The following is a 47,892-nucleotide window of genomic DNA, read 5'->3' as shown; positions in this document are numbered from 1 at the left end:
ACTTTGTCGCTCAGAAGCGACTTTATCAATATAACATTTCGTTATATTTTCGTCAACAACTTTTTTTAATAAGTTGTTTTTCGTTTGTTTTGTTTGTTACCTTTCGTGGCAACGAATATAAATATACCAGTTTGATTATTAAAATGCAATAGTTTTTCTAATAAAATTTTTAACTTAGTAAAAAAGTATAAAAACAGCACATTTCTTCTATATAAATATAATTTCTCGCACTATCAAGATTTACTATACCCACGCAACTCATGCTCAAATAAAAAAAGCTTTGGAGAAATCTCCAAAGCTTAGTCTTGTTTATGGCGCATAGCAGGGAATAATAATACATCACGAATAGATGGTGCATTTGTTAATAACATAACTAGACGATCAATACCGATTCCTAATCCACCCGTAGGAGGCATACCGTACTCAAGAGCTTCAATATAATCGTCATCCATCATGTGAGCTTCGTCATTACCTTGTTCGCGCTCTTTTAATTGCGCTTCAAAACGTTCTTTTTGATCGATTGGATCATTTAACTCAGTGAATGCATTTGCATGTTCACGCGCAACGATAAATAATTCGAAACGATCTGTAAATCTTGGATCTTCATCATTCTTTTTCGCAAGCGGCGAGATTTCTACCGGATGACCGTAAATAAATGTTGGTTGGATTAATTTATCTTCTACTTTTTGTTCGAAGAATTCATTTATAATATGACCAACTTCCATTGTATCTTTAATTTCTACATTATGTTCTTTTGCAAGTTCACGCGCTTCTTCTATACTCATCGGATTCCAGAAATCAGCTCCAGAGTATTGCTTAATCGCATCTACCATATGAAGACGTGTCCATTCTGGTTCTAGATTAATTTCATAATCACCATACTGGATTGTTGTTGTACCCAGTACTTTTTTCGCGATATGAGCAACCATATCTTCTGTTAACTTCATAATATCTTTATAATCAGCGTATGCTTCATATAATTCAATCATCGTAAACTCAGGGTTATGACGAGTTGATACACCCTCATTACGGAATACACGGCCGATCTCATATACTTTTTCTAAACCACCCACAATAAGACGCTTTAAATGTAGCTCAATTGCGATACGCATATATAATTCCATATCTAACGCATTATGGTGTGTAGTGAAAGGACGCGCAGAAGCTCCACCTGCAATTGCATGCATCATAGGTGTTTCCACTTCAAGATAACCGTTGTCATCTAGGTATCTTCTCATCTCACGAATGATTTTACTACGAGTAACGAACGTTTCACGACTTTCCATACTTGTAATTAAGTCTAAGTAACGTTGACGGTAGCGTTGTTCAACATCTTTTAATCCATGGTATTTATCTGGTAATGGACGAAGAGATTTCGTTAATAGCGTAAAGCCTGTTGCTTTTACTGAAAGTTCTCCAACGTTTGTTTTGAACACTTTACCTTCAATACCTACTAAATCACCTAAATCTGCTGTTTTAAATAATTCGTACTCGTCATCTCCAACAGCATCTTTACGAACATAAATTTGAACTTGTCCATGTAAATCTTGAACATGTGCAAATCCAGCTTTCCCTTTTCCGCGTTTTGTCATAATACGACCAGCGATAGAAACAGCGATTTCCTTCTCCTCTAATTCCTCTTTAGAGAACTCTCCATATAGACTCACTAAGTCAGTTGTTGAATTTGTGCGTTCAAATCTTTTACCGAACGGGTCAATTCCTTGTTCACGTAAATTATGTAGCTTTTCACGACGAACAATCAATTGGTCGTTTAATTCTTCGTGGTTCATGTTATCCATGATATTGATATCACTCCAGCTCTATTTAATTTTACAATATATACAGTATAGCATTTTCTACTCAACTAGAAAAACTGCCAGCAACTAACTGGCAGCTCTTCTTTCTTTCACGTAATTATAGGAAGTGTATAGAAGAATGTCAATCTCCTATGTCCATTATTAACCAACGTAAATTGTTTGTTGTTTCGCTTCCACTTCTTCTACAAATGTACCTAACACATTCGCAAGGTCTTCCCGTGTGTTACAAGCATTAATACCATTACGTACACTCGCATTACCACGAACACCTTTTAAATACCAAGCTGCATGTTTTCTCATCTCTCTTACAGCGACACTTTCATTCTTTAAGTCGATAAGACGATCTAGATGCAACATACATACATCAATTTTCTCGCGCACTGTTGGTTCCGGCATTAATTCACCTGTCTCCAAATACTTTACCGTACGATAAATCATCCACGGATCTCCAAGAGCAGCACGCCCAATCATAACACCATCTACACCAATTTCATCAAGCATACGCTTTGCATCTTGCGGCGTTGCGACATCACCATTTCCGATAACCGGGATATTTACAGATTGTTTTACTTGTTTAATAATATCCCAATCCGCTTTTCCTTCATACATTTGCACTCGTGTACGTCCGTGAACCGCCACAGCTTGGCCACCAGCACGCTCAACAGCCCTAGCATTTTCTATTGCGAAAATATGTTCTTCATCCCAACCGATACGCATTTTAACTGTAACCGGCTTTTCAACAGCATCTACAACCGCTGCTACCATTTCATATATTTTATTCGGGTCTAAAAGCCACCTTGCTCCAGCATCACATTTAACGATTTTCGGCACTGGACAACCCATATTAATATCAATTATGTCTGCTGTCGTATATTTATCTACATATTTCGCAGCATCTACAAGAGTTTCTTTCTCTCCACCAAAAATTTGTAAACTTAATGGCTTTTCTCTCTCGTCGATATATAACATATCTAATGTTCTTTTATTATTAAGTAATATTGCCTTATCACTTACCATTTCAGCACAAACTAATCCGGCACCAAATTCTTTTACTGTTAAACGGAATGCAGAGTTACACACTCCCGCCATCGGTGCTAGTACAACCGGATTTTTCATCTCGATATTTGCAATCTTTAACAATCAATCTACTCCTTCCTGTACAATCACTTTGGCATTAATTCCTCTATCGAAACATTTAATGCCTTAGCAACTTCTACTACAAAATCTTGAGAAGGCGATCTATTCCCTCTCTCAACCTCACCTAAAACAGATACAGATACCCCTAGTGCTTTAGCAAAACCTTCTTGTGTGTAACCTTTTAGCTTTCGAAAAGCACGAATGCGTCTTCCCCATTTTTCTGCTTCCATACCGTTACTCCCTCTCGCCTTTTCATTTCTTCTACTTGTGAACATGAAATGTTTTGTTTTATGTCTTGATTAATTTCTAACAACGGAACGATAACAAAAGCTCTTTCAAACATCCGCGGATGCGGAACAATAAGATTCTCTGCTTCAATATTCTCTTGATTATAAAGTAAAATGTCAAGGTCGATAGTCCTCGGCCCCCACCTAATTTCCCTTTTTCTTCCTAGGTCATTTTCTACTTTTTGTGTTACTTTCAATAATTCTTGTGGTGATAAATTGGTAGAAATTTTTATAACTAAATTTAAAAAGCAACTTTGGTCAGTATAGCCAACTGGCTCAGTTTCATATACAGATGAAATATCATCAACCTGAATATAAGGATTTTTATTTAAAAACTGAATCGCTTCGGTTAGATACGTATAACGCTCTCCAATATTTGACCCTAATGCAATGTAAGCTATATTGTTCATGGACGTTCTCTCGTAATTTCTACTGCTACAGCACGATAATGACCCGGTATCGGTGGATCCGGCTTAATTACCTTAATTGTACAGCGCGAAATACTTTCATATTGTTTTAATATATCTGCAGCAATATTTTCAGCGATACTCTCCACAAGCTTATACTTTCTATCCTCAACAACTTTTCTACATAATTCGAAAAGCTCTCCATAATTGACCGAATGCTCTAAGTCATCACTTTCCCCTGCACGCTTTAAATCCAACTCCACCGTTAAGTCAACTTTAAATCTCTGACCTAATTTATTCTCCTCTGGGAACACGCCATGATAACCATAAAACTCCATATCATGGATATAAATTTTATCCAATTACCTTACCCCCTTACCAATCATCGCATCCATCATTTTAGCCATACGCGCCATTTCTTTCACATCATGGACACGAACAAACTCACAGCCCTTTTCAATACCAAGACAAACAGTAGCTCCCGTTCCCTCAAGGCGTTCCTCTACTGGCAAATCTAATACGTGCCCAATAAAGGACTTTCTCGAAGTACCTAAGAGAACCGGATAACCTAGCACATTTAACTGTTCTAAATTACGCATCGCCTCTAAGTTCTGCTCAGGTGTTTTAGCAAAACCGATACCTGGATCTAAAATAATATTCTCATCTCGCACACCAGCATTTTTAGCAATTTTAATACTGTCATACAAATCAGCAATCATATCCGCCATTAAATTACGATAATTCATGTTATCGCGGTTATGCATTAAAATGATGGGTACATCGTAATGAGCTGCGACTTCAGCAATTTTCGGCTCCGCCTTCGCTCCCCAAATATCATTAATAATATGAGCACCAGCCTCAATTGCTTGCTTTGCAACTTCAGCTTTATATGTATCGATAGATATAGGCAATTTTACTTCTTTTGAAACTGCTTGAATCATCGGGACAACTCGCTTTATTTCTTCTTCTACTGATACTTTAGCAAAACCCGGGCGAGTAGATTCGCCACCAATATCAATAATATGAGCACCTTCACCTTGCATTTCTTTTGCGTGACGTACCGCAGCATCTACCTCGTTGTAACTCCCACCATCAGAAAACGAATCTGGTGTTACATTTAAAATCCCCATAATTAATGTCTTTTCATTTAAATTCAATGTATATTCGCCGCAGCGTAAATCATAATCCCACTTCAAACTACACATCTCCTCTTCGTAATTCATTTCTGCTCCATAATTTCTCTCTTTGCATTCCATAAAGGTACATTAAACTTTTTGTAACCACTCCTACTTTACCCGGGAAATCCTGCGCTTCTATACGATAAAGCGGAACAATTTCTTGAATGGAGTTTGTTACGAAGACTTCATCCGCTGAAAGTAGCTCATCTTTTGTAAAGAAACCTTCCTTTACTTCTATATTTAATTCTTCAGCACTCTTTATAATAAACGCACGAGTGATACCATTTAAAATCCCTGTCTCTAACGAAGGTGTATATAAAACATCACCTTTCACAAAAAATAGATTGGAAACAATACCCTCTGCAACATAACCTGCTTCAGTAAGAAAAATACCTTCCTTACTCACAACATTTCCAATTTCACGCTTCCCTAAAATATTATTTAAATAATGATGAGACTTCAGACGAAATGTTCCTTCCGGTGTATTTCGCACTTGTTTTAGAATAACACCTTCTTTTTCCACTACATCTCCTGGAGCTGTTAAAGGTTTTATAAAAACAATAACCGAAGGCTCTTCATACATTTCCGTTTGTAATCCTATTTCATCTATACCCGCTGATACATTAAAACGTACATATGCATGCTTCAATTCATTCTTAGCGAGTAAATCTTTCAAAATAAGCATCACGTCATTTTTTTTCATTGTCCATTTAATTTGCAATGTATCCAGCGCTTCTATTAAACGGTCATAATGATCATCCAATAAGAAAGGATGACCATTATAAATACGAAACGTTTCAAAAACTCCAAGACCATATAAATAACCATGATCATAAGGAGAAATTTTCGCTTCACTTGCTTCTACATACTGACCATTTACGTAAATTAACATAACGTTGCACTTGGACTGTATTTACAAATGAAATTCTGTAACAACTCTTTCCCATGAGAAGTCATAATAGATTCCGGATGGAATTGCACACCCTCTATCGGCAATGTCTTATGACGAAGTGCCATAATTTCTCCTTCCTCTGTCCAAGATGTTACCTCTAAGCAATCGGGTAACGTCTCTTTCTTAACAATAAGGGAATGATAGCGCGTCGCAGTAAACGGATTAGGAATATCCGAAAAAATCGTCTTTCCATCATGATGCATAAGCGACGTTTTCCCATGCATTAATCGTTCTGCACGGACAACCTCTCCACCAAACACTTGTGCAATGGATTGATGCCCTAGACAAACTCCAAAAATCGGAATCTTTCCAGCAAAGTATTTAATAACTTCCATACTAATCCCCGCTTCATTAGGACTACATGGACCTGGAGAAATCATTAGAAAATCTGGTTTCATATTCTCAATATCTGAAATGGTCACTTCATCGTTACGTTTAACAACGAGCTCTTGTCCAAGTTCTCCAAGAAACTGCACTAAATTAAATGTAAAAGAATCATAATTATCAATCATTAATATCATTTCTCTCACCTAACCGTTTCTTCGCTACGTTCTTTTGCACGCCACAAAGCAATCGCCTTTTTTAACGACTCTTTATATTCATTTTCTGGATTTGAATCAATTACAATTCCCGCCCCTGCTTGTACATGAGCTTTTCCATCTTTAGCAAGAAGCGTTCTAATTACAATATTCAATTCTGTATCTCCAGAATAACCAATCCAACCGATTGAACCTGTATAAATCCCTCTTCGAACAGGTTCTAATTCCTCAATAATTTCCATCGTACGTATTTTCGGGGCACCAGTAATTGTTCCCCCAGGGAATACAGCCTTCACTAAATCAAAAGCATCTTTATCTTCTTCCACCTCACCACGCACATTAGAAACAATATGCATAACATGTGAGTATTTCTCAATTACCATAAATTCATCTACTTCTACAGTGCCATATTTACAAACACGTCCTAAATCATTTCTTTCTAAATCCACAAGCATTACATGCTCTGCTCTTTCTTTTTCGTTCTCAATTAATTCTCTTGCTAATTCTTCATCCTCTTGCTCATCCGCGCCTCTAGATCTCGTTCCAGCAATTGGTCTTGTACTTACTTCAGTTCCTTGTTTCTTAATTAACAACTCTGGCGATCCACTAACAATTTGAAAATCCCCAAGCTCCAGGTAACTCATATATGGAGATGGATTAATTTCACGAAGACTTGTATAAATTTCTAGTGGGTGTGTCTGTAACGTTCTTTCTTGTCTCGTCGACAAGTTTACTTGGAACACATCACCCGCCCCAATATATTCTTGAATACATTCAACTGCCTTCATAAAGCTGGCTTCAGTAAAAGCAACTGCTTCACTTTTCTTTTCAGGACTTTCAAAGGGCACAGTCACTTCAGGCGCTTCTGTCATCCAAAGACTCTTCCACTCATTTAGCCGTTCTTTTGCCTCTTCATATTTATCTACATAATGCGTAATAACCCATAACACTTGTTCTTTTTGATCATAGACAAATACGTCATCAAATAATAAAAAGAAGATGTCAGGTATATTAATATCATCTTCCGCAAGAGAAGGCAGCTTTTCAATATAACGGATACAGTCATAACTGAAATAGCCAATTGCACCACCTTGAAAAGGCGGATACTCTGGGTTATAGTCCGTCTTCCATTGTTCCATATATTCTTGCATTAAATCTAACGGATTCCCTCGTTTTATTGTTTCCTTACCACTTTCACTTATATGTAACGTTTCATCCTTCCCTCGGATTACCGCTACTGGGTTCAGCCCTACAATGTTATAACGACCGCCACGGCCGCTTTCTAACAAAATATGTTGCGATTTACCCTGAGAAAGAAATTTATATTGCTTAAAGAAATCTAACTGATATGGAATAGAAAGCGCTAAAGATTTTCTTCGTTGCATATCAACACCCCGTCTTCTTTTATCCCACCCTCTTAGATTAACCAGCTCAAACTACATAAGTTATTTATATAGAGATTGATTATACTCGAAGGCTAGTGAAAATAATTTAATTATACTACCTCTTATTTTACATGAAGTTTTCTAGTCATTCACTCTTTTCCTATTTCCAATCCCAAAAGAAAAAGCACCCTTTTTCAAGGATGCTTTTTCAATCGCGTTTAATTATGATTCAAATTGATAAAGTGGTGTACTTAAATAACGTTCACCGTTACTCGGGATAATAACAAGTACCTTTTTCCCTTTACCTAACTTTTTCGCAACTTCTGTTGCTGCATAAATAACTGCGCCTGAAGAGATACCAACTAAAATACCTTCCTCTTTAGCCACTCTTCTCGCATATTCAAATGCTTGCTCTGTTTTCACTTGAATAATTTCATCATATACTTCTACATCCAACGTCTCCGGAACAAATCCCGCCCCAATTCCTTGGATTTTATGTGGACCTGGTTTCCCACCAGATAATACTGGTGAATCTGCAGGTTCTACTGCATAAATTTTAATATCTTTATACGCTTCCTTCAGTACTTCACCAGCACCAGTAATCGTTCCACCTGTACCAATACCTGCAATAAACGCATCTAATTGGTCACCCATTTGTTCAATAATTTCTGGACCTGTTGTTAAACGGTGAATTTCTGGATTCGATTGGTTTTTGAACTGTTGTGGTATAAAGTAGCCATGCTCTTTTGCTAATTCAGTCGCTTTACGAATTGCTCCACCCATTCCTTCAGGCCCTGGAGTCAATACTAATTCCGCACCGTAAGCACGTAATAAATTACGACGCTCAATACTCATTGTTTCTGGCATTACTAAGATTGCATTATATCCTTTAGCAGCCGCTACCATCGCTAAACCAATTCCTGTGTTACCACTTGTCGGCTCAATGATTGTATCGCCCTCTTTTAATAATCCATTTTTTTCAGCATCTTCAATCATAGCTAATGCGATACGATCTTTAACGCTACTCCCCGGATTCATAAATTCTAATTTTAAGTATATATCTGCGCTGTCTGATTCTACGATGCGGTTCAACTTAACGATCGGCGTTTTCCCGATTAATTCTGAAACTGATTGTGCCACTCGCATTCCTGTCACTCCTAACACCGAGTATTTTTATTGGTTTTATCTATATTTAGATTTTGTCAGAAAATTCCCTGTTTGTCAATTCATTTGGAGGATTGCTCCTCTTAATTCCCTTATTACAAATTCTCGATTAAATTTGTAATATCTTCTTTAGAGAACTTGTATCGTTCATTACAGAAATGACAGTGAACTTCTGTCTCTTCCTCTTCTTCACGAACTTGCTCTAACTCTGTTTTACCTAAACTAATTAATACACTCTCAATACGCTCGCGTGAGCATGTGCAATTAAATTGAACATCCATTGTTTCTAATACTTTTACTTTATCTTCTCCAAGAACTGCATATAGTAGCTCTTCCGGAGAAAGTCCTTGTTCAATCAACGTTGATACAGGTGGAATCTTTTGTAAACGGTCTTCAATAAATGAAATCGTTTCATCTTGCGCACCCGGCATAATTTGAAGGATGAATCCACCTGCCGCTAATATGCTATCATCTCCATTTACAAGAACACCAACACCTACAGAAGAAGGCGTTTGTTCAGAAACTGCAAAATAATACGTAAAGTCTTCTCCTAATTCTCCTGAAACGATTGGAGATTGACCAATAAACGGCTCACGCATTCCAATATCTTTAATTACAGTTACAAACCCCTCTGTACCTACCGCTTGATATACACGTAACTTCCCTTGTTCTGTTCCTTCAAAATCAACATGCGGATTCGTTACATAACCACGTACATCTCCATTTGCATGAGCATCTACTAAGATAGGACCAATCGGACCGTTACCTTCTACCTTAATCGTTAACTTTTGCTCACCTTTTAACATTGCGCCCATCATTGTACCCGCAGTTAAAGAACGCCCTAGTGCCGCTGAAGCTGTTCTCCATGTATCATGACGTCTTTGCGCCTCACTTACTGTATTTGTTGTACGTACACTATACGCACGCACTTCTCCATCAAACGCTAACGCTTTTACTAAATAATCTTTCATACGTATTTATTCACCTTTCTCATGCTGTAAATTTGCATTACGTTCATATAACATGTATAAACCTTTTAACGTTAAAAATGGATCTACAATATCAATTACATTCGATTCTTCGGAAATTAATTTTGCTAATCCACCTGTTGCAATAACTTTAGGTTCTTGTCTAGCTTCTTCTTTCATACGCTTAACAATACCTTCCACTTGTCCAACATAACCATAAAGAATACCTGATTGCATCGCACTTACTGTATTTTTCCCAACTACACTGCTTGGTTTTGTAATTTCGATACGAGGAAGTTTTGCTGCTCTGCTATATAAAGCCTCTGCTGAAATCATAATTCCTGGCGTAATAACTCCACCCATATAATGCTTTTCTTCGTTAATATAACAATATGTAGTAGCCGTACCAAAATCAACAATAATAAGCGGACTTCCATATAAGTGGATTCCTGCTACTGCATTTACAATTCGGTCTGCGCCTACTTCACGCGGATTTTCATATTTAATATTTAGCCCTGTTTTTATCCCAGGCCCTACTACAAGCGGTTTAATTTTAAAATATTTTTCACACATGCGCTCTAAAGCAAACATAATTGGTGGTACGACTGAAGACACAATAATACCTTTCACATCTTCAAACGAAAGACCTTCATGCTCAAGCAATTGCTTTACAAGCATTCCATATTCATCTTCTGTCTTATGACGATCTGTTTCCATGCGCCAATGCTGACGAAGTTCCCCCTCTTCAAACACACCTAGTACAGCATTTGTGTTCCCTACATCCAATACAAAAATCATATTCTCACCACTTATCTTATTTAATCTATATTTGTGCAGTATGTATAAAACTTATAAAAACATCATATCACACATACTTATATAATCAGCTTTCCTATCCTCATCATTTTACAAAAAGATTGCTCTCTATTTCAATTTTTAATACTAGTTTTACTTAAATTACTTTATCCACTAAGTTCTCAATAGTAATTAACAAAGGTTTTAACAAACAAAAAAGGAGTGACGATAGTCACTCCTTCGTTTCTTACTTATCTTCTTTATCTTCATCGTCTTTCTTCATGTTGATGTTTACTTTCACATCATCTGAAGATGTTGGACGTTCTGGCAATCTGCCGTAATCACATAAATGATTGATTTGCTCAGCATCTAACGTTTCTACTTCAAGTAACGTTTTTGCAATAAGATCTAGCTTATCACGATTTTCAGTAAGAATGTCTTTTGCACGAGCATAACATTCTTTCATAATCGTTTGCATTTCTACATCGATATCGTGTGCAATTGCATCACTGTAGTTTTGCTCTGAATGGAAGTCTCTTCCTAAGAACACTTGACCACCTTGCGAACTACCAAATTGCATTGGTCCAAGCTTATCACTCATACCGAATTCTGTAACCATACGTCTTGCAATGCCCGTCGCACGTTGGAAGTCGTTGTGAGCACCTGTACTCACTTCACCAAATACAATCTCCTCAGCTACTCGACCACCAAGTAAACCAGTGATTTTATCAAGTAACTCTGGCTTTGTCATGAAGTAACGATCTTCTTTCGGAAGCATTACTGCATATCCACCAGCTTGACCACGAGGGACAATTGTTACTTTATGAACGACATCAGCTTCATCAAGAACAACACCAATTACAGTATGACCCGCTTCATGGAAAGCAACGATATTACGTTCTTTTTCAGAGATAACACGACTTTTCTTAGCCGGACCTGCAATAACGCGATCCGTTGCTTCATCAATGTCACTCATATCAATTTTCTTCTTATCTTGACGCGCAGCTACTAAAGCAGCTTCGTTTAATAAGTTTTCAAGATCAGCACCAGAGAATCCTGGCGTACGAGTTGCAATTGCTCTTAAGTTGATATTCTCATCAAGCGGTTTATTACGAGCATGCACCTTCAGTACAGCTTCACGGCCATTGACATCTGGACGATCTACTGTAATTTGACGGTCAAAACGACCTGGACGTAATAATGCTGGATCAAGAATATCAGGACGGTTTGTCGCAGCGATGATAATAATACCTTCGTTTGCACCGAATCCATCCATTTCAACAAGTAATTGGTTCAACGTTTGCTCACGCTCATCATGGCCACCACCAAGACCTGCGCCACGTTGACGCCCTACTGCATCAATTTCATCAATGAAAATGATACAAGGAGCATTTTTCTTTGCATTTTCAAATAAATCACGTACACGTGATGCACCGACACCCACAAACATCTCTACGAAGTCAGAACCACTGATAGAGAAGAATGGAACGCCAGCCTCACCTGCAACAGCACGTGCTAATAAAGTTTTACCTGTACCTGGAGGTCCAACTAATAGGACACCCTTTGGAATACGAGCACCAACTTCAGAGAACTTACGAGGGTCTTTCAAGAATTCAACTACCTCAACAAGTTCTTGTTTCTCTTCATCCGCACCAGCAACATCTCTGAAACGAACTTTTTTCTTTTCATCATTATATAACTTCGCCTTACTTTTCCCGAAGTTCATAACACGGCTACCGCCGCCTTGAGCTTGGTTTAATAAGAAGAAGAATAAAATGAAGATGATGACAAATGGAATGATTGAAGTAAAGAATGTTACCCAGGCACTTGTTTCTTCTGCTGGTTGATACTTAACTTCGGCACCTTTCGCTTTATCATTAATTTTCTTTTGTAATTCCTCAGTATTTGGTGCATAAGTAACAAATTGTTCTCCTTGGCTAGAGTTATTAAATTGTCCTTTTACCTCAAATACACCATTTTTCGGTTGAAGTTGCACATTACGCACTTCACCGCTTTCTAGTTTAGTAATGAATTTGTCGTAGCTAACTGATGTCGTTTTTTGTGTCGAACCATTAAAATAGCTCACGATTCCAATTACTACTAAGAATATCAGTAAATAAAAGATGGTATTACGGAAGATACGATTCATTCCTAACCTCCTCTCACGGCATAAACACTATAGTAAATCGTAACATAGAAAAACTTTCCTATACAATTGTGAAGCCTATATTTAATTAATTTGAGTAAACGCTTGGTTTTAATACGCCTACATAAGGAAGATTACGGTACTGCTCTTTATAATCTAATCCATATCCTACTACAAATTCATGTGGAACAGTAAATCCAACATAATCCGCTTTCAGATCAACCTTACGGCCTGTTGGCTTATCTAATAATGTAACAATTTTTACAGACTTCGCTTTACGATATTTGAATAAGTCTACTAAGTAGCTTAGTGTAAGACCACTATCAATAATATCTTCGACGATTAAAATATCGCGACCTTCTACAGAAGTATCAAGATCTTTTAAAATTTTCACTTCGCCTGTTGAAACTGTAGAGTGACCGTAACTAGATACAGCCATAAAATCCATTTCAAGATATGTATCTGTTCTCTTTAATAAATCTGCCATGAATGGCATTGCGCCTTTTAATACACCAATTGCAAGAGGTACTGTGTTTTTATAATCCTCTGCAACAATTGCACCTAGTTCGCGCACCTTTTCTTGTATTTGCTCTTCAGAAATTAATACTTTTTCGATATCTTGATTCATCATTTCATTATCCTCCCGGAAGACTCCTTGCTTTTGTAGTGAATAATCATATATTTATCCTTCTTTGCCATCTCTTTCGAAATTGCAAATGCAGATCGCTTCAACAAGGGTACCCAAATAATGGTCCCACTTGCATCACAAACGACCGGCCATTCTTCTCTTTTTTCTTTCGGTACTTTTGCTTCGATAAAAATAGCTTTTATCTTTTTCGTGCCATTCATACCTTGTATTGACATGCGATCTCCATTTTCCCTAGAACGAATACGAAGTGGATATGATATATCATTATACTTAGCAACAAATACTGTTTCATTCATGTTACTTGGTATATCTTCGCTCACCTCTGTTACAAATTCATCCCCGTTCAATAGCGTAATGGTCCCGGGTACTGATAAATCTTGTAAAAAAGGAGAAACAATTTCTTGTTTAAATCTAAAGCTACACTCCTCGTATGTACGAACAATTTTCAAATCACCTGGAAAATCAAGTGAACCTGAAGGTTGTGTCCGCTTAAAAAACTCAATCACCTTGTCAATATGTATGGAAGAAAGAGAAGATGGAATCTTATATTCATAAAGATAGTTTAATATTAGTTGAATCCCTCTTCTTTGTAAAGGCATAGACATGGATTCAAAGGCAGGAATTGATAAGCTAATTTGTTTATCACTTTTTTTTGTAATTACTTTATTCATTTTCTCAAAAGCTAATTCCTGCAAATAAGCCTCATCCTCTTGCATCTGCACGCTAAATTTTTGGAATTTCTCATGCACTTGTGGATTTTCTTCTTTCAAATGAGGAAGGACATATTTACGTAATCGATTCCTTGTATATACTTCCTTTTTATTACTCGGATCTATACGTGGCATTAAATTTAGCTTATTACAGTAATCAACAATTTCTTCCTTCGTTACCCCAAGTAACGGCCTAATTAAATACCCATTATGAAAAGGACGCTTCACTGCAATTCCTGCATATCCTTTCGGAGTACTCCCTCTTACAAGACGCATTAAAATTGTCTCGACTTGATCATCTCCATGATGTCCAAGAGCAACATATCTTGCATCATATTTCTTCATTATTCTTTCCAAAAATGCATATCTGCATTCTCTAGCAGCAACCTGTGCATTCATTCCGTATTGCTGTTGATATTGTGATACATTAATCCTTATCGTTTCACAAATAATTCCCAGTTCTTCACAAAGGCCCTGCACAAACCGTAAATCCTCATGAGATTCATCACCTCTAAACATATGATCCACATGAGCTACTACAATTTCCAACTGTTTTTCCGCTCTTTTTTCTAATAAATAATATAAAAGCGCTAACGAGTCAGGACCACCAGAAACTCCCACAACAATTGTTGAATCATTTTTTAATACATCATGCTGCTTTACAAAGTCATCTACTTTTTCAACAAATGTATCTTTCAACTTCGTAATCACCTTTCATTAAACAAGAACAGCAACGTTAGTTGCCTTGTCTACAATGGTACAACTTTTACAAACATTGTGCAAAAAAAAGATATACAAAAATTACATTTTTATCTTACATCCTCCGTGTATATTCACAAAATTAATAACATTACCTTTTTCCACAAAAAAACCTAGGTATTCACCTAGGTTTTTAAAATCAAATTATAGATAAACATTCCACTTACATTTTACTGCGCCTGCATTCCTACAATCGGAATCGTAGCCCACTTCGGCATATTTTTCTTCACTTTTGCCACTACAATAGTCATATCATCATTTATATAACCATCACAAGAGCGAATCACTTCTTCCATAATGATATCAGCAATTTCTTGCGGGTCTTCGGTTTGCATTTCTTTAATTTTTCGTTTCATCCACAATTCATGATTCTCCACATGCTGCGCTCCCTCAAAAATCCCATCGCTCATCATAATAAGAATATCGCCCGTTTTTAATTGTTCACCCACCACATCAACTTCAACATCTTCAATGATTCCCATCGGCAAATTACTTGCTTCAATTTTCAAAATATTATTTGCGCGTTTAACAAAACTCGGCGTCGATCCAATCTTTAAAAACCTTGCACTCGCATCCCGCAAATCTACCATAGCTAAATCTAACGTCGTAAACATCTCTTCTGTCGTTCTCAAAGAAAGAATTGAATTGATAGACTTAATTGCTATTTCTTCATCAATGCCCGATTGGAGTATTTTTTGTAATAATTTCACCGTTTCCTTACTTTCCATATGAGCCCTTTGCCCATTCCCCATACCATCACTAATTGCAAGTGCATATTTACCAACACTTAAATCCATCATCGCATAAGAGTCACCCGAAACAAATCCACCGCCTTTTGCAGCTGTAGCCAATCCTGTATCAAGAGAATACGTCTTCGCCGAACCAAATGATATTAAACTATGGCCATTTGGATAAGAAGACTTTTCTTCATGTTTAACGACAATATTTTCTTTAAGGATATCCGAAAGCATCGGTGCAACTAACTTTTCACATTCACCATGTTCATTAGATGCAACTGGAATTAACATTTCAATATCAATACTTCCTCTATCTAAACAATAAATATCAACATGCTCTACTTCGACACCAAAATCACGGAATGCTTGCATAATCTGTTCTTCCTGCACTTGATGATTTTCACGCTCTCGTTGTATCTCCTTAGCAAAATCCTCCATAACCTTTGATACACCTAATAGTTGCTCCGCTACTATTCTACGATTTTCCTTCATTTGTTTTCGTAATTTTTGTCCCTCATAGAAGTGATCTAATTCACCCGCTACTAAATCCGTCACTTTTTTCCCTCTCACACAATGCTTGTCCCACTCACGAACTAATTTACGATTATGTTGCAGGGTTCCTTCTTCCGTTTCATTCATTATTTGTTTCATATAATCGTACGTTTTATCAAAATTCACTACCCAGCATTGATCCTTTTTAAAGCATGTTTGACATGTTTTCGCAGTAATTGTACTCAAAAACAAATCTGCTTCTGTCTCTTTATCTTCTTCCTCTACATACCCATATACAGAAAAGCTATTAGATAAAGCAGCAAATACATTTGCAAATTGGTTGATTTTATTTGCTGTAACATCACGCATCCTTCTTAAATATTGTTGTTGATCTTGCGAATGCTCTTGTGTACCTGGCATAAATTTAGCAATACGATCCAAAACAAGCTTCGGTGTTAATAAGAAGATAACAATCGCTACACCTGACTCAATTAAAGTTGTTACAATATTTGTCTGTTTGTCCACATATAATGTAATTAAGCTTGTCCCAATTAATAAACCTAAACTAACACCTAAACGCTTCCCTTCTTTTAACAATCCACCAAGCAATCCAGAGAAAGCAAGAAGGCTAAGCTGAGACAAGCTAGACACATTTGCTAAACTTAATATTAGTCCTGTTACAACCCCTACTGTGGATCCTGTGGCAGCACCTGCAATAAATGCAAATACTAGCACTAAATACCTTGTAAAAATATGTTGAATAGAAGCATCATATACAAACCAATCTGTTGTACCCGTTAAAACAGATGCTAGTAATATAATCAAACAAACAATTTCTTCCGTCTCTAATGCCTGTTGTTTTCCTTTCCTTTCCACTAAAAGCGGGACGCTTTGTAAAAATATCATAGTTAATACGAAACTAAGCCCAGCCTCAATGGTACTAACGAGTAAATCGTACATGGTGACAGTTTGTTGCGCAAAATATACAACAACTAAGTGTGCGGTTAATGCGGAGATAAATACTTGAAATGGAACAAGTCCAACAGTTTTACGTGTAAATCGACTAAAGAAGATATTATAAATGAAGAAGGTAAAGATAGATGCAAAGGTAAAAAACAAATTATCCATCGATACCGAAAGAGCTCCTCCCATTAGAGCTAAAAATGCTAGCGGCATCTTATCCCGCTTCATAACATAAACAGCAGCAAAAAATGGCAGTGCAAACGGTAAAATATTTGTTAATATATATGCTCGTCCCAAAAGAAAACCAATAACAACAATAATAAATCCCCATCTAAAGAAAACTTGCTCAAATTTCATTCGCAACTTACTCGTCCACTTTATTCCTCCAAGCTGACTCTCATTCATTGCCAATTCACTTGTATTCATAGTATTCCTTCCTGCTTTAGGCATATTTTTAACACCACCTGCATAGTTTAATTACTGTCATTATAAAAGATGATTGTTGGTTTTTTTGTCAAAACAACAGTTTTCACTTTTATAATCGTTCGACTTTTTATTCGAAATAACTCTACAGATATACACGGTATGTAAGTTATTTTTGATATTTTAATTAAATATTCAGAAAATATAGGGTGATTTTGTAGAAGTGTTGTATATCTTAATTTATTTAACAAAAAAAGATCATGCAAATTTGCATGATCTTTTTAGATGACCCGTACGGGATTCGAACCCGTGTTACCGCCGTGAAAGGGCGGTGTCTTAACCACTTGACCAACGGGCCGTTAAATTAAATATAGCGGCGGAGGGGATCGAACCCCCGACCTCACGGGTATGAACCGTACGCTCTAGCCAGCTGAGCTACACCGCCATGTCGTCTTATTTAACGGACAATTAGTATCTTACATCAGATACTAATTAAAGTCAACACATCTCAAAAACTTTTTTAAAAATATTTTTAACATATAAAAAAGCACCCTGAGCCATCACTCTGGGTACCTCTCTATATGTTAAAAACTAAACGTCCTTATTATCCGCGACGCGCGCCACGGCCACCACGTTTAGACTCTGTGTTACGCTTTAAAGAAGTTAAACGATCTTCGCTATCTTTTAAGAAGCGTGCCATCTTTTGCTCAAATGTTTCTTTCGGAGCTCGGTCGTTACCGCCACCGCGATTATCTCTGTTGAAAGAGCGATTATTACGTTGTGGACGTCCAGAACGTTGTTGATCACCACCGCGTTGGTATTCACCGCGTGGACGATCTCCTTCTGTTTTTTCACGTTCTTTCGCTTTTTTGATAGATAAACCAATCTTTCCATCTTTTTCAACATTAATAACTTTTACTTCTACTTGGTCGCCCACTTTTAAGTGATCGTTAATATCTTTTACATAGTTATCAGCAACTTCACTAATATGAACAAGACCCGTTAAGCCCTCTGGCAGCTCCACAAAAGCCCCAAAATTTGTAATACCTGTTACTTTACCCTGTAACTTGCTGCCTACCTCGATTGACATAAAAAAAATGCTCCTCCTTAGTGGTTAAAAAGTCAAATTTTACTTTATTATATATAATCCTAAAATATAGTGTCAATAAGACATACTCTACTTAGAAACAGGAAAAATTATCTCCCCTTTACCAGAGAAGAAATAATCCCTTCTAGCAATCTTTAATACGTACTCTTCATCATTTAACTTTTGAACTTCGTCTTTTAGACTTTTTTCTTTATTCGTTAATGAATCCAGTTCTTTTTTCATGTCCTTAACTTTTGCTTCTTTTGCTTTAATGGAACTGTTTTGTTGATAAAACGTTACACCAATACTCGCAATAATTGTAAAAGTAAAGACAAGAAAAACCGCTAAACGGCGATAAAGTCGCTTCCTGTTCTCATCCGTTTGTATTATATGCTCTTTAACAGGATTTGGACTCTGTTTTTCGATTGTTCTTTGTCTCAGTTCCCTCATTTCCGAGGTCCCCCTAACTTCTTTTTTATATGCTCCCATAGTTGGAAGATATGTCCCTTCAATTTTGCTATATATTGCAGGAACCCTATATGTTTCACTATAAAAAGTTTAACACGATTAGGGAGAAGTTTCCATATGAGCGAAGCAATAAATCGAACAGGCCAGAAAAAAACTTTCCATATGAAAAGTAATATCCAAATCACCATTTTCCATAACACATGTCCAATTGAAAGCAGTATACGAAATAAGAATAATATAAATGCAATAAATAGCTGCGCTATAATAATAACAGGTTTTATCATGAGTAGCTGTATAATTCGAACAAAAAAATATGTTGTTTGCATAAAAATATAGATGAGAAAATTTAACAGCTTCATGTATAGTGCCTTCAGTAAGCTTTGATATGCCGCAAAACCACATAATAATGCCAAAAACACATATATACGTAGCTCAGCTTCATTTACGAGAAGCAATACATAAAAGACGGATAATGCTTGGACAATCCAAAATAATATATCATGTATAAATACAAGCCAACGTTTACGTTCTTGGCGCTTTAAAAAACGTTGATATGTATCTAAAGACGCTCCAATCCAAGCACCCATTCCAATCATTGAAAGCATTGTATACAACTGAATTGTTAAGCTCATTTAAACAACTTACTAAAGAAACCTTTAGTTTTTTCCCCTTGATTTTCATCAATATACAGCATCTCATTAACTTTCCCTTTAATCGACACAATACCTTTTTCCACATCTAAATTTTTCATTTGTAAATTTTGACCACGAATTGTTAAAAAACCCATTACGGTCTCTAGTAAAAACTCTTCGCTATCAAAACTCTCTACCTGCTTCACACCGGTAATATCAATTATACGCCTGCCACGCATAATAATGTCATGCTCTACAGAAACATTTTGTTGATTAGAAGACGTAGGTGAGTAACCATTATTCACGTAAATCCCCCCATAGGTTTTTACTAGCTAATAGTAATGTATGAGGGGATAAATGATTTTAGAACAAGCCTTCTTCCGCTTTTACTTTTTCTTCACGAACTAAGCTATACATATTTGCTGCATCTTCTTTTTTAGTTGTTTCTTTTAATTCATTTATTTTCACAGTCACTATTTTTTGACCAAAACGAATTGTTAATTCGTCAGCTACTTTCACATCAGAACTTGCTTTTGCCACTTGACCATTAATAGATATTCTTCCTTGATCAGCTACTTCTTTCGCTAATGTTCTTCTTTTAATTAAACGTGATACTTTTAAAAACTTATCTAGACGCATATCAAATCCCCCTATTAACGCTCTGTCTGTTTCGCTTCTTCCCATAAAACATCTAACTGTTCTAATGATAAATCTTTCATCTCTTTATTCATTTCAGCTACTTTTGCCTCCATGTATAAAAAACGACCAGTAAATTTCTCATTAGTTGAACGTAACGCCTCTTCTGGATCTATTTTGTAATGACGAGCTATATTAACAAATGCAAATAGTAAATCACCAAACTCACCCAGCATCTTTTTCTCATCCATATTTGTAACCTCTTGTTGGAACTCTTGCCATTCTTCCAAAGCTTTCTCTATCATCGGTTGCACATCAACCCAATCAAATCCAACCTTACCAGCTTTCTTCTGAATTTCATAGGCGCGTAGTAACTGCGGCAAACTTTTGGGAACGCCATTTAAAACAGATTCTTTCACGAATCCTTTTTCTTGTTTTTTAATTTCTTCCCAATTTGCAATCACTTCATCAGCGCTGTTTACATCCGTATTTCCAAACACATGCGGATGGCGACGAACCATTTTCTCAGATAGAGTTCGAATGATATCATCTATAGAGAACCAACCTTCATCTTCTCCGATTTGAGCATGAAGCATAACTTGTAATAATATATCACCTAATTCTTCTACTAAGTGATCATCATCCTCTTCATCGATTGCTTCCAACACTTCATAAGCTTCCTCAATTAAATATTTCTTTAATGATTGATGTGTTTGCTTTTTATCCCACGGACAACCATTTGGACCACGAAGTTCCGCAATAATTTCTCTAAGAACATCAAACTGTTGATACAAGGACGCACGCTCCTGAACTGGCGGCACGTACACACTCGTTAAATTATTCAATTCCGTTTCATGATCTAACATGTACAACGGTACCTTCTTTACTTGTTCAAATGAAGTTCCTGCAGCTGTTACGATATACACTTCATAATCATCTGGTAACATCTCCATTAATGTTAATTTCACATCAGATGCAACGAATGCATCATATACTTGGCAAAAGATTAAATGTTGACGCAGTTCTAATTGCCCTCTTTCAAATGATGTAGCATCAAGTAATTGGAATCCTTCAATCGGATCAATCTTTAGACTTGCAAACATAGGATCAAGGAAACTTTGTCCACCCTCAATTCGCACTTCAACATTTGAAACTTCTCCTTTTTCCAACAGTAGCTGAACTGTTCTTTCTGCTACAAGTGGATGCCCGGGAACAGCATAGATAATTTCTGTACCTTCAGCTTGTTCTAGCAATTTATTCGCAATTGTTTCATATACAATTTCAAACGTATCATGTGCTTCATATACAGCATCAAAAGACGTATATTGTACGCCTTCTTTCTCCAATTCTTCTATAACTGGATGTTCTTTCGTTCTAACAAACAGATGGTCTGCTTCTTTTATTTTTCGATATACACCCATCGTTAGCTGATCTAATTCACCAGCTCCTAAACCTAAAATAGTAATGATTCCACTCACAACCAGTCACCTCTATCCACTCTTCTTCAATGAACCTTCTTTTTTCTCTTGTTTCATAACGGTTCCTAATTCTTTTTTTGTAAATACACGTAATTTCAAAATAAAAAACATATATGTCAATCCGCCAATGGCTACACCTAACAACGCTTCAAGTGTCGCGCTTCCTCTATGTTCCGTATCAATTACTAATCCAGACATCTGTAACACACGTGTGAATATCATTAATACAAATCCCATACAGATACCACTAATTACTATCCCTAACATATTTCGCTTATTGATAAGTGACCCTGATACAGCTCTCGTAAGCAACAAAGTATTTAGTCCAGAGATTATAATTAACGCACATAAAGTCGCAAAGGCTGCACCTTTCACACCAAAATAAGGCATGAATATATAATTTAACGCTAACTTTAAGCAACCTCCAAATACAACAAATAATGCTGGCTTAAACGTTTGCCCCAATCCTTGTAAAATAGAAGCTGTCGTAATTGACAATGAACTAAATAAAATAGATAACGATAAAATAGATAAAACATCTGATCCATCACTGTTTTCAAACAACATAATATTCGTAGGTTGAATAATACAAGTTAGTCCAATAGCTGCTGCAAGTCCAATAACACATGTTATTTTCACTGCTAACTTTACCTTTTCTTGAATAAAGGAAAGATCTCCTCTTTCCTTCGCCGCTGTAATAATCGGAATAAGTGACAACGAGAAAGAAGTCGTCACAACAGTACCTAATTGCATTAGCGGAATACTTCTATCATAAACACCCTTTAATACCTTTGCATTTTCAGCCTGTTCTCCCGCACCAATAAGTAAGCTGTAAAAGGACACTGAATCAGCCATCTGTATAAAAATAAGCACTAAATTACTAACACAAATCGCTAACCCCTGCCAAAAAAGGATTTTAACTATCTTCCTTTTACCCTTAATTCTCGCTGCACTTTTGAAGAATATAGAACGAAAATCTTGACGCATATACAATATAAGTACAATAATCCCAATAAGACCACCCGCAATTGAGCCTAACATAGCCCCTGCACCAACTGTATATAAATCAAATCCGTGAGCAATTAGGAATAGCGATAAAAATACAATAATAGAAACTCGAATTGTTTGTTCTATTACTTGCGAAACAGCCGTTGGCATCATATTATTAAATCCTTGAAAATACCCTCTTGCTACAGACAAAAATGGCATCAATAAGAATGAAAATGAAATAACACGTAGTAACTTATCTAAGTGTATATCGCCCATAGCTACCGCAATTGTTTCGGCCCCAAAAAACAATGTAAAGAAGCCTATAAAACCAATTCCTAATAAGAACCAAAAAGATACACAAATAATTTCTTCTGCTTCTTTTTGTTTTCCCCGCTCTAATCGTTCTGCAACCATTTTCGAAATGATAACAGGAAATCCATAAGTAGCTAAAATTAAACAAAATCCATAAAACGGGTAAATTTGTTGGTAAATATAAAATCCAATATCCCCCGCTATATTTTGATATGGAATACGGTAAAAAGCGCTTAATACTTTTGTAACGAAACTTGCAATCGTTAATATAATAGCCCCACGCCAAAAGGCTTGATACTTCTTCGCTTCCATACAAGAAAACTCCTTTTTCTATTCTCACCTCTCGTATTATATCATAAAGAAAAGAACAAACTCCCTTCCCAACACGGGTAATAATGAGTTCCTACACGTTAAAAATATTCAACGAAAAAAGGTAGCAAAGTGCTACCTTCATTCAATATACATATATCTCCAAATAATTGATTTCTCAAAAAGAAAGATCATAATTAGGAAAGATTGCTACTTCTAAAATCAATATACCCTTACTGTTCCATTTGTTTCGCTAAGAAACTGGCAGCAGTATTAACCGCTTTATGCTCAATCTCGCTTATAATAGCTTCTTTTGAAAAAATAATGACGGCTCCAATCGGATCTCCGTTTGCAACAATTGGTCCAACTGTATAAGAATGAACCTTTTCTGTTACACCATCAATAATGGAAATATCACTTTCATCCGTCATAATAACAGACTTTCGTTCTTCCATCGTTTTTTCAATTAAATCGCCAACACTTTTATTTAAGTATTCTTTTTTCGATACGCCTGATACTGCGATGATAGAATCTCGATCACACACAAGCACATTATGTCCTAAGCTGTCATATAAAGCATCAGCATATTCTTTTGCAAAATCACCTAGCTCACTAATTGGAGAATACTTCTTTAAAATTACCTCTCCATCGCGATCAACAAATATTTCTAGTGGGTCTCCTTCTCGAATACGTAAAGTTCTACGAATTTCCTTCGGGATTACGACCCTGCCTAAATCATCAATTCGACGTACGATTCCAGTTGCTTTCATTCTAATGCTGCCTCACTTTCTACTGATGATCAAAGTGGTGAATTTACCTGTTCATGTAAAAATCACCAACTGTTAGATATAGTATTTTACACATTAGTTCTTCTATGCACGTCGAATTGTATTTTTTTATCTTATTTTAGGCATTTATTACTTCTTTTTTTACATCTGGTAAGCCTTTTAATAAATTTTCAGCAATCGTTAACCACTTCGATGTCTCTAAGCCATTTGTTTTCATAACAATTTTCAATTGTGATCCTTCCATTCCTAAACCAATCATACGTCCAAAACTATTTCCGAGCATGAATAATTTTCCACCATCAATATTTTGACTTGCTTGTTCAGAAAACAGGAATGTTACTTCAAATTTATTCTGCTTAATTAATTCAATTTGTTCTTTCATTGCCAACACTTTAATATTTGCAATTTGTAATAAATAACCAACTTCTTGTGGATAATCGCCAAATCTATCGATCATTTCTTCCTGCAATTCTTCAATATCCTCAATTGCAGAAACACCTCTAAATTGTTTATACATCATAATTTTTTGCTTACTATCTGAAATATAAGCATCTGGTAAGTATGCATCTACCTCTAAGTCAATTTCAACATTAACTATATTTTCAGCCCCATCTGTTCCTCTACGCTGTTCAATTGCATCTTTTAACATTTGAGAATATAGATCAAATCCGACAGAATCAATAAATCCATGCTGTTCTGCCCCTAACAAATTACCTGCTCCACGAATAGATAAATCTCTCATCGCAATTTTGAAACCAGATCCAAGTTCCGTGAACTCTTTAATTGCTTGTAGACGCTTCTCTGCAACCTCTGACAGCACTTTGTCACGTTTATATGCAAAGTATGCATATGCAACACGATTAGAACGTCCAACACGCCCACGAAGCTGATACAACTGTGATAATCCCATACGATCTGCATCAAATACAATTAACGTATTTACATTCGGAATATCTACACCCGTCTCAATAATTGTTGTACTTACAAGAACATCATGCTGTCCTTCTAAAAATGATAGCATAACAGACTCTAATTCGCTTTCGTTCATTTTCCCATGTGCGTACGTTACGCGGGCATCTGGAACTAACATCGAAATTTCATCTGCTTTTCTTTCAATATCCTCTACACGGTTATATAGGAAGTAAACTTGACCACCTCTTGCAAGCTCTCGCTCTATCGCCTCTCGCATTAACGCTGGATTATACTCGACTACATACGTTTGGACTGGGAAACGATTTTCTGGTGGTGTCTCAATAACAGATAAGTCACGCACACCAAGCATAGACATATGAAGCGTCCGCGGAATCGGAGTTGCCGTTAATGTTAATACGTCAACATTCGCCTTCAATTGTTTAATTTTTTCTTTATGTGTCACACCAAATCTTTGTTCTTCATCAATAATAAGAAGCCCTAAATCTTTATAAGTAACATCTTTAGATAAAATACGATGTGTTCCGATTACAATATCTACTGTTCCATCCTTTAAGCCCTTAATTGTTTCATTTTGTTGTTTCCTCGTACGGAATCTACTTAATAAGCCTATATTGATTGGATAATCTTGAAAACGCTCTCGAATTGTTTCATAGTGTTGCTGCGCAAGAATCGTTGTCGGTACTAAAATTGCAACTTGTTTTTCATCCATAATCGCTTTAAATGCCGCACGAATAGCCACTTCAGTCTTCCCATACCCTACATCACCACAAAGGAGCCTATCCATCGGGCGTCCGCGTTCCATATCTTTTTTAATCTCGTCAATAGAACGTAACTGATCCTCTGTCTCTTGGTATGGGAAAGATGATTCGAACTCTTGTTGTTCTGCCGTATCTGGCGTATATGCATAGCCTTTTGAAGCTTCGCGCTCAGCATATAGTTTAATTAGGTCATCCGCAATGTCTTGTACAGATTTTTCAACTTTCGTTTTAACCTTTTTCCAATCATTCCCACCTAATTTGTAAACTTTCGGATCCTTACCTTCAGATCCTACATATTTTTGAACTTGATCAATTTGTTCAATTGGAACGTATAGCTTATCATTACCTTGATATTTAATATTTAAATAATCTTTATGAACACCATTAATCTCTAATGTCTCAATACCTAAAAATTTACCTATACCATGATTTACATGAACTACATAATCTCCAACTTTTAATTCCGAATAACTTTTAATACGTTCAGCATTCGATAGCTTTTGTTTACGTTGTGATTTTTTAACTTTCTTATGAAAAAGCTCCTTTTCAGTAATGACAACAAGCTTTTGCATCGGCATTTCAAATCCTGCATGTAAATCACCTACAGCAATTTGTAACCTTCCAGGCAATAAAATATCTGTACCTTCTACAATATCTGCCTCAATATCATAATCACTTAAAATATGTTGTAATTTTTTCACACGTTCATCATCTGTTCCGAGTACAACAGTCGTAAAATGCCCTTCATTCCATCTATCAATTTCTGTTTTTAACAAATTCATCTGTCCATGGAAATCTTGCATTGTTTTACATGTTACATTAACAATATTTTGCGGATGTGTGTGTGCGATATGACGCAAGAATAACGTTAAATATACAAAACTTCTTTTTTTATGATGAAGAAACCCCTCGAATGGGTGAGAGAAAGATAAATCTTGAATAATTGTTCCTTCACCAAGAAGTGATATATACCATTCCGCCTCTTCTGTTTCAAGATGTGATGCTGTTTCTTGAATACGGGAAATCTCATCTAAAATTACAACACCATCTTCTGGTAAATAATCTATCAGACTAGCAGGTTCTTTATAGAAAATAGATAAGTATTTAAACATCTGTTCTATACTTTGCCCGTTTTTCAACATCTCAATTTCATGACTTACCGTCTCAAGCACTTTAGTCTTTAGTTTATCATCAGAAAGTTTTTGCATCGTCTTAGTCAAGCCTTCTTCAAGATGCTGAATTCCTGATTTTAATTCTTCCTGTGAAAATAAAAACTCTGTTGCCGGACCAAACCTAACGTTTTCTTTTTTACCTTGAGAACGCTGTTCATCCACATCAAATAATCGAATAGAATCGACTTCTGTATCAAAGAATTCAATACGAAATGGTAGTTCTTCAGTTAAAGGATAAATATCTAATATTCCCCCACGCAAACTGAACTCCCCTGGAGCTTCTACCATCGACTTACGTTCATAGCCAATATGATGTAAAGTATGCAAGAGCGCATCTAAATCAATCTCTTGCCCTAGATTGATTTCAACTTGCTTTTGCTTCCACAATTCTTTTATTGGTAAAAATCTACGCAATCCTGCCACTGGCGCTACAATGATTCCATTCTCTCCCGCAGCCAAGCGATTTAACACTTCTATACGTTGCGCCTTCAATTCTGGACTTGCAACTCCAATTTCCGATGCTATCAGTTCATTCACTGGATATAACCACACATCTTTTTCACCAAGTAACGCCACTAAATCTTCATGTACTTTTTGTGCTTGGTATAAGTTATGTGTCACGATTAATTGTGATTTTTTTGTTTTTTTATATAAAGCCGCCATTAATAATGAACGAGAAGACGTTGCCATCCCTGATATAAGTTGTTCTTTTAACCCATCTTCTAACCCATTAATAACCGATTGTATCTCTTCATTTTTATAAAATTGCTCTAATAAACCTATCATTTTTAAAACTCCTCTCAACATAAAGAGCAAGTCATTCTATTTTATGCAAATATTTTGGAAAAGGAAAACAGAAAAATGCTTTGGACATGCCAAAGCGACAACATTTTATTGCAGAAATTTTTCATACTCATAATACTCAGGATAAGATGCGAGCGTTTCTTGACACGATTCACAAATCGTTTTTATATATATATTTCCATTCTCATGAAAATGAATCATTTCTACTACTTCTTGCTCCGTTAGTTGAAATAAAACGTCGCTATATACTTTTTCTGCGTTAATGGAGCCTACATTACCTCCGCAGTGTCTGCAATAATAATACCCTTCCATACTAGCCTCCTAAAAATTCAATTACTACTAGTATGGGTAAAACAAAAGAGAAATATTCCCAATCTCATTTTTAACTATTGAAAGTATTCATGATTTGAAGAAAAGGCTTATTTAGCCACTCTTCACATGCATCCGCTGCTTTTTCAATAGAATGGTTAACATCCGGAATCTCTTCAGATGTAAAGCGTCCTAATACATAATCGACTACCTTCATTCCATTTTTCGGGCGATCAATTCCCATACGGATACGTTGAAATTCTTGTGTTCCTAAGTGCGAAATCGTTGACTTTACACCATTATGTCCACCAGCACTACCTTTCATGCGAAGACGCAATTTACCTACAGGAATGTCTAAATCGTCGTACATAACAACGAAGTCCTCAACATCAATTTTATAATAATCCATAAGTGGACGAATACTTTCCCCAGATAAATTCATGTATGTTAGCGGCTTTAATAAGATTACCTTTTCTCCATTAACAAACCCTGCACCAAATACACCTTTAAATTTTTGTTCATTCAAAGAAATGTTCCAACGCTTCGCAAGTTCATCAATGGCCATAAATCCAATATTATGCCTTGTTAATTCATATTCTCTACCTGGGTTCCCAAGTCCTACTATCAATTTCATTCTTGTACCACTACTTTCTTTTTTCGATACGAAAAGACGTAACCAATTTTGGTTACGTCTCATTCTATCCAATTAATTGAATAATACACTCACAGATTCTTCTTCGTATACACGAATGATTGCTTCTCCGATTAATGGAGCAACTGAAAGTTCATGTACTTTGTCGATTTTCTTCTCTTCTGGTAATACGATAGAGTTCGTTACAACTAACTCTTTAATGTTTGAATTTTGAATACGCTCAATTGCTGGACCAGATAATACTGGGTGTGTACAGCAAGCATATACTTCAGAAGCACCGTTCTCAACAAGAGCGTTTGCTGCTAATGTAATTGTACCAGCTGTATCAATGATGTCATCAATTAAAATCGCTGTTTTGCCTTCAATATTACCGATAATGTTCATTACCTCTGAAACGTTCGGGCGAGGACGACGCTTATCAATAATAGCGATTGGCGCTTTTAGACGATCTGCCATTTTTCTCGCACGAGTTACACCACCATGATCAGGAGACACGATTACGATATCTTTAAGACCTTTTGTTTCAAAGTAATCAGAAAGAATCGGTACACCCATTAAGTGGTCGATTGGGATATCAAAGAACCCTTGAATTTGTGGAGCATGTAAATCTAGAGTGATTACACGAGTTGCACCTGCTGTTTCAAGCAAGTTTGCTACAAGTTTCGATGTAATTGGTTCACGAGAACGCGCTTTACGGTCTTGACGCGCATAACCATAGTAAGGAATAACAATATTAATTGTTTTCGCAGATGCACGTTTTAATGCATCGATCATAATAAGTAATTCCATGATATGTTCGTTTACTGGGAAGCTTGTAGATTGAATAATGAATACATCGCAACCACGGATACTTTCTTCAATGTTAATTTGAACTTCTCCATCACTAAAACGATCAACAGAACATTTTCCTAGTCCTACTCCAATATGCTTTGCAATCTGCTCAGCAAGTTCCTTATTAGAGTTTAAAGAGAATACTTTCAAATTAGAATTTAGATATTGAGTCGACATCTAGATTAACCCTCCACATTATTATGATTTTTTCTTATTCAGCAATTGATCAACATAGTCTTCTTTGTTAACTTGACGTGCACGTGCTACCGATAATGCTTTTGATGGAACATTCTCTGTAATTGTAGAGCCTGCCGCCACATAAGCACCATCTTCAACTGTTACTGGAGCAACAAGGTTTGAATTACATCCAATAAATACCCCATTACCAATCACAGTTTTGAATTTATTCTTACCGTCATAGTTCACCGTAATTGAACCACAACCAAGATTCACGTCTTCTCCAACTTGTGCATCCCCGATATAACTCAAGTGTGAAGCTTTACTTCTATTACCAAAGACAGTTTTTTTGATTTCCACGAAGTTTCCAACGCGTACTTCGTCTCCAATAACTGAATCTGGGCGAATATGTGCAAATGGACCAACCGATACTTCTGTACCAAGCTTACTATCATGTACAGTAGATTGTCGAATTGTCGTACGATCTCCAATTTCACTATCGCGAATTACTGTATGCGGTCCAATTTCACAATCAGAACCAATTACAGTGTTCCCCTCAATAATTGTTCCTGGATGAAGAACTGTATCGCTACCGATAATTGCATCAGCAGAAATATAAGTGTTACTTGGATCAATAATTGTAACACCATTTACCATGTTCTTTCGGTTGATACGGTTTTTCATAATAATTTCCGCTTGCGATAGAGCGACTCTGTCGTTAACACCTAACGTTTCATCGAACTGCTCTGTTTGATAAGCTGATACGATATGACCTTCATTTTTTAAAATCTCAATAACATCTGGAAGGTAATATTCACCTTGCACGTTATCATTTGAAACTTTAGAAAGTGAAGCAAATAAAGCCTTATTATCAAAACAATACGTACCTGTATTGATTTCTTTAATAGCTAATTCTTTCTCATTTGCATCTTTATGCTCAACAATCTTTTCAACATGACCATTCTCATTACGAACAATACGGCCATATCCAGCAGGCTCTTCTATGTATGCTGTTAGCACCGTCGCCATTGCTCCTGCTTCTTTATGTTGCTGAAGTAATGCTTCCATTGTTTCAGCAGTTATTAGAGGCGTATCACCACAAATAACTAAAGTTGTTCCTTCTTCATTTGCAAGTACACTTGCAGCTTGATCTACAGCATGTGCTGTACCAAGTTGTTCTGCTTGTAATGCAAATTCACTTACGTTCCCTAGCTGTTCTTGTACCATTTCAGCACCATGTCCAACAACCGTTACAAGTTTCTGCAATCCTAATTGAGATACTTGATCGACTACGTGTTGTACCATAGGTTTTCCACATACAGGATGCAGCACTTTGTATAGCTTAGACTTCATACGTGTGCCTTTACCTGCAGCTAGAATCACTGCAAATCTGTTTGACATATAGACCCTCCATCGCAACCTATTTATCCATTAAAGATATTATCCTAAATCATCATATATTTCAAGAAACACATTTTAACTATTAAATTTTACCATAATTCTTATAAGATGTTTTACTCTTTAGTATCTTTTTTAAGAAATAAGCTATACTATTTAAAATGATTTTGAAAAAATTAGTAGTTTCTTCTTTTTATGTTAATAAATTATACAGTTTCCAAATATAAAGCAAAAAAAAACAAACCCCTGTAAATGCTTACAGGAGTTTGCTACAAAATTATAAGGCTTTTTGTCAAAAGCCCTTTTCATTCGAATTTTACGAAGCACCTGCTTCTTCAAACTCAACCTCTTCTAACTCGCCTAAACGATGATACTCTGTTAAAACCGCATCTTGAATTTTAGAGCGTGTACCAGAATTAATTGGATGTGCAATGTCACGGAACTCTCCATCTGGAGTACGTTTACTTGGCATTGCTACAAATAATCCATTATTACCATCAATTACACGAATATCATGAACAACAAATTCATGGTCTAGAGTAATAGAGGCAATTGCTCTCATGCGGCCTTCTGTGTTTACGCGGCGTAATCTTACGTCAGTCACTTCCATCTTGTGTTCACCACCCTTTTCTAAATAAGCGATATATTTGTATAAATTCCACAAATTTTCTATTTTCCCTTTAATTTTTTAAAAATTTTTAAGATAAAAATTTTTAAAGTAGTTGAATATAGAGATTAGTGGAGGTTATCGCTTACAAAAGGTTACTTAACTAGGGCGATTACTTCAATTTCAACGGAAACATCTTTCGGTAATTTTGCTACTTGCACACAAGATCGAGCTGGTTTATGAGTAGAGAAATAAGAGCTATACACTTCATTCACAGCATTAAAATCATCCATGTCCTTTAAAAATACTGTTGTTTTTACGACTGTATCAAATGAAGCACCTGCTTCCTCTAATACCGCTTGTAAATTTTGAAATACTTGTTCTGTTTGTACTGTTACATCTCCTGTTACAAGCTCCCCATTTGCCATCAATGGAATTTGTCCTGAGCTATAGAACATGTTATTTACAATAATCCCCTGTGAATAAGGCCCAATTGCTTGTGGTGCCTTGCTTGTTTGAACAACTTTCATACTTTTCACCCTTTTATTATTTATTTTACTCTTTAAAAATAGTGTACGAAAGGCAGTTTGTCCATCTATTTTATAATCTATAAATAAAATAAAAAAGATAGAGCTATCTGCTCTATCTTTTATTCCGCCTCTACAAGCCCTTCATCAAATGGTGCAAGAGAATAATTCCCTTTTTCCACTTGAATCGTTTTTTCTTTCACATCAACTTCCGATAGACGAATTAATGATACAAAATTATTAATTAGTCGTTCTTCAATATCTGTGGATTCTACTAATACACCAATACCAACAACATTAGCCTTGAATTCTTCTAGCATACTCATCATACCTTGAATTGTTCCGCCAGCTTTCATGAAGTCATCAATAATTAAAACATTCGACCCTTCTGGAAGACTGCGTTTTGCTAACGTCATTGTTTGAATTCGTTTAGAAGAACCCGACACATAGTTAATACTAACAGTCGGACCTTCTGTTACCTTATTATCTTTCCTTGCAATTACAACTGGTACATCTAAGTAATTTGCCACTGCATAAGCAAGTGGAATCCCCTTCGTTGCCACCGTCATAACTGCATCAATTGGTTGCCTAGCAAAAACAGAAGCAAACAAACGACCTGCGCCATTAATATGGCGAGGATTACTCAATAAATCTGTCATGTATAAGTAACCGCCAGGCAAAATACGATCTGGGTTTTCAAATAAGCCACAAAGCTCATCAATAATTAGATCTGCCTCTTCTTCACTTATATACGGTATATATTTCACTCCTCCTGCTGCTCCTGGTATCGTTTGCAATGTGCCGACCCCTTGTTGTTCAAACGTTTGCTTAATAATAACTAAATCTTCACTAATGGAAGACTTAGCCGATTGATACCTTTCAGCAAAAAAAGTGAGAGATACTAGCTGACGAGGGTTTTGTAGCAAGTAATAAGTCATATCGACTAATCTTGTACTTCTTCTAATTTTCATACTCTCACCTCAAATCACGAATATTCTAAACAAATCATAACGTATTATACGTCTTTATTCAAGCGTTTCTCGCTCTCCTAATAAACGTACCGCATAGACTTGTTCACAAAATCCTTTTAATCCGTTATAAATGCGATGCATTCGTGAATCATGGTGTACAAGTCCAAATACAGTTGGACCACTTCCACTCATTAATACAGCATCCGCTCCAAATCGCTTCATCTGTGATTTAATACGGGCAACTTCAGGATGCATTCCAAATGTTACATCTTCTAAAACGTTACCAACAGTATCACAAATTCCTTTATAATCACCAGAATTTATGACATCAACCATTTTATCTACATTTGGATGTGTAACTCGATTTAACTTTAAATTTCCATACACATCAGCAGTAGATACACCTATATGTGGTTTCGCTAAAATAACCCAACAAGAAGGCGGAGTCTTTATATGCTCAATTTTCTCTCCTCTTCCAGTGGCAATTGCTGTGCCTCCGTATACACAGAACGATACATCTGATCCAATTTCTGCACCAAGCTCTGCTAACTCATCAATTGTAAGCCCTAAATTCCATAATTTATTAAGACCACGTAATGTCGCTGCTGCATCACTACTTCCACCTGCTAATCCAGCTGCTACTGGAATCGTTTTTTCAATAGTAATAGATACACCTTTTTTTACATTAAACTTCTCTTTTAATAATTTCGCTGCCTGATAAGCTAAATTTCGTTGGTCGTCTGGGACATACCGATTATGGGATAAAATTTCAATACGGTCTTCTGCTAATTCCGTTAGTTCTAGACGATCTGCTAAATCAATGGTTGTCATAATCATTTTCACTTCATGATATCCGTCTTGTCTTTTTCCCAGTACATCTAACGACAGATTAATCTTTGCTGGTGCTTTCACTAGTAGCTTCAATCTATTCACCCACTCTATGTACTCAATCTTTTATCGTTTATTTTACCATAAATTTATAGTAAGACGATGACACTTCCCTAATTATAACGAAAAGCATTCAGAATGAAACTACTTATGTAAAATGATGGCACCTTTTAGAGTACAAAAAGCCGAGGAATGTCTCCTCGGCTACCGTAGCACAGAAAGTATCTTACAACTACTGGTTTCGTTTCATTAATTGCTGTTCTGCAATTTCTATAGCACGTTTCACCATGTTACCAGCATCTTTCGCACGAATTCCGCCCCATCCTTCTTTCTGAACAACATCATAAAAGCCAAGCTCTTTTGCTAGCTCTTCTTTAAATTGGTTTGACATGACACCTCTTCGTCTACTCAATGCAGAGTCCCTCCTTATTTTGCTACGGTATAGTTAGTATGCAAAATAATATAGCTTTTCATTTATGGGAATATATGTAATGATATATGGATTATAAAATGACCTCATTATGAGGGTCTCCATAAAATGTTAACTCTACTGTCTCTGTTAAAACATCTGCATAACTATAAGATACACGTTGCAACGCATCTTCTTGTTGATCCAATTGTACAACAAAAACGGAACGGTATGTTTCTGCTAGTACACCTGATTGCTCCACAGTTTTTCTTCTTCCACTATTTGCTTTTAACATAAGTCGCTGTCCAAGATGGTGATCTAATTCGCTTTTAATTTCATCTAAACGTTTTGACATATACTTCGCTACACCTCGCTGTAATTTAGATTGAACACTTAAAGCACGATATATCTATCCTAATTATTAACCGCGATTCACAGCTAATATCATCCTGCGTTTGAATAGATAGAAGAAATACTATATTGTAAAAGTATCATTACGTAGTCTTTACGTTCTTACCTCTTTTTATCCAAATTCATTTAAATCCTTCCATACAAAAAAGCAAGATACATATGTACCCTGCTTACTCTTCGTAATGTTGAAAAGGTAATCCCGTTCGTAAAATCCCTCTCGTTTCAATTCCACCTAGTCCCTTTTCACCAGTAATTGTATTACGTACGACATCCCATACATTGACTCTCTCCATAAATGAAGTAAAACTAATTTTACCAACTACATATACAGGATCTAGTGCATGAATATTAATTCTAGATGGTGAACTAGCGAAATTGGCCCCTGCACGAATTAGTGCCTCAAAATGTGATTGACATGCCCCAGCAAAAATAACAAGTTGATCCAATGATGGATATTTTTTTCGCACTTCACGAACAGCCTGTACAAAATGCCTTGAATGCCTATATGCCGCTAAATCTCCCTTCACTCCTTTTGATTTTGTATATGCATCATGCCCTGTAATAACGAGAATGTCTGGGCGAAAGTGATCTATTAAGTCTACTACTTTTTCATGCATCTCCGTTTCTTTACAATGAATACCTTGAACAGGAACGCCAATTTTATTATATAAATCTAAGCACTTGCGCAAATATAAAGGGTCTCCATCTATATGCAATACACGTCCCGGCATTTGAAAATAATTTACCTCACTTGTGTATCCACCAGTTGAAGTATGTTCATGCCTTTGTTTCATCAGTACATAATCTTGTTGAAACAAACGATACGTGCGCTCCATTGTTTCTTTCTCACGCTTCACCCTTTTTTTATGTTCTCTTTGATCTATACTAATTAAATCTTCAAGTGGCGCATCCGCCACCAGTCTAATTTCCTCTCCAAACAATATAGCTATCTCGCCTTTTATTTCTATAATACGAAAAAGAATATCCCTCTTATGAGAATATCGTTCCACTAATTCTCCAACATGTAAAACCATTCTCCTACCTCCAAACTCATTAGGCCATCTTACCTGTTTTTAAAGTATGAATTTAGAGAGCGAAAGGTGACAAAAGGGACAGTTCAACTTGAACTGTCCCTTTCATATTCTTATGATAATTTATGAAGAACTAATGCATTACTTAATGTTGCAAACTCTTCAATAGATAGCGTTTCGCCTCTTCGCTTTGGATCAATTCCTACTTCTGTTAAAATTCGATCCAATAACTCCTTATCTTTCGGGAAACCATTTAAATTATTTGATAAATTATTCATTAAAGTTTTACGGCGCTGTGCGAAACTTGCTCGTACTACTTCAAAGAAAAACGTTTCATCTGTCACCTCTACAACCGGTTTAGGACGCTTTAGAAGGCGGATAATTGCAGAATCAACGTTTGGCTGTGGTACAAACACTGTACGCGGTACAGTCATAACTGTTTCAACCTCTGTATAGTACTGAATGGCAATCGATAAAGAACCATACTCTTTCGTTCCAGGTTTAGCAGCTAAACGATCTCCAACTTCTTTTTGCATCATAACAACAAATCCACGAACTGGTAACTTTTCTTCAAGCAATTTAAATAAAATTGGCGTTGTAATATAGTACGGTAAGTTAGCTACTACCATTACATCTTGCCCTTCTTCAAATTGCTCATTAAATACTTCATGTACATCTGCTTTTAGTACGTCTTTATTAATAACTGTAACATTACCATATGGCGCTAACGTCTCATCTAAAATTGGTAATAGTCTTTGATCAATTTCAAAAGCCACTACTTTTTTAGCACGCTTCGCTAATTGCTCTGTTAATGCACCAATACCTGGTCCAATTTCAATTGCACCACTTTCTGAACCAATTTCTGCATGATCGACAATACGATTTAATACATTTGTATCAATTAAAAAGTTTTGTCCTAAACTTTTTTTGAATGAAAATCCATACTTTTCAACAATGTCTTTTGTACGATTTGGCGTTGCGATATCCTTCATTTTTTTTCCTCCTGTATTACTTGCTTATAAGCTTCTGCAAATGATTCCTTTGAAACTTGAAACATCTGTAATCGTTTATGTAACTGTTTTGCATTTGTATAACCAATCTTTAATAGCTTACCCATTCTTTCTCTGCGGCTCTTTGCCATTTCTCCGCCCACTAAGCCTGCATCGACTAAATCACTCCAACTAATTTCACTTGTGTAAGCTTCCATTTCTTCATGTATATTCTCTAGAGCACGGCGAATCGACTCATTAGAAGCATGTTCAATCCCAACACCCTTTTTCCTTTTAGCAAGCGCTTCTTCCTTCGGTAAAAAAGCATGCTTACAGCCAGGAACCTTGTCAGAAATAATTTTTCGAATACGCTCTCCAGGATAATCCGGATCTGTGAAAATAATAACGCCCCTTTTTTGCTGCGCTAATTTAACTTGCTCAATAACATGATCACCGATTGCTGAACCGTTCGTTTCAATTGTATCCGCATCAACAGCACGCTTAATCGCAACTGTATCATCTTTACCTTCTACAACGATAATCTCTTTTATTTTCATGCTTGCCTCCACACTCATTTCGTCTCTACTTAGTAAAACAAAAAAATGACGACTTTTCCATTATTATTTTCCCCATTCTTATATTTTAAAAAATAGAATAGAAAAATCTTTGTTCCCTGTCCTTATTGTAACACTTCATCATTCACATTTATTTTCTTCATTACTTCTACTAGTTTTTCTCAAAATAAAAAAGAACAGGTTTCCCCCGTTCTTTTTATTCAACACCAAATAAAACTTTTGCATTTTTAGTTGTCATTTCTGCTACTTCCTCATAAGAAATTCCTTTTAAATTCGCAATTTCTTCTGCTACGAGTTTTACATAACTCGGTTCATTTCGTTTCCCGCGAAATGGATGCGGCGTTAAATAGGGACAATCCGTCTCTATTAACAATTTCTCTAATGGAATCTCCGTAGCAACTTCTTTCGGTTTCTTAGCGTTTTTAAATGTAACTGGTCCACCTAACGAAATTAAAAAGTTCATATCAACACATCGCTCTGCTACTTCTACGCTACCGCTAAAGCAATGCATAATGCCTCCTACTTCAGCTGCATTCTCTTCTTCTAGAATATCGACAATATCTTGAGTTGCATCGCGGTTATGTATAATAATCGGCAAATTTACTTTTTTCGCTAATGCAATTTGTTTACGAAATACTTCTTTCTGTATTTCTTTTGGAGACTTATCCCAGTGATAATCTAAGCCCATTTCTCCAAGTGCAACGACTTTAGGATGAGAAGCAAGTTCTTCTAACCAAGCTAAATGTTCTTCTGTCATGTCGATTGCATCAACTGGATGCCAGCCAACCGCAGCGTAAATAAAATCATAGGCTTCAGCTAATTCCATCGCCTTTTTTATCGTTACTTCATCAAAACCAACAACAACTGTATAAGTAACTCCCGCTTCTTTCATTCGGGCAATAACCTCTTGCAAATCTTCTTCGAATTGCTCTGCATTCAAATGTGAATGTGTATCAAACAACATAATACATAACTCCTTTTATATTGAAATCAAGTTTATTCTACAAAAATAAGTTCTTTAATAACTTAACGATAACAATACTACAATCTTAATGCAAAAATAGAGAGTGTAAAAAGAAAAAAGACGCTTCACACATGTTACACGTGAAACATCTCTTTTCTTGTCTTAATTACTTGATTTTTGTACCATTTGGTAGATTTTGGTCAATTGATGCTAATGACAATACGCCATTCTCTTCACCCGCTAAAATCATACCTTGCGATAATTCACCGCGTAATTTTACAGGTTTTAAGTTTGTTACACAAATAACCTTTTTACCTTTTAAGTCTTCCGGCGAATAGAATTTTGCAATTCCAGAAACAACTTGACGCTTTTCTGTGCCTAAGTCTAGTTGAATTTTTAACAACTTGTCTGCTTTTTTCACAGGTTCAGCAGATAGTACTTCAGCTACGCGTAATTCTACTTTAAAGAAATCATCAATTGTAATTTCTTCTGCCTTCGGTTCTTCTTCTTTTTTCTCTTCTACTTTAGGAGCAGAGCTTTTCATTTGTTCTTTAATGTACTCTACTTCCACTTCCATTTCTAAACGAGGGAAAATTGGGTTTCCTTTTTCTACTTTTGTTCCAGCTGGAATGCAGCCAATTGTAGATAGACTTTCCCAAGATTTATGAGCTTCATCAGTAAGGCCAAGCTGAGCAAACATCTTGCTTGGTGCTACTGTTAAGAATGGCATAAGCATAATACCTGTTTGACGAAGTACTTCTGCTAAATGAGCCATTACAGAAGCTAACTTTTCACGATCATTCTCATCTTTTGCTAATACCCATGGTTGTGTTTCATCAATATATTTATTCGTACGACTAACTAGTTGCCAAATAGATCCTAACGCTACAGAGAACTCCATATTCTCCATTGCTTCTTCTACTTTTTTCAAAGTATCTTGTGCAAACGCTACTAACGTTTCATCAAATTCCGTCACATTTTCTTTAAATGCAGGGATTTCTCCGTTAAAATACTTATCAATCATAGCTACTGTACGATTTAATAAATTACCTAAGTCATTTGCTAAGTCGAAATTAATACGCTCCACAAATCCTTCTGGTGTGAATACACCATCAGATCCAAATGGAACTTCACGAAGTAGGTAATAACGTAATGCATCTAATCCGTAACGATCGATTAATGTAACTGGATCTACTACGTTTCCTTTTGACTTACTCATCTTTCCATCCTTCATTAAAATCCAGCCATGAGCAAAGACTTTCTTCGGAAGAGGTAAATCTAATGCCATTAAAATTATCGGCCAATAAATTGTATGGAAACGAACAATTTCTTTCCCAACTAAATGCACATCTGCAGGCCAGAATTTTTTATATTTCTCTTCATTTGCTGTTCCATAACCTAACGCCGTAATATAATTAGATAATGCGTCAACCCATACGTAAATAACATGTTTTGGGTTACCAGGAACACGAACTCCCCAGTCAAATGAAGTACGAGAAACCGCTAAATCTTCTAATCCTGGTTTAATAAAATTATTAATCATTTCATTTTTACGAGACTCCGGCTGAATGAAATGTGGATTATCTTCATAGAACTTTAATAGTCTGTCGACATATTTACCCATTCTAAAGAAATAAGATTCTTCACGAACAAGTTCTACATCATGACCACTATCTGGGCTTTTTCCTCCAACTACTTTGTCGCCTTCCATAATTGGATCTACTAATTGATGCTCTGTATAGAACGTCTCATCTTGTACAGAATACCAACCTTCATATTCATCAAGATAAATGTCACCTTGATCTACTAATTGCTTAAAGATTTTTTCGACAACATCTTTATGACGATCTTCAGTTGTACGAATAAAATCATCATAAGAAATATCCATCTTCTCCCAAAGCTCTTTAATTCCTGCAACAATGTTATCAACATATGCCTGTGGCGTAATATTTAACTCTTCTGCTTTCTTTTGGATCTTCTGTCCATGCTCATCAGTTCCTGTTAAATAATGCACATTATAACCTTGCATACGCTTATATCGTGCCATCGCATCTCCTGCTACTGTCGTATAAGCATGTCCAATGTGTAATTTTCCACTTGGATAATAAATTGGGGTAGTAATATAAAAGGACTTATTTTCCTCTGTCATTGTTTTGGACCTCCCGAATAACCTCATATGTATTTATAAACAGTATATCAAAAACTCATATATAAAGTGAAACTTTAATCAGTAGGGTTTTTGTTCCTCCCCACTAATTATTAGCCCACATTAATTGGGCTTTTACGAGCAGCCCAAATCTAACTTATCTTCTTTACGCCAACCTAATTTTAAATTTAGGTCTTAATGCTCGATATCTTTATCATCTATTGCTCATATTTCACAAAAATATACAATCTCCACTTTTAATTTATTATTTTTTCAGAAAATAATGTAAATAATTGTGGAATTTCCTCTCAATCTATTATATATAAGAAATAAGAAATCTATAAATCTTTTTAAAAAATATAGAATTTAAGAATTGACGGAAATGTAAATGATTGGTATCATATGTCCATAGGGTATTTTGTCGAAAAATGACGAATCTAAAAATAGACTCGAAACTTATAAACTATTTATTTAGGAGGAAAAAAATTATGAAATCTACTGGTATTGTTCGTAAAGTTGATGAATTAGGTCGTGTAGTAATTCCAATCGAATTACGCCGTACTTTAGGTATTGCAGAAAAGGACGCTCTTGAAATCTATGTTGATGACGAAAAAATCATCTTAAAGAAATATAAACCAAACATGACTTGCCAAGTAACTGGTGAAGTATCTGACGGTAACCTTTCTTTAGCTGAAGGTAAAATCATCTTAAGCAAAGAAGGCGCTGAGCAAATCTTAAACGAACTTCAAGATTATATCGAAACAGCAAAATAAGCTTCTCAATTATGAGAAGCTTATTTTTTATCGACATGATAGATTTGATATACATCTCTTTTCGACAAATCTCGATCTTTAGCGACTGTTTTAATCGCTTCTTTTGAATTCATACTTTTTTCATTTATATAATATTCAATATGATCATATACCGAAAGAGATTCCCACCATTGTTCTTCTGGAGCAGGTTCTTCTGTTGAACCAGCTACTAAAATACAAAACTCACCACGTACTTCATTTTGCTTCGTCCACTCAATTGCTTCTTCGATTGTCCCTCGAATAAATTCCTCAAATTTTTTAGTTAACTCTCGACATAATACAATCTCTCTATTTCCCAACACTTCCTGCATCGAAATTAAAGTATCGTCTAAACGATGAGGCGCTTCATAAAACATCATTGTAGTTTGTACATAACGAAGCTTTTCTAACTCCATCTTTCGTTCCTTTTTGTTTCTCTGCAAGAAACCATAGAAATAAAACTGCTTTGTTTCAAGACCGGATGCAATTAATGCTGTAAGGGCTGCATTTGCTCCAGGAAGCGGAATTACATGATATTGCTCAGCTACTGCCTCAACGACAATATCGTAACCTGGATCAGAAATACACGGCATACCAGCGTCGCTAACAAGTGCTACATTCTTTCCATCCTCTAATTTCTCTAATAGTTTCTTCCCACTTACTTCTTTATTGTGCTCATGATAACTCGTAACAGGTGTTTCAATTTCAAAATAATTACAAAGTTTTTTCGTTTGTCTCGTATCTTCAGCAGCAATTAAATCAACTTCTTTTAAAATTCGGATTGCACGAAATGTCATATCTTCTAGATTTCCAATAGGAGTTGGTACTAAATATAAAACTCCCTTTTCATTTTGTTGAAAGCTTTTTTGTTGCCACATAGCGTTCTCCTTTTTGCATATATGCCTCTTTTTGTTTTCTCGTTAATTGCTTAAAGTAATACTCCGCTTGCATAGCTGTACGCTTATCATCGTGGGTCTCTACATATTTTAAAACAACAGGAAGCCTGACGCGTGTATACTTAGCCCCTTTGCCGCTATTATGAGTCTGAATTCTCTTTTCTATATGGTTTGTATATCCAGCATAATAACTTCCATCAGAGCACTCTACCACATAAAAAAAGTGCTTATTCTTCTCCATATAAAATCGAACGTAGCTCCTTTGTATATTCGTTATTGTTCTCATATACAACGAGAGGCGGTAAAATTTTCAAATCTGCATTTCCATCCTTAATTCCTTCAATTAACAATGTATTTGCTTCTTTTCCAACCTTAGGATAAACAAATTGCACACGCTTTGGTTCAATTTTATATTTACGCATTAATGTGACAATGTCTAGTAATCGCCCTGGACGATGTACAAACGCTACTTTCCCACCTTGTTTTACTAACTGACTACTTACAGATACAACATCTTCTAATGTACACATAATTTCATGACGAGCTATCGCTAAATGTTCATTCATATTTTTCTCTGAAGTTTGAGGTGTTTGAAAATATGGTGGATTACATGTAACAACATCATATTGATGACGCCCAAGTTTCTCTGGCATATCTTTCAAATCTCCATGTATGAGGTGAATTCTTTCCTCCAACCCATTGTATTGAACACTTCTTACTCCCATATCATATAAGCGTTCTTGAATTTCCACCCCAGTAATATTTCCTTTTGTTCTTGTACTTAATAGAAGGGGAACAACCGCGTTACCTGTACACAAATCAAGTAAATTCCCCTTTTGAATTGGTACCCATGCAAAATCTGCAAGTAAAACGGCATCTAAAGAAAAATTAAATACTGATGGGCTTTGTATAATCTTCATGTCTTGTGCTAATAAGTAATCTAAACGTTCATCTTCATATAAATTCATATACTGCTCCTTTTCTTACCCTTAACCTACCCTATTTCATGTATAAAAAATTACCTTTCCAATTATAATTGGAAAGGTAATTTCACTTTTTATTTAAGAATGACAGACAGAATAAACAATCTCCCTCTTTACGTACACTTCCATAATGTAGATTGCAAATATGAAAACCTTCTTGATACAGTCTCGCTAAATTGTCATAGCCTTCACCAATATCTGTTTTCGGCTTCACTTCTTTACGTTTTTGAGTTTTTTGTTTTTCTTTATTCTGCACTTCTTCAAAACGGTGTCGCAAATTGTTATTTTCCATTTTTATATGCTGGTTTTCTTCCAACAACTCTGCAAGATGCTGTTTTAACTCTCCCAACTGTTTATATAAATGTCCAATTTGCTCTTCCATACTAGAAACCGATTCAAAAATATCTTTTTTCTCCACAAGCACCCACCTCATTAATCTGTGGTTTGACTCGAAACGACCCCTTTATTCACTAACTCATCTAACGTATATTCTACTATCCGTTCCTTGTCTACTAGTTCCACTTGAATTAATCTTTCTAAAATATTTAATCCGATAACACGGCCAGTACCATGCGGGGTTTGTATACGTTGATCTAAATCAGGAAGTTGTTCCTTTGCTGCCTCATATTCATCATTCTCATATTTTAAGCAACACATTAAGCGACCACATAAACCAGAGATTTTTGCAGGATTTAATGATAAATTTTGATCCTTTGCCATTTTAATGGATACAGGTTCAAAATCCCCTAAAAAAGTAGAACAACAAAGCATACGACCACATGGACCAATACCACCTAGCATCTTCGCTTCATCACGAACACCAATTTGTCTTAGTTCAATTCTTGTTCTAAAAATTGCGGCTAAGTCCTTCACTAGTTCGCGGAAATCGATCCGACCATCCGCAGTAAAATAGAAAATAATCTTATTACGATCGAATGTATACTCTACATCTACAAGTTTCATATCAAGATTATGCTCTACTACCTTTTGTTGACAGACTTGATATGCTTCTTTGGCAGCATGTTTGTTCTCTTCAACAATGGTACGATCATTTTCATTTGCAATACGAATAACCTTTTTTAGCGGTAATACAACGTCGTTTTCATCAACTTGTTTTTTGGTAATAACTACTTTTCCGTATTCAATACCTCTTACCGTTTCTACAATGACAAACTCATTTTCAGAGATATCGAACTGGTTTGGATCAAAGTAATATACCTTTCCGGCCTTCTTAAAGCGAACACCTACTACATCATACAAAACGGTCATCCCTCCTGCAACCGCAACACTAACTGTTCGAACACAAGCTGCGCATTTACATTAGCGTTGATTCTATTTTTTGCCTCTAATATATTAAAGAGAGCTGATACAATGCGCTTCTGAGCATAGGAAAACGATTCAAACATCTCTTTCTGATCATGAAAAACAAGACGATCTTCTTCTCCAAGTTGAACATATAATAAATCCTTATAAATAAGGAGTAACATATCTAAACCTTGCTGTAATTGTTCTTTCTCTCCAAAGTGTTTTCCCCATTTTTCTTGTACAAAAAAAATAGAGGTTTTATCTTTTTCGAGCGCTTCACATAATTTTATCACTAAAGCTCGTGCTTGTGCAAACCATTCATCACTACATAAAGCTAAAGCTTCATCAAAACTATTTGTAAGTTGAGCAGCAAGTGTCGATAAAGATGCTGTAATCCCTTCATCCTGTAATCTTCTAATTAAAGATTCCGTAGGTAACGGCCTAAACGTAACAACTTGGCAACGAGATAAAATCGTATTTAAAATTTGATGACTTTGTTCAGTAAGTAAAATAGCAGTTGTATCACTACTTGGTTCTTCTAAAAATTTCAAAAGTGTATTTGCCGCATTTGCTGTCATACGATCTGCGTGCTCAATAATATATAATTTTTTATTTGCCTCTAATCCTGTTTTTGAAAACTCTTCTTGTAAATCATGAATTTGCTGCTTTTTAATAGATAATCCGTCTGGTTTTACAATATGTAAGTTAGGGTGGTTACCTGAATCAATTCGCTTACAGTTTGTACATACATGGCAGGGCTCTACCCCATTCCGCTCAGAACAGAGGAAACTCTTTGCCATTTGAATTGCTGTCGCAAACTTTCCTGTCCCTTTCCCTCCCTCTAACAAGTAAGCGTGGGATATACGCTCTTTTGCAATGCTATTCATCAACATTTTTACACCGATGGGTTGTATAGCAGAAAGCTGCTCCCACGTCTTCGTCATAATGCATACCTCACTTATTTCATTCTTTCCTTCTATTATAACAATTTATCTTCTATAATCTGAACAACTTCTTCTATAAGTTTTTCCATCGGCTGATCAGCATTTACCAATACAATACGATCCGAGAAACGTTCTACAACTTGTAAATACCCCTCGCGCACACGTTTATGGAAAGAGATATCTTCCATATCTAGTCGATTTACTTCACGTCCTGCATCTTTTTCAATCCGAGCCAAACCAACCTCAGGCTCAATGTCTAGATAAATTGTTAAACTAGGCATACAGTCCTCTGTTGCGAAACGATTTATTTCAAATACCTTATCCATACCCAATCCTCTTGCATAGCCTTGGTATGCTAAAGAGCTATCTATAAAACGATCACATAACACGAGGTAGTTCTCATTAAGTGCTGGCATAACTTTTTCTACTAAATGTTGTCTGCGCGCAGCAGCATAAAGAAGCGCTTCTGTACGTGCTTCCATCATCGTATATTCTTGTTTATGTAAAATCGTCCTAATGTCCTCAGAAATTGCAATACCGCCTGGTTCCCTTGTCGCCATTACCTTTTGTGCTTTTTTTTCAAAATATGGCAATAAGCTTTTAATTAACGTTGTTTTACCTGAACCTTCTGGGCCCTCAATTGTTACAAATAATCCCTTCATCCTAAAACCTACTTTCTATATCATACACTTTCATATATTTCGTATTACCTTGAAAACGAGCTCCTGCTCTCTCTAAATACATAATTTGCTCTTTATGCTCTGAAGTAATTCTCTCTCCATACATAATCAATGGAATTCCAGGTGGATACGGAATCACCATTTCCGCCGCTATCATTCCAACAGCCTCTTCTATAGATACTATCTTTGTTTCATATCCGTCTAGTTGTTTATACGTATACGGTAAAAGAGAGAATTCACCTTTATAAGTATAACGAATAGATTCCCTCTTGTCTTTCACCTCATAATGTTGCAATGCTACTCGGATCATCTCTATAACCTTCATATATCCCTCATTTACTTGTAAGGGTAAAATAAATAGGACATTGTACGGATCAGCCACCTCTGTATATATACCGACCTTTTCAAATACAGACTGTAATTCGTACCCTGATAACTGACAACGAGTTTGTACGGTGACCTTTAACTCATCTTGCAACGGATATTCTAAAATGGCGATTTGGGGAATAGAACGTAATTGTTCCTTAAATCTTCGTAAAAACTCAACAATTTCACTGTGACCTTCTTCTTTTATACGCGCCATTGTAAAGCGTGCTATATCCAAGGAAGCCATAATTGGATACGATGGACTACTAGATTGTAGCATACTTAAATAAGTAGTAACCTTCTCTTCGTCTACTAAGTGACTATTTATATGTAAATAGGAACCCATTGTCATTGCGGGTAATGTTTTATGTGCAGAATGAACTACAATATCTGCACCATATGTTAATGCTGACTTCGGGAATGGTTCTCCCAAGCACAGATGTGCCCCATGTGCCTCATCTACCAAAACAGGGATTTTATGTGCATGTGCAAAAGCGATGCTTGCCTCTAGATCCATACCCATACCATAATAATTAGGATGCGTTAAAATGAGTGCTTTCGCATTTGGATACTTTTCAATTGCTGTCTTAATAATTTCGTTACGAACTCCCACCGGTACGTTATAAGCTTCATCAATCCATGGATCTAAAAAAATGGGATTTGCTCCCGCAAGTTTTAAAGCATTAATAATTGATTTATGGCAATTTCTTTGTACAAGAACAATATCATGTTCCCCGCAACAAGACAAAATCATTGCTAAGTTCCCGACTGTTGAACCATTAATTAAAAAATAGCTCCTCTTTGTATTATAAACTTCAGCCAATAATTGTTGTGCCTCATCTATACATTCAAACGGACTATGCAAATCATCTAGTCCTGCTAACTCAGTTACATCAATAGATAGAATATCTTTAAACTCTCTTATTGCCTCCTGAGGGAAGTTTAAACCATTCTTATGACCTGGAACATGAAAGGATAACGGCCCTCTTTCTTTAAACTCTATTAACGCCTCATATAAAGGCATACGATTTTGATTCATCTACATCTCTTCCTTATTATTCATTCTCTATCTATTATACAGAACAAAAAAAATAATAGGCATATGCCTATTTAAAAATATGATACTTCTAGTTTTCGAAGCTGCTTTAAATAATGTATATATTTCGG

General features: G+C 36.0%; 49 protein-coding genes and 2 tRNA genes. 1 reads left to right on the top strand and 50 read right to left on the bottom strand.

Annotated features, from left to right (window positions below):
• Nucleotides 1-299: 299 nt before the first annotated feature.
• The 42 genes from lysS to metG all read right to left on the bottom strand — a co-directional run bounded on the left by lysS (nt 300) and on the right by metG (nt 40,763).
• Nucleotides 300-1,799, bottom strand: a complete 1,500-nt coding sequence (lysS, locus tag ACQGSG_RS09165) for a lysine--tRNA ligase (protein WP_000369667.1) — start codon at nt 1,797-1,799, stop codon at nt 300-302.
• Between the two features lie 159 nt (nt 1,800-1,958).
• Nucleotides 1,959-2,957, bottom strand: a complete 999-nt coding sequence (gene dusB / locus ACQGSG_RS09160; protein ID WP_000912251.1) for a tRNA dihydrouridine synthase DusB — start codon at nt 2,955-2,957, stop codon at nt 1,959-1,961.
• Between the two features lie 23 nt (nt 2,958-2,980).
• Nucleotides 2,981-3,184: a helix-turn-helix domain-containing protein gene (locus tag ACQGSG_RS09155; protein WP_000387024.1), complete on the bottom strand. Its 204-nt coding sequence runs from the start codon at nt 3,182-3,184 to the stop codon at nt 2,981-2,983.
• Nucleotides 3,136-3,651: a 2-amino-4-hydroxy-6-hydroxymethyldihydropteridine diphosphokinase gene (folK, locus tag ACQGSG_RS09150; protein ID WP_001059447.1), complete on the bottom strand. Its 516-nt coding sequence runs from the start codon at nt 3,649-3,651 to the stop codon at nt 3,136-3,138. The genes ACQGSG_RS09155 and folK overlap by 49 nt, the downstream gene beginning before the upstream one ends.
• Complete coding sequence (folB, locus tag ACQGSG_RS09145; protein ID WP_000358062.1) at nt 3,648-4,010, bottom strand: dihydroneopterin aldolase; 363 nt, start codon at nt 4,008-4,010, stop codon at nt 3,648-3,650. Before folB ends, folK begins: the two co-directional genes overlap by 4 nt.
• A complete protein-coding gene (gene folP, locus ACQGSG_RS09140; protein ID WP_002103948.1) occupies nt 4,011-4,871 on the bottom strand; it encodes a dihydropteroate synthase in 861 nt (286 codons plus the stop codon).
• Nucleotides 4,846-5,718 (bottom strand): aminodeoxychorismate lyase, encoded by an 873-nt coding sequence (pabC, locus tag ACQGSG_RS09135; protein WP_097999573.1) that lies wholly within the window; start codon nt 5,716-5,718, stop codon nt 4,846-4,848. Before pabC ends, folP begins: the two co-directional genes overlap by 26 nt.
• Nucleotides 5,712-6,299 (bottom strand): aminodeoxychorismate/anthranilate synthase component II, encoded by a 588-nt coding sequence (gene pabA / locus ACQGSG_RS09130; RefSeq protein WP_000602296.1) that lies wholly within the window; start codon nt 6,297-6,299, stop codon nt 5,712-5,714. The genes pabC and pabA overlap by 7 nt, the downstream gene beginning before the upstream one ends.
• Before the next feature lie 5 nt (nt 6,300-6,304).
• Entirely contained in the window at nt 6,305-7,702 is a 1,398-nt protein-coding gene (pabB, locus tag ACQGSG_RS09125) for an aminodeoxychorismate synthase component I (protein ID WP_325843014.1), read from the bottom strand.
• Nucleotides 7,703-7,924: 222 nt separating this feature from the next.
• The gene (gene cysK, locus ACQGSG_RS09120; protein WP_001261719.1) at nt 7,925-8,848 is read right to left on the bottom strand and encodes a cysteine synthase A; all 924 of its coding nucleotides are present in this window, start codon (nt 8,846-8,848) and stop codon (nt 7,925-7,927) included.
• 113 nt (nt 8,849-8,961) lie between these two features.
• Nucleotides 8,962-9,837: a redox-regulated molecular chaperone HslO gene (hslO, locus tag ACQGSG_RS09115; protein WP_000656372.1), complete on the bottom strand. Its 876-nt coding sequence runs from the start codon at nt 9,835-9,837 to the stop codon at nt 8,962-8,964.
• A 6-nt stretch (nt 9,838-9,843) separates the two neighbouring features.
• Nucleotides 9,844-10,632 (bottom strand): type III pantothenate kinase, encoded by a 789-nt coding sequence (locus ACQGSG_RS09110; RefSeq protein WP_000578368.1) that lies wholly within the window; start codon nt 10,630-10,632, stop codon nt 9,844-9,846.
• A gap of 244 nt (nt 10,633-10,876) precedes the next feature.
• The gene (gene ftsH, locus ACQGSG_RS09105) at nt 10,877-12,778 is read right to left on the bottom strand and encodes an ATP-dependent zinc metalloprotease FtsH (RefSeq protein WP_001079672.1); all 1,902 of its coding nucleotides are present in this window, start codon (nt 12,776-12,778) and stop codon (nt 10,877-10,879) included.
• Nucleotides 12,779-12,863: 85 nt separating this feature from the next.
• A complete protein-coding gene (gene hpt, locus ACQGSG_RS09100; RefSeq protein WP_000981844.1) occupies nt 12,864-13,406 on the bottom strand; it encodes a hypoxanthine phosphoribosyltransferase in 543 nt (180 codons plus the stop codon).
• On the bottom strand, nt 13,403-14,833 hold the full coding sequence (tilS, locus tag ACQGSG_RS09095) for a tRNA lysidine(34) synthetase TilS (RefSeq protein ID WP_000655458.1): 1,431 nt from the start codon (nt 14,831-14,833) through the stop codon (nt 13,403-13,405). Before tilS ends, hpt begins: the two co-directional genes overlap by 4 nt.
• Nucleotides 14,834-15,063: 230 nt before the next feature.
• The gene (gene spoIIE, locus ACQGSG_RS09090; RefSeq protein WP_325843013.1) at nt 15,064-17,535 is read right to left on the bottom strand and encodes a stage II sporulation protein E; all 2,472 of its coding nucleotides are present in this window, start codon (nt 17,533-17,535) and stop codon (nt 15,064-15,066) included.
• A 259-nt stretch (nt 17,536-17,794) separates the two neighbouring features.
• A tRNA-Glu gene (locus ACQGSG_RS09085) sits at nt 17,795-17,866 on the bottom strand.
• A 13-nt stretch (nt 17,867-17,879) separates the two neighbouring features.
• Nucleotides 17,880-17,953: transfer RNA gene (locus ACQGSG_RS09080), tRNA-Met, on the bottom strand.
• Between the two features lie 159 nt (nt 17,954-18,112).
• Nucleotides 18,113-18,598, bottom strand: coding sequence for a S1 domain-containing RNA-binding protein (locus ACQGSG_RS09075; protein ID WP_000021451.1), 486 nt, complete (start codon nt 18,596-18,598; stop codon nt 18,113-18,115).
• Between the two features lie 87 nt (nt 18,599-18,685).
• Entirely contained in the window at nt 18,686-19,045 is a 360-nt protein-coding gene (gene divIC, locus ACQGSG_RS09070; protein ID WP_001208738.1) for a cell division protein DivIC, read from the bottom strand.
• Nucleotides 19,042-19,695, bottom strand: coding sequence for a spore cortex biosynthesis protein YabQ (gene yabQ / locus ACQGSG_RS09065; protein WP_000059777.1), 654 nt, complete (start codon nt 19,693-19,695; stop codon nt 19,042-19,044). Before yabQ ends, divIC begins: the two co-directional genes overlap by 4 nt.
• A complete protein-coding gene (gene yabP / locus ACQGSG_RS09060) occupies nt 19,692-20,000 on the bottom strand; it encodes a sporulation protein YabP (RefSeq protein WP_001059104.1) in 309 nt (102 codons plus the stop codon). The genes yabQ and yabP overlap by 4 nt, the downstream gene beginning before the upstream one ends.
• Before the next feature lie 58 nt (nt 20,001-20,058).
• Complete coding sequence (locus ACQGSG_RS09055; RefSeq protein WP_001234876.1) at nt 20,059-20,334, bottom strand: RNA-binding S4 domain-containing protein; 276 nt, start codon at nt 20,332-20,334, stop codon at nt 20,059-20,061.
• Nucleotides 20,335-20,348: 14 nt separating this feature from the next.
• Nucleotides 20,349-21,809: a nucleoside triphosphate pyrophosphohydrolase gene (gene mazG / locus ACQGSG_RS09050; protein ID WP_000014241.1), complete on the bottom strand. Its 1,461-nt coding sequence runs from the start codon at nt 21,807-21,809 to the stop codon at nt 20,349-20,351.
• A gap of 12 nt (nt 21,810-21,821) precedes the next feature.
• Nucleotides 21,822-23,423 carry a putative polysaccharide biosynthesis protein gene (locus ACQGSG_RS09045; protein WP_000387588.1) on the bottom strand — a complete coding sequence of 534 codons (1,602 nt, stop codon included), beginning with the start codon at nt 23,421-23,423 and terminating at the stop codon, nt 21,822-21,824.
• 230 nt (nt 23,424-23,653) lie between these two features.
• Nucleotides 23,654-24,190: a stage V sporulation protein T gene (spoVT, locus tag ACQGSG_RS09040; protein ID WP_000648302.1), complete on the bottom strand. Its 537-nt coding sequence runs from the start codon at nt 24,188-24,190 to the stop codon at nt 23,654-23,656.
• A 136-nt stretch (nt 24,191-24,326) separates the two neighbouring features.
• Complete coding sequence (gene mfd, locus ACQGSG_RS09035) at nt 24,327-27,857, bottom strand: transcription-repair coupling factor (protein WP_000579678.1); 3,531 nt, start codon at nt 27,855-27,857, stop codon at nt 24,327-24,329.
• 105 nt (nt 27,858-27,962) lie between these two features.
• On the bottom strand, nt 27,963-28,187 hold the full coding sequence (locus tag ACQGSG_RS09030) for an anti-sigma-F factor Fin family protein (RefSeq protein ID WP_000399438.1): 225 nt from the start codon (nt 28,185-28,187) through the stop codon (nt 27,963-27,965).
• 70 nt (nt 28,188-28,257) lie between these two features.
• Nucleotides 28,258-28,818: an aminoacyl-tRNA hydrolase gene (gene pth, locus ACQGSG_RS09025; protein WP_000767702.1), complete on the bottom strand. Its 561-nt coding sequence runs from the start codon at nt 28,816-28,818 to the stop codon at nt 28,258-28,260.
• Between the two features lie 72 nt (nt 28,819-28,890).
• Nucleotides 28,891-29,844, bottom strand: a complete 954-nt coding sequence (locus ACQGSG_RS09020; RefSeq protein ID WP_000107420.1) for a ribose-phosphate diphosphokinase — start codon at nt 29,842-29,844, stop codon at nt 28,891-28,893.
• A 21-nt stretch (nt 29,845-29,865) separates the two neighbouring features.
• Nucleotides 29,866-31,245: a bifunctional UDP-N-acetylglucosamine diphosphorylase/glucosamine-1-phosphate N-acetyltransferase GlmU gene (gene glmU / locus ACQGSG_RS09015; protein WP_000071039.1), complete on the bottom strand. Its 1,380-nt coding sequence runs from the start codon at nt 31,243-31,245 to the stop codon at nt 29,866-29,868.
• Nucleotides 31,246-31,558: 313 nt separating this feature from the next.
• Complete coding sequence (gene spoVG, locus ACQGSG_RS09010; protein WP_000454041.1) at nt 31,559-31,852, bottom strand: septation regulator SpoVG; 294 nt, start codon at nt 31,850-31,852, stop codon at nt 31,559-31,561.
• A gap of 152 nt (nt 31,853-32,004) precedes the next feature.
• Entirely contained in the window at nt 32,005-32,379 is a 375-nt protein-coding gene (locus ACQGSG_RS09005) for a RidA family protein (protein WP_000869811.1), read from the bottom strand.
• Nucleotides 32,380-32,498: 119 nt separating this feature from the next.
• A complete protein-coding gene (gene purR / locus ACQGSG_RS09000) occupies nt 32,499-33,347 on the bottom strand; it encodes a pur operon repressor (protein ID WP_000702466.1) in 849 nt (282 codons plus the stop codon).
• A gap of 54 nt (nt 33,348-33,401) precedes the next feature.
• Entirely contained in the window at nt 33,402-34,271 is an 870-nt protein-coding gene (ispE, locus tag ACQGSG_RS08995; RefSeq protein WP_000772104.1) for a 4-(cytidine 5'-diphospho)-2-C-methyl-D-erythritol kinase, read from the bottom strand.
• 196 nt (nt 34,272-34,467) lie between these two features.
• Nucleotides 34,468-34,647: an acid-soluble spore protein SspF gene (gene sspF / locus ACQGSG_RS08990; protein ID WP_002094215.1), complete on the bottom strand. Its 180-nt coding sequence runs from the start codon at nt 34,645-34,647 to the stop codon at nt 34,468-34,470.
• 91 nt (nt 34,648-34,738) lie between these two features.
• On the bottom strand, nt 34,739-34,999 hold the full coding sequence (gene veg / locus ACQGSG_RS08985; protein ID WP_000044347.1) for a biofilm formation stimulator Veg: 261 nt from the start codon (nt 34,997-34,999) through the stop codon (nt 34,739-34,741).
• 226 nt (nt 35,000-35,225) lie between these two features.
• Entirely contained in the window at nt 35,226-36,089 is an 864-nt protein-coding gene (gene yabG / locus ACQGSG_RS08980) for a sporulation peptidase YabG (RefSeq protein WP_000242868.1), read from the bottom strand.
• A gap of 110 nt (nt 36,090-36,199) precedes the next feature.
• A complete protein-coding gene (gene rsmA / locus ACQGSG_RS08975; RefSeq protein WP_000651548.1) occupies nt 36,200-37,078 on the bottom strand; it encodes a 16S rRNA (adenine(1518)-N(6)/adenine(1519)-N(6))-dimethyltransferase RsmA in 879 nt (292 codons plus the stop codon).
• On the bottom strand, nt 37,075-37,632 hold the full coding sequence (gene rnmV, locus ACQGSG_RS08970) for a ribonuclease M5 (RefSeq protein WP_000692835.1): 558 nt from the start codon (nt 37,630-37,632) through the stop codon (nt 37,075-37,077). The genes rsmA and rnmV overlap by 4 nt, the downstream gene beginning before the upstream one ends.
• Nucleotides 37,633-37,846: 214 nt before the next feature.
• Nucleotides 37,847-38,614, bottom strand: a complete 768-nt coding sequence (locus ACQGSG_RS08965) for a TatD family hydrolase (protein WP_000895843.1) — start codon at nt 38,612-38,614, stop codon at nt 37,847-37,849.
• 166 nt (nt 38,615-38,780) lie between these two features.
• Nucleotides 38,781-40,763, bottom strand: a complete 1,983-nt coding sequence (metG, locus tag ACQGSG_RS08960; RefSeq protein ID WP_000134135.1) for a methionine--tRNA ligase — start codon at nt 40,761-40,763, stop codon at nt 38,781-38,783.
• A gap of 485 nt (nt 40,764-41,248) precedes the next feature.
• On the opposite strand from metG, the gene ACQGSG_RS08955 reads away from it, so the two are divergent.
• Complete coding sequence (locus ACQGSG_RS08955; RefSeq protein ID WP_000843036.1) at nt 41,249-41,533, top strand: AbrB/MazE/SpoVT family DNA-binding domain-containing protein; 285 nt, start codon at nt 41,249-41,251, stop codon at nt 41,531-41,533.
• Nucleotides 41,534-41,553: 20 nt separating this feature from the next.
• On the opposite strand, the gene rsmI is transcribed toward ACQGSG_RS08955, so the two are convergent.
• The 8 genes from rsmI to ACQGSG_RS08915 form a co-directional block, all read right to left on the bottom strand.
• Nucleotides 41,554-42,429 (bottom strand): 16S rRNA (cytidine(1402)-2'-O)-methyltransferase, encoded by an 876-nt coding sequence (rsmI, locus tag ACQGSG_RS08950; protein WP_000267821.1) that lies wholly within the window; start codon nt 42,427-42,429, stop codon nt 41,554-41,556.
• Complete coding sequence (locus tag ACQGSG_RS08945) at nt 42,398-42,688, bottom strand: GIY-YIG nuclease family protein (protein ID WP_000414350.1); 291 nt, start codon at nt 42,686-42,688, stop codon at nt 42,398-42,400. Before ACQGSG_RS08945 ends, rsmI begins: the two co-directional genes overlap by 32 nt.
• Nucleotides 42,675-43,415, bottom strand: a complete 741-nt coding sequence (locus ACQGSG_RS08940; RefSeq protein ID WP_001055367.1) for a tRNA1(Val) (adenine(37)-N6)-methyltransferase — start codon at nt 43,413-43,415, stop codon at nt 42,675-42,677. Before ACQGSG_RS08940 ends, ACQGSG_RS08945 begins: the two co-directional genes overlap by 14 nt.
• Nucleotides 43,416-43,497: 82 nt before the next feature.
• Entirely contained in the window at nt 43,498-43,848 is a 351-nt protein-coding gene (gene yabA, locus ACQGSG_RS08935; protein ID WP_000412063.1) for a DNA replication initiation control protein YabA, read from the bottom strand.
• Between the two features lie 14 nt (nt 43,849-43,862).
• Nucleotides 43,863-44,690, bottom strand: coding sequence for a PSP1 domain-containing protein (locus ACQGSG_RS08930; protein ID WP_000272429.1), 828 nt, complete (start codon nt 44,688-44,690; stop codon nt 43,863-43,865).
• A 5-nt stretch (nt 44,691-44,695) separates the two neighbouring features.
• A complete protein-coding gene (gene holB, locus ACQGSG_RS08925) occupies nt 44,696-45,679 on the bottom strand; it encodes a DNA polymerase III subunit delta' (RefSeq protein WP_000169563.1) in 984 nt (327 codons plus the stop codon).
• Between the two features lie 35 nt (nt 45,680-45,714).
• Complete coding sequence (tmk, locus tag ACQGSG_RS08920) at nt 45,715-46,341, bottom strand: dTMP kinase (protein ID WP_000677214.1); 627 nt, start codon at nt 46,339-46,341, stop codon at nt 45,715-45,717.
• A gap of 1 nt (nt 46,342) precedes the next feature.
• Entirely contained in the window at nt 46,343-47,764 is a 1,422-nt protein-coding gene (locus ACQGSG_RS08915; RefSeq protein WP_325843012.1) for an aminotransferase class I/II-fold pyridoxal phosphate-dependent enzyme, read from the bottom strand.
• Between the last annotated feature and the right edge of the window lie 128 nt (nt 47,765-47,892).

The sequence above is a fragment of the Bacillus sp. GMa5/1 genome, from assembly GCF_050172015.1.
In the GTDB taxonomy this organism is placed as follows: domain Bacteria; phylum Bacillota; class Bacilli; order Bacillales; family Bacillaceae_G; genus Bacillus_A; species Bacillus_A cereus.
This window is presented reverse-complemented; position numbering and strand designations above follow the sequence as displayed.

Bases quoted from the DNA above. Each gene is read 5' to 3' on its own strand.
- ftsH (WP_001079672.1), bottom strand. From the start codon at position 12,778: ATGAATCGTATCTTCCGTAATACCATCTTTTATTTACTGATATTCTTA.
- ACQGSG_RS09075 (WP_000021451.1), bottom strand. From the start codon at position 18,598: ATGTCAATCGAGGTAGGCAGCAAGTTACAGGGTAAAGTAACAGGTATT.
- pabB (WP_325843014.1), bottom strand. From the start codon at position 7,702: ATGCAACGAAGAAAATCTTTAGCGCTTTCTATTCCATATCAGTTAGAT.
- ACQGSG_RS09030 (WP_000399438.1), bottom strand. From the start codon at position 28,187: ATGGAAGGGTATTATTATTGCAGACACTGCGGAGGTAATGTAGGCTCC.
- rsmI (WP_000267821.1), bottom strand. From the start codon at position 42,429: ATGTGGCAACAAAAAAGCTTTCAACAAAATGAAAAGGGAGTTTTATAT.
- rsmA (WP_000651548.1), bottom strand. From the start codon at position 37,078: ATGAAGGATATCGCAACGCCAAATCGTACAAAAGACATTGTTGAAAAG.
- pabA (WP_000602296.1), bottom strand. From the start codon at position 6,299: ATGATATTAATGATTGATAATTATGATTCTTTTACATTTAATTTAGTG.
- mfd (WP_000579678.1), bottom strand. From the start codon at position 27,857: ATGATAGGTTTATTAGAGCAATTTTATAAAAATGAAGAGATACAATCG.
- rnmV (WP_000692835.1), bottom strand. From the start codon at position 37,632: ATGAAAATAAAAGAGATTATCGTTGTAGAAGGTAAAGATGATACAGTT.
- purR (WP_000702466.1), bottom strand. From the start codon at position 33,347: ATGAAAATTAGAAGAAGTACAAGATTAGTCGATATGACTTATTACTTG.
- cysK (WP_001261719.1), bottom strand. From the start codon at position 8,848: ATGCGAGTGGCACAATCAGTTTCAGAATTAATCGGGAAAACGCCGATC.
- holB (WP_000169563.1), bottom strand. From the start codon at position 45,679: ATGACGAAGACGTGGGAGCAGCTTTCTGCTATACAACCCATCGGTGTA.
- ACQGSG_RS09045 (WP_000387588.1), bottom strand. From the start codon at position 23,423: ATGGAAGCGAAGAAGTATCAAGCCTTTTGGCGTGGGGCTATTATATTA.
- tmk (WP_000677214.1), bottom strand. From the start codon at position 46,341: ATGAAGGGATTATTTGTAACAATTGAGGGCCCAGAAGGTTCAGGTAAA.
- ACQGSG_RS08965 (WP_000895843.1), bottom strand. From the start codon at position 38,614: ATGTTGTTTGATACACATTCACATTTGAATGCAGAGCAATTCGAAGAA.
- ACQGSG_RS09110 (WP_000578368.1), bottom strand. From the start codon at position 10,632: ATGATTTTTGTATTGGATGTAGGGAACACAAATGCTGTACTAGGTGTG.
- spoIIE (WP_325843013.1), bottom strand. From the start codon at position 17,535: ATGCCTAAAGCAGGAAGGAATACTATGAATACAAGTGAATTGGCAATG.
- lysS (WP_000369667.1), bottom strand. From the start codon at position 1,799: ATGGATAACATGAACCACGAAGAATTAAACGACCAATTGATTGTTCGT.
- hpt (WP_000981844.1), bottom strand. From the start codon at position 13,406: ATGATGAATCAAGATATCGAAAAAGTATTAATTTCTGAAGAGCAAATA.
- yabQ (WP_000059777.1), bottom strand. From the start codon at position 19,695: ATGAGCTTAACAATTCAGTTGTATACAATGCTTTCAATGATTGGAATG.
- spoVT (WP_000648302.1), bottom strand. From the start codon at position 24,190: ATGAAAGCAACTGGAATCGTACGTCGAATTGATGATTTAGGCAGGGTC.
- glmU (WP_000071039.1), bottom strand. From the start codon at position 31,245: ATGTCAAACAGATTTGCAGTGATTCTAGCTGCAGGTAAAGGCACACGT.
- ACQGSG_RS08945 (WP_000414350.1), bottom strand. From the start codon at position 42,688: ATGGAGAAGAATAAGCACTTTTTTTATGTGGTAGAGTGCTCTGATGGA.
- metG (WP_000134135.1), bottom strand. From the start codon at position 40,763: ATGACAGAGGAAAATAAGTCCTTTTATATTACTACCCCAATTTATTAT.
- pabC (WP_097999573.1), bottom strand. From the start codon at position 5,718: ATGTTAATTTACGTAAATGGTCAGTATGTAGAAGCAAGTGAAGCGAAA.
- ACQGSG_RS09055 (WP_001234876.1), bottom strand. From the start codon at position 20,334: ATGCGTCTAGATAAGTTTTTAAAAGTATCACGTTTAATTAAAAGAAGA.
- ACQGSG_RS08940 (WP_001055367.1), bottom strand. From the start codon at position 43,415: ATGAATTTATATGAAGATGAACGTTTAGATTACTTATTAGCACAAGAC.
- yabG (WP_000242868.1), bottom strand. From the start codon at position 36,089: ATGGTTTTACATGTTGGAGAATTAGTGGAACGATATTCTCATAAGAGG.
- ACQGSG_RS09005 (WP_000869811.1), bottom strand. From the start codon at position 32,379: ATGAAAGTTGTTCAAACAAGCAAGGCACCACAAGCAATTGGGCCTTAT.
- ACQGSG_RS09155 (WP_000387024.1), bottom strand. From the start codon at position 3,184: ATGGAAGCAGAAAAATGGGGAAGACGCATTCGTGCTTTTCGAAAGCTA.
- ACQGSG_RS08955 (WP_000843036.1), top strand. From the start codon at position 41,249: ATGAAATCTACTGGTATTGTTCGTAAAGTTGATGAATTAGGTCGTGTA.
- folK (WP_001059447.1), bottom strand. From the start codon at position 3,651: ATGAACAATATAGCTTACATTGCATTAGGGTCAAATATTGGAGAGCGT.
- folP (WP_002103948.1), bottom strand. From the start codon at position 4,871: ATGAATTACGAAGAGGAGATGTGTAGTTTGAAGTGGGATTATGATTTA.
- spoVG (WP_000454041.1), bottom strand. From the start codon at position 31,852: ATGGAAGTGACTGACGTAAGATTACGCCGCGTAAACACAGAAGGCCGC.
- veg (WP_000044347.1), bottom strand. From the start codon at position 34,999: ATGTCAAAACGTTTAGATGAAATTAAAAGCGAATTAGATCACCATCTT.
- pth (WP_000767702.1), bottom strand. From the start codon at position 28,818: ATGAAATTGATAGTAGGACTTGGGAACCCAGGTAGAGAATATGAATTA.
- divIC (WP_001208738.1), bottom strand. From the start codon at position 19,045: ATGAGGGAACTGAGACAAAGAACAATCGAAAAACAGAGTCCAAATCCT.
- ACQGSG_RS08915 (WP_325843012.1), bottom strand. From the start codon at position 47,764: ATGAATCAAAATCGTATGCCTTTATATGAGGCGTTAATAGAGTTTAAA.
- ACQGSG_RS09020 (WP_000107420.1), bottom strand. From the start codon at position 29,844: ATGTCGACTCAATATCTAAATTCTAATTTGAAAGTATTCTCTTTAAAC.
- hslO (WP_000656372.1), bottom strand. From the start codon at position 9,837: ATGAAAGATTATTTAGTAAAAGCGTTAGCGTTTGATGGAGAAGTGCGT.